The sequence below is a fragment of the Sulfitobacter sediminis genome, from assembly GCF_040811725.1.
Taxonomy (GTDB): Bacteria; Pseudomonadota; Alphaproteobacteria; order Rhodobacterales; family Rhodobacteraceae; genus Sulfitobacter; species Sulfitobacter sediminis.
Window position 1 is genome coordinate 1 of record NZ_JBFNXX010000023.1, and the last position, 40,563, is coordinate 40,563.

A 40,563-nucleotide genomic window follows, 5' to 3' on the forward strand; every position below is an offset into this window, starting at 1 on the left:
CGGTGTGAAGAGCCGGGCAGAAACCGTTCGACAATCAATTCAAACGAAATCCCCGGTCGACTTTTTCAACAGCATCTCCGCAACTCGGTCACTCGCCCAATTTTGACGAACGTCGGCTCGGTACTAGAAGCTGCCATAAAGGATCGGCGCCCGCACATCGGTCCTGACAACAGAAAACTGAACTTTTTCCAATATCTGCCGTCGTTTAGAAGAAACCATGGTATCCTAGAAATGCTAGACATAGCACAATGCTTGAGTTCCAGATGAAGAGCCGTCGTCCGTCAAATCTTCCAAATGATTTCGAGAAAATGATGGGGTGATAAATGGGCGGAAGCGGCAGCGGGCGATACAAACGGTACAAAGCAAACACGACAGAAGATTTTCTTTCGATCGATGTGAGATGGCTAAAGCGCGAAGGGTTCCTGCAGCCTGGTGCGCATGACCATCTGCGGCACGCAAAGTCATCGCGACGGCCTGAAAAGATAGCCGCTTCGTAAATCCGGTGTTATGTTGGCAACATTGGATGCGTCCCGGCTTTATTTTCATCTTTCCTTTTTCTCTTAGAATTGCCGCGCATCCATCTGAATATCAAAGGAGATTTATTCAATGGCTGCGGTCAAATTCATCAACAAATCCAGGAAATCTGTGAAATTCATCGACAGCCGTGGGGCGCGAAAGAATTACAATCTGATCATCGAAAGCAAACCGGACTGTAATCCAAGGCAGTATGAACCTGCCAAGACCCTCAAGAACCGCAAGGCAACAAAAACGAACAGTTTCAAGGTGATCGGCGGCAATGCCAAGCTTGAGTACGACCTGATCTTCGAATACACTATCGACAAATACGAGTTCGGTCTCGATGGCACCGATGTGGGTGCCGCGTCCGGGCACCTTCGGTGCCGTGAAGTACAAAGGGCCAATGACCCACTTCATGGAATGCGAGATTACCTTCACCAAGATGTCCGTGATCGGCAAGGGCGGCAGTTCAAACCCGAGGCTGCATTTTCAGCTGAACCAGTGATATGGACCGATTGTTCCGATGCCGAAGACGGACGGGCGCGCGATCACCAACGGATATCTGGATATGGTCGCAGCGAACCTCGTGATCCAGAAGACCAAATGGTAGGCAGTTCAACCACTTGAGTGGCGGGGCCTGCCAGCCCCGCCTCTGACCAGGCTGCCCTAGCCGATCAGCACCTCGCCGAATTCCTCCCGCAAGTTCCGTTTCAGAACCTTGCCCGTCGCATTGCGCGGCAGCACGTCGATAAAGACCACACGGTCCGGGACCTGCCACTTGGCGATCTTGCCCTCGAAGATCGCCAGCACGTCTTCCTCCGTGGGGTCCTGACCTTCGGCCTTGACCGCCACCAGCACCGGGCGTTCGTCCCACTTCTCGTGCCGCGCACCGATCACGGCGGCATCGGCCAGTTGCGGATGCGCGATGGCGATGTTCTCAAGCTCGACCGAACTGATCCATTCGCCACCTGACTTGATGATGTCCTTCGACCTGTCGCGGATGGTGATGTAACCGTCCGGGTCCATGGTGGCCACGTCGCCCGTGTCGAACCAGCCATCGGTCAGGGTCTCGTCGCGGGTTTTTCGGAAATAACTGTCAAGTATCCAGTGCCCCCGCGTGACCAGCGCGCCTTGGGTCTTGCCGTCATGGGGCAACGGCTTGCCGTCATCGTCCATGATCTCCAGTTCCACGCCAAAGACAGGGCGGCCCTGGTTTTCGCGCAGGCGGTGCTGTTCCTCGATCGGCAGATCGCGGTGCTTGGCCAGCGGCTGGTTGACCGATCCGACGGGCGACATTTCCGTCATCCCCCAGGCGTGGATCGTGTCGACGCCGTATTCCTCGCGGAAGGTCTTGATCATCGAAGGCGGACAGGCGGAGCCGCCCACCACCGTGCGCTTGAGGCTTTCGAGTGTCGTGCCCGACTTGCGCGCCTCGCCCAGAAGGCCAAGCCAGATCGTCGGCACACCCAGCGCCAGCGTCACCTTGTAGGTGTCTATGAGTTTCACCAGAGACGGCCCGTCAAGTCCCGGCCCCGGCATCACCAGGCGCGCGCCGGTCATGGCACAGGCATAGGGCGTCCCCCAGGCATTGACGTGGAACATCGGCACCACGGGCAGCACGATGTCCGAGGCCGAGATACCGATGGAATCGGCGAGGTTGATCGCAAAGGAATGCAGCACGGTGGAGCGGTGGGAATAAAGAACGCCTTTCGGATTTCCGGTGGTTCCCGAGGTATAACAAAGGCTTGAAGCGGTAAATTCATCCAGCTCCGGCCATGTGTATTCCGGATCGCCCTTGGCGATCAGATCGTCGTAGGCCACGATCCCCGGCAGCTTCTCCGCCGCATCGCCCACGGACCCTTCCATCAGCACGATATGGTCAAGATGCTCCAGCTTGTCCCGGATTGCGGCCACCAGGGGAACGAAAGTTGCATCGATGAACAGAACCTTATCCTCGGCGTGGTTCAGGATGTAAACCAACTGCTCGGGGAAAAGGCGCGGGTTGATCGTGTGGCAGACAAAACCGCCCCCCGATGCCCCGAAGTAGATCTCGAGGTGTCGCCGGTTGTTCCATGCAATCGTCCCGCATCGTGCCTGTGGATCGAGCCCGAGGCCCGCCAGCGCCGAGGCCAGCCGACGGGCGTTTTGCCCCACCTGCCCCCAGGTCGTCTCCTCTACCCCCCCGCCGGTATTGACGGAGTATATCTCGGCCTGCGAATGATACCGTTCGGCGTGGGTGATCAGGCTTGAGATCAGCAGCGGTTGCGACATCATCTGGCCAAGCATCGGGGTCCTCCTCCCAAGGAATTTCGGGCCAATTTGGACAATGCCGACCGGTCTTGCAAGCGCCCTGTGAAGAACCTACCGTCACCGTCGACGTAAGGGGATGCGACGATGGCGCTGGTCTATAACACACCGCTCAGCCCGGCACAGCAGGCGGTCGAAGGGATCGATCCGGTGCAGCCGCTCGCCATGGCGGACAGGGTGCGCTATTCCGAGCTCGACATCCTCAAACACGTCAATAACACCGCCTACATGGAATGGTTCGAACGCCTGCGCATCCGCTATTGCAGCGACTGGGGAATGACCGATTACCAAGACACGGCGGACAACCCGCGCATCGTGATCCGGTCGGGCACGATCCACTTCCGGCAGGAGACGTTCATGAACGAGGACTACATCGTCACCTGCGCCTGCCGGGCGTTCCGGACAAGTTCCTACACGCTGGGCCAACAGATCTGGTCAGGCGGCACGCTGCGCGCCACCTTCGATTGCGTCATGGTTCATCTGGAGCACGACGGATCGGCGAGGCGCCCCCTGCCCGATGACCTGCGCGCCCGTTTCATCGCCGTCGATGGCGCTACCGAGGAAGGATAGAGAATGGCAATCACGATACGCCCCGTCAGGGCCGAGGATCGCAGCGCCTGGGACGGGCTCTACAAAGGTTACGCCGCCTTCTACAAGGTCGAACAGACCGAAGAGATGCGCGACCGCGTGTTCGGATGGCTGATGGACCCGGACCATGGGTGCAGCGGACTGGTCGCGGAGGACGAAAACGGCAAGTTGGTGGGCCTGACGCATTTCCGACCCTTTGCCAGCCCGCTGAGGGCGGTCACCAACTGTTTTCTTGACGACATCTTTGTCGATCCGGCCGCCCGCGGATCGGGTGCGGCGGATGCGCTGATTGCCGGTGTCGCGGACGTGGCGCGCAAGAAGGGCTGGCCCGTGGTGCGCTGGATTACGGCGGATGACAATTACCGGGGACGCGGGGTTTACGACAAGGTCGCGACTCGGACCATGTGGGTGACATATGACATGAAGGTCTAAAGGGCGCGCCCAGCGTTCTCGTTTGCGTGCTGTATCAGGAACCAAGCACGTAAGGTGGAGCCAGCCCCACCTTACCTCTCAACCATCCCGATGCCGGAGTAGATAATCGACGAGTGCCGCGGTGGAACTGTCCTTGCCCTCCGTCGATTGTGCGCCCGCGATCACCGGCTGCAGGGACGTTGCCAACTCCTTGCCCAGCTCCACGCCCCATTGATCGTAGGAGTTGATGCCAAGGATCACCCCTTCGACGAACACCCGGTGCTCGTATAGCGCGATGATCTGGCCCAGTGTGAAGGGATCGAGCCGCTCGTAGACCAGCGTTGTCGACGGCCGGTTGCCCGGAAATACCCGGTGGCGTGCCTGGCGTTCCAGTTCGTCACCAGACAGCCCCTTCCCCTCCATCATCCGGCGCGCCTGAGCCAGCGGCCTGCCGCGCATCAGTGCCTCGGACTGAGCAAGGCAATTGGCCATGAGCAGGTGATGGTGGTGCGCCAGTTCAGGCTCATGCCCGTTGGCCGCGACCATGAATTCGCAGGGGATCACCCGCGTGCCCTGATGAATGAGCTGGTAGAAAGCATGCTGCCCGTTCGTGCCAGCAGCCCCCCAGACCACCGGCCCGGTGTGATACGGCACTTCGGCCCCGTCCATGGACACGCGCTTGCCGTTCGATTCCATCTCGAGCTGCTGGAAATACGCGGGCAGTAGCGACAGGCGCTGGTCGTAGGGCAGCACCGCGCGGGTCGCGTAGTCACAGAACTGGTTATGCCAGATGCCCACGAGCGCCAGCATGATCGGCATGTTCTCGAGCGGCGCGGCAGCGCGAAAATGGGTGTCCATCGCCTGCGCGCCCCGCAGGAATACGTCGAAGGCATCGGGTCCGATGGCGATCATCAGCGACAGGCCGATCGGGCCCCACATGGAATAGCGCCCGCCGACCCAATCCTCGAACCCGAACACCTGATCGGCATCGATCCCGAAGGCCGCCGTCTTGTCCAGCGCGGTGCTGAGCGCTGCGAACTGCTTCTTGGTGTCGCCGCCGTGGTCCTGCATCCAGGCCCGCGCAGTGCGCGCGTTGGTCATCGTCTCGATGGTGGTGAAAGTCTTGGAGGCGACGATCACCAGCGTTGTTCTGGCGTCCAGCCCCCGCAGCGTATCGGCGATATGCGCGCCATCCACGTTCGATACGAAATGGCAGCGTGGCCCATCGTGGTAAGGCGCAAGCGCCGCCACCGCCATCGCCGGACCAAGGTCCGAGCCGCCGATACCGATGTTGACGACGTCGGTGATCACGCCTGCGCGGACCTTCTCGGCGAACTTGCGCATTCGCCGCAGGGTGACGCGGACGCCGGGCATGACGTCCTGACCGTCGACCACAACCGGCCCGCCATCAAGGTTGCGCAGCGCTGTGTGCAACACCGCCCGGCCCTCAGTCTCGTTGATCTTCTTGCCCCGGAACATCGCTTCGCGCTTTGCGGCAACGCCTGCCGCCTCGGCCAGGGCGATGAGATCCGCGCGGGTGTCGCGGTCAATGTTCGTCTTGGCATAGTCGAAACGCATGTGCTGCGTCTCGACACTGAAATCCTTCGCGCGGTTCGTGTCCTCAAAAAGCGCGAGGATGGGACGCTCACCAATGGCGGACTGGCGCGATCCGAAGGTTTCCCACAGGTCCATCACGCGGCCCAATGCACCGTGCCCGCCCCCATCACCGCGGCAATGGGCGCCTCCTCCGGCGGCAGGGACCGTGCTCGTTCGAAGGCCGCGCGCTTTTCATCCCCGTAGATCACCAGATGTGTCGACATCGCGCCCTTGAGCGCATGGGCTGGCAGCGTTACCCGTTCCATGTCCTGGTTTCTTGGCTTGATCGGGCAGAGAAGCGGCGCGTGCGATTTCATCGCCGCCTCCAGCCCTTCGGCACCCGGAAAGAGCGACGCGGTATGCATGTCCGACCCCATCCCCAGCATCAGCAGGGAAATGGGCATCTCTTCCTTCAGCGTCTCGGCCACTTCGGGACAGGCTTCGGCCGCGCTCTTGCCGGCACGGTAATAGGGAATGAACTTCGCCTCGGCGGCGTGGCCGGTCAGCAGGTGGCGTTTCACCAAGCGGGCGTTGGAGTGGGAATTTTCCTCATCGACCCAGCGTTCATCGGTCAGCATCACGTGCACCCGGTCCCAGTGCAGCTCCGTGTCGCTCATCATCTCGAAAATAGGCCCCGGCGTGGTGCCGCCCGGCACCGCGAAGGAGGCATGGTCGTGGTTCAGCAGGCATTTGCGCAACTCGCTTGCGAGCGTGTCCGCAACCCGCATCGCCAGCATTTCCCGGTCGGGGTATTCGACGATATTCATGGAGAAACCTCCCGCCATTTGCGGCCATCGCGCCGCATCAGTTCATGTGAATCCGTGGTGCCGTCAGTGCCGCTTGGATAGGGTTTCGGGACCTCGCCGCGGCTCTCCCAGCCCTCGATGATCGGATCGGTCCAGGCCCAGGCGGCCTCCACCTCGTCGCCGCGCATGAAGAGGGTCTGGTTGCCCCGGATCACGTCCATGATCAGCCGTTCGTATGCGTCCACATGTTCACTATCATCCCCCAGCGCCTCGGCAAAGGTCATGTCGAGCGGCACGTCGATGAGGCGCATCCCCCCCGGCCCCGGCTCCTTGATCGTCACGCCCAGCGTGATGCCTTCGTTCGGCTGCAAGCGGATCGACAGCACGTTGCGATGACGGCCTGCGTCTGCCCCGAAGATCGAATGGGGTGTTTCCTTGAAGACCACCGAAATCTCGGAACTGCGTGCCGACATCCGTTTGCCGGTCCGCATGTAAAAGGGCGTCCCCGCCCATCGCCAGTTGCTGATGTGGCACTTGAGCGCGATGAAGCTTTCGGTCTTCGAACGGGGATCGCCAACAGCTTCGCGGTAGCTGGGATGCTGTTTTTCCGCCCCCTGCTCGGCTTCATATTGCCCGCGCGTGATGTGGTGCGGCAACACGGGGTCGAGCGCGCGGATCACCTTCAGCTTTTCGTCCCGCACCGCGTCGGGCGCAAAGCGCGCGGGCGGCTCCATGGCGATGAGGCACAAAAGCTGCATCAGGTGGTTCTGTACCATGTCGCGCATCGCGCCGGCCTTGTCGTAATATTCCCCGCGCCCGCCAACGCCTACGGTTTCTGCCACGGTGATCTGGATGTGATCGACATACTGGCTGTTCCAGAGCGGCTCGAACAGCATGTTGCCGAAACGCACGGCCATGAGGTTCTGCACCGTTTCCTTGCCGAGGTAATGGTCGATCCGGTAGATCTGGTCTTCCGAGAAATGCGCCGCCAGCGTCGCGTTCAGATGTTTGGCCGTAGCGAGGTCCCGACCAAAGGGTTTTTCAACCACGATGCGCGTCTCGGGTCCCGCCATCCCCCAATGGTGAAGCCGCTCAGCCAGATCGCCGAAAAGGCTTGGTGAAACGGAGAAATAGAAGGCTTCGATGCGGTCCTTCTGCTTGCAGAACTCCTGCAATTCCGGCCAGCCGTCCTCACCCTGGGCGTCGATGGTCACATAGAAAACCGTGTCGAGGAAATCCTTGAGCTTCTGTGCCTTTCCGCCCAGGTTTCCCCCGAATTCCTCGATCGCCTCAGCGACGATCCCACGATAGCCATCGTGATCGAGATCGGTGCGCGCGGCCCCGATGATGCGCGCGGAAGGCGGCATCTGGCCCGCGCAGAACCGGTGAAACAGGCCCGGCAGGATCTTGCGGCGCGCGAGATCGCCGGTGCCGCCGAAGATCACGAGATCGAACGGATCGACCGGAATGACCCGTGATGTCACGCGCGGCATCGCTTCCTGAATTGTGGTCATGACTCCCTCATTTCAGTCTTTGGCCCTCGAAAATGTTAGCGCTACCATACCCATTTCCAAACACTTCACAAGACCGTGCATGTCGATGCACTGGGGCTTTTCACCGCTTTGCCGATAGCTTAGCACAAAGACAACATGCAACGCGGTGGTTGAACCATCAAGCACGAGGATCGCAGATGAAAGACCTTGAGGCGCGCCGGAACTCGGCCAATATCGGCAAGTTTCGCGACCCGCATGTCACCGCGACAGGTGAGGCGCGCGCGACGGTGGCCATGAGCCATCCGCAGACGCTCTGGTTCAACACGGGCACCCTGTGCAACATCGAATGCGTGAATTGCTACATCGCCTCCAGCCCGACGAACGACGCGTTGGTCTATATCACCGCGGAGGAGGTGCGCGACTACCTCGACCAGCTGGAGGACCGGAACTGGGGCGTACGTGAAATCGCCTTCACCGGGGGTGAGCCGTTCCTGAACCCCGAGATGATCCAGATGACCGAAGCGGCGCTCGCGCGGGGCTACGAGGTGCTTATCCTGACGAATGCCATGCGCCCGATGATGCGCAAGCGGGTGCAAACCGGGTTGAAGCGGCTGAACGAAGCCTATCCAGGTAAGCTAACGCTGCGGGTCTCCGTCGATCATTACCGCCCCGATCTGCACGACGCCGAACGGGGCGAAGGGTCGTTTCTCAAGACGCTCGAGGGGATGCGCTGGCTGCGCGACAACGGTTTCCGCATGGCCGTTGCAGGTCGTTCGGTGTTTGGCGACAGCGAGGCGGACAGCCGCGCGGGATATGCGGCATTCTTTTCCAAGAATAACTTCAAGATCGACGCGGAAAACCCTGCAATGACGGTTCTTTTCCCGGAAATGGATGAAAGCGTCGAAGTGCCCGAGATCACCACCGCCTGCTGGGGTATCCTGAACAAGTCACCCTCGGACGTCATGTGCGCTTCCTCGCGCATGGTGGTCAAACGCAAGGGCGCGGAGCGGCCGGCCGTGCTGGCCTGCACGCTCCTGCCCTACTCGGACGAGTTCGAGCTTGGCGCAACGCTTGAAGAAGCGGAGACGGACGTGGCGCTCAACCACCCCCACTGCGCCAAGTTCTGCGTTCTGGGTGGTGCCAGCTGTTCCGCCTAGTTCACGCGATGCGGATGACATGCCCTTCCTGGGGATTGGCCTGCCCCGATGCCAGCGCCGCGTAGACCTCAAGGGCGCTCTCCAGCCCCTGATGCACCTTCACGTCGAGCCAGCCAGAGGCTTCTGACGCCACGCGCATGAAGGCCTCGCCGATACGCCTGTCGATCTCGCCCGGCCCCCAGTCTTCCCGCCGTTTGGCGATCTGGGCGGGGGCGAAGAAAAACTGCGGTTTCACACCTTCCAGCTCGACCGCCGGGTTGAACCTGTCCCAATGGCTGATGCCCACGGCCGCGGAATGTTTCATCTGGTCCTTCAGATGCGCATGCAGTGCCGCCTTTACCTCTGCGTTGCCCGCCATGTCGACGTATACGGAGGGCACTTTGGCGATCCGGTCGATCTCGTCGTAGGTCAGCACGCTGTCGCAGGCGCCCAGCCTTTCCACAAAGGCCTTGTTTCTCGATGACGTCAGCCCAACGATCCTGAATCCGCGTCCGGCATTCTCGGCCAGGTACTTGCAAAGCCCCAGACCCGTTTTCGAAGAAGCGCTGCCGACGATGACCTGTTCGGCACCGAAGATACCGTTGTCTTCCAGCCAGTCGGCCAGCAGATAGGAGGTCGCCAGAAGCGGCTGTAGAAGCGCACGCAGGTGATCCTGTTCCGGCGTGGTGTCCCCCACGGGGATGTAGCTGTTGTAGACCGCTGGCAAGTCCTTGCGGTGCGCGGCCACGTCCGTCACGTTCCCGCGCGAGGACACTTCGGGCGTGATGATCAGGCTTTCGGCCATCGGATAAAACCCGTAAAGCCGCGTGCCCTCGGTCAGATCGTCGGCGCGGCTTTCGACCAATTTCGCGACGCCCCAGACGGGCACAAGGCCCTGCCCCTCCACCCCCGTCGGGAAGAATTTCCAGTATCCGATAGCAAACCCCGAGGCGGCGTAGGTGACGTTGTTTGCCGTGAGCGCGAAACTTTCCAGCGCCAGGCGCGCCTCACCGGGCTCAAGCGCCCTGTCGGCAACCTCATCGGGCGTGGTTTTCGTGATCTTCTGCTGGTCGACCAGTATCCTGTGCATCCGCAACCCTCCAATTTGCGCAAACCTAGCGCGCATCGGCCGTGGAAGCGTAGCGAAATTCTCGCGACGTCGCGTCGCCTAGTGCAGAATGAACTCGCCCACCTGGTTGCGCCATTCCCCCGGGCCAATCATCTTGCGATGGGTGAAGCGCACCGAATGCAGCGGCCCCTCGATCTTTTCCTGCCAGAACTCCACGAACTTGAAGAGCTTGGGATGATCCGGCGCAAGGTCGTAATCCTGCCAGATGTAGCTGTTCAGGACATGCGTGTAATCGGGCATGCGGTAAAATATTTCAGCCGTCGTCAGCCCGTATCCCTTGAGCATCAGCTCGGTCTCGGATGGGGTCATTTAGACCTCCTTTCTTGTTGTCGCCCTTTCAGCGTGCCACAAAAGGTCTACAAATCAATTAGTTTCCATTTAAATCAGGATGTTGTGATGGGGCCATGCCGGAAATTGATGCAGGCCGGCCACAGCCATTGCACCTGATCTGTCCCCGATGCTATAACCCACCCCAACATATAGAGCGCGCAACAAGCCCGGGCAGAATACGTGAACGACACGCCAGAAACACCTGAAGACGAAGAAGAAAGCCGTCCCGAGCGTCCCGCATACGATGGCCCAACGGTGTCGATCGAAGAAGAGATGCGCACGTCTTACCTGGACTACGCCATGTCGGTCATTGTCTCGCGTGCCATTCCGGACCTGCGCGACGGCCTGAAACCGGTGCACCGGCGCATCCTTTACGCCATGCACGAGACCGGGAACACGCACGAAAAGCCCTATCGCAAGTCCGCGCGCCCCGTCGGCGACGTCATGGGCCAGTACCACCCGCACGGCGACAGCGCGATCTATGACGCGCTCGTGCGCATGGCGCAGGATTTCTCGATGTCGCTGCCGCTTCTGGACGGTCAGGGCAACTTCGGCTCGATGGACGGCGATAACCCGGCTGCCATGCGCTACACCGAAGTGCGGATGGACAAGCCCGCGGCCTACCTTCTGGCGGACATCGACAAGGAAACCGTCGACTTCCAGGACAACTATGATGGCAAGCAGAAAGAACCGACGGTCCTGCCCGCGCGCTTTCCGAACATGCTGGTCAACGGTGCCGGTGGCATCGCGGTCGGCATGGCCACGAACATCCCGCCGCATAATCTGGGCGAAGTGATCGACGCCTGTCTTGCCCTGATCGAAGACCCAGACCTCACGTCCGAGCAACTGATCGAATACGTCCCCGGACCCGACTTCCCCACCGGCGGCATCATGCTGGGCCGGTCCGGCGCACGCAAAGCCTACCTTGAGGGGCGCGGCAGCGTCATCATCCGCGCCAAGACCCGTGTCGAGGAAATCCGCAAGGACCGCTGGGCCATTATCATCGACGAAGTGCCCTATCAGGTGAACAAGGCCACGATGATCGAACGCATTGCCGAACAGGTGCGCGAGAAGAAGATCGAGGGCATCGCGCATGTCCAGGACGAATCCGACCGTAACGGCGTACGCGTCGTCATCGAGCTGAAGCGCGACGCCACCGCCGAGGTGGTGATGAACCAACTTTACCGCTTCACCCCCATGCAGACCTCCTTCGGGTGCAACATGCTGGCGCTGAACGGTGGCCGCCCCGAAACCCTGACCCTGCGCCGCTTCCTGACCGCCTTCCTCGATTTCCGCGAAGATGTCGTCGCCCGCCGCACGGCGCACCTGCTGCGCAAGGCGCGCGACCGCAGCCACATCCTTTGCGGCCTCGCAGTCGCCGTCACCAACATCGACGAGGTCGTGCAGACCATCCGCTCCTCCGCCGACGCGGGCGAGGCGCGCGAGCGGCTGATGACCCGCCGCTGGCCCGCGCGGGACATCCTGCCCTACATCGCCCTGATCGACGATCCGACCCACACCGCGAACGAGGACGGCACCTATAACCTCTCCGAGGCACAGGCCCGCGCCATCCTCGACCTGCGCCTCCAGCGCCTGACGCAGATTGGCGTCAAGGAAGTCACTGACGAGCTGGAAGAACTGGCAGGCAAGATCAAGGAATACCTTGAAATTCTCGGCTCGCGCGAGCGGATCATGGGCATCATCTCGGAAGAGTTGGCAGAGGTGAAGGACCTCTTCGCCGTGCCGCGCCGGACCGAGATCGTCGACTGGTCGGGCGACATGGAAGACGAGGACCTGATCGCGCGCGAGGACATGGTGGTTACCGTCACCTCCGGCGGTTACATCAAGCGCACGCCGCTCGCCGATTTCCGCAGCCAGCGGCGCGGCGGCAAGGGTCTTTCCGGTGGGCAGCTCAAGGAAGACGATGTAGTCACAACGCTCTTCGTGGCAAACACGCACACGCAGCTTCTGTTCTTCACCACGGACGGCATGGTCTACAAGCTCAAGACATGGCGCCTGCCTGCGGGTGGCCGAACGTCCAAGGGCAAGGCCATCGTCAATATTCTCCCGATCCCCACGGGCGTCTCCGTTGCCGCGATCATGCCGGTCGACCGCGACGAGGAAGAATGGGACGACCTGCAGGTCGTTTTCGCCACCTCTGCAGGCACCGTCCGGCGCAACAAACTGTCGGACTTCACCAACGTCATGCGCAACGGCAAAATCGCGATGAAGTTCGAGGACGATCACGCCGAGACAACCCTGATCAACGCGCGCATTGCATCCAATGAGGATGACGTGATGCTCACGACGAACTCGGGCCGCGCGATCCGCTTCCCCGCGACGGACGTCCGCATCTTCAACAGCCGCTCATCGGTCGGTGTCCGGGGCATCAAGCTGGGCAAGAACGACCGCGTCGTGTCGATGTCGATCATCCGCCACTTCGAAGCCTCACCCGACGAACGCGCCGCCTACCTCAAGATGCGCCGCGCCATGGCCGGTATCGCCGACGATGTAGAGGATACGGGCGACGAGGACGAGGGCAACGCCAACATGCCGCTCAGCCAGGAACGCTATGCCGAGATGTCGGCGGCCGAGAACCTGATCCTGACCATCACCGCCAAGGGTTCGGGCAAGCTCAGCTCGAGCCACGACTACCCCGTGCGCGGCCGCGGCGGCATGGGCGTCATGGCCATGGACAAGGCCATGCGCGGCGGCGAGATCGTGGCCACTTTCCCGGTAGAAATGGACGACCAGATCATGCTCGCCACCTCCAAGGGCCAGTCGATCCGGGTGCCGGTCGAAGGTATTTCCTTCCGCTCCCGCAGTGCAGGCGGCGTGAAGGTCTTCGATACCGGTAAGGGCGAAGAAGTGGTCAGTGTCGCCTGGATTGCCGATCAGGGCGAGGAAGAGGAAGACGGGGCCGAGGAGACCTGACACCCCGGGAATTCCGGCAAGGGCGCGCGGGCCAGCGCGCCCTTCTTTCATGTCAGATCCTGCTACTGCGTCCCGGTCGTGCTCTCGGCATCGTGGAGCGCGGTGCCAGCAAGAATAACTGTCAGAAGGCCAAGCCCTGTCAGCGCAGATCCGCTCAAACCTCCGAAACCTGCTGCACCATCGTCTTCGGCACGGATAAGTGCCGGGACAGCATCCCGCTGATCATCTCGCTCTTTTTCTGGCAGAGATAATCGATGTTGTCCTAAGTCACTGGCGGATCATACCCAGCTTGGGAATGCCGTGGCAGCAGCCATTGAAAGTGCCGCGACAGAATCGTCGTGGTCCTTTTCTTCACTCTCTCATGTCTGGATACACTCGACGAAAACGCGCCTTTACCGGCGAGGGCACGTGCAGGAGGGAGCGAAGGGAATCACAGGGCCGCAACGTACGGCTGAAGAAGCAACGCCCAAACTTCGGTCAATCCGCGCGCGACATCCCGTATTCTGCGCGCATTCCCACGGGTTCGAAGCCCTTCGACACCATAGAAAGTGGTTCTTCGCCTGCATGAGAAGAAACTCTCTAGGACACAAAGAGGCCTCCGGTAAATCCGGAGGCCTCCAAAGACGAGAACGAATGCGGCTTAGTTGGTGCCGTTCGTGGAGCTGTTGTTATTGTTGGCGATGGCGGCAGCGGCTGCGACACCCCCGATGAGGGCGAGGGTTGTCGTCGTGCCCAGTCCACCGAAACCGAGAATCGCGGCGCCATCGTCGTCATCCTGGGGCGCATCGCCTGCCGCACCCTGTCCGACTCCGCCTGCAACGATGCAGTTGCGGGTCTTCTTGCCGTTCACGATGGTTGCAGTTGCTTCACAGTTGTAAAGAACGCCGTCCTTCTCCAGCGGATAGGGGTAGTTCGTGTCGGCGAAAGTCGCCGTTGCGGCCAGGGTCAGCGCCGCCGCTGTGGCCAGGATCTTCTTCATCGGTAATCTCCTCGGCCGAAAACAATTTCTGCGTTTATGACACGTGAGACCACGCCCGCAAAGGGATATCGATAAAAACGAACATAAAGCCTTGGAAAAACCGCATTTGACACCAGTTTTCGATGATATTTCGTGTCGAAGCGGCAACATGACGGTTGGGCTCAAGACACGACGGCCTTCCCAGACCGACCGCGGGCAGACTCCCACACTTCGCAAACCGGTCAGGGATTCGGGTTTCAGCATCGAAGCCGAACCGCGTTCTAAGCCTACGCGGTGCTACGAAATGCATAGAGACGAAAAGGCTTCCATCCACTGCCGCGCAGCTCTGGACATTCTCGCAAAACAGCCAGGACCATCTGTCTGCGCCCGTTTGGTCTCCCACGTCACAAGCCTCTGCCCGGATAGCGCGATGGGCGCGCCAGAGCATCTGCCCAGCTAGCCTGACTTTCCCTTCTCAGGCATCACTTTGTTCGGACAAAAATCCCCGTCATAGCCCGTAGAGCTCGGTGAATTTGCCCTTCAAGTACATCAACAACGGCCTTTCGCTCGCAGGCTGGCCGCTCGCCTTGTGGATTACGTCCTTCGGCTCGAACAGCCCGCCGTGCTGCTGGACCTCGCGTTTCAGCCAGCCTGTCGCCGCTTCGGTGTTGCCCGATGACAGATGCGTATCGAGGTCCGGAACGTCCCGGCGCAATGCCTCGTGCAGGCAGCCCGCATAGACGTTGCCAAGGCTGTAGGTCGGAAAATAGCCGATCAGCCCCACGGCCCAATGGACGTCCTGCAACACCCCGTTCGAAGCCTTGTCCACGGCAAAGCCGAAATCTGCCTCGAACCGGTCGTTCCATGCGGCCTCCAGGTCCGACACCTGCAAGTCATGGGAAACCAGCGCGCGCTCCAGATCAAAGCGCATCAGGACGTGGAGGTTGTATTGCAACTCGTCCGCCTCGGTACGGATGTAGCCGTCCGAGACGCGGTTTACGATTCGGTAGAAGGTCTCGGCATCTGGTACACCGAAATCGCCAAAGGCCTCCCTCATCTGGCCAAAAAGCCAGCCGGTAAAGGCCCGGCTGCGCCCGATCTGGTTCTCGTAGATACGGCTCTGGCTTTCGTGCACGCCCATGGACACGCCCCGGCCCACTGGCGTGAGCAGATGCGCGCGGTCGATCCCCTGTTCATAGGCGGCGTGGCCGACCTCGTGGATCGTCGAGTAGAAGCAGTTGAACGGGTCCTGCGGATTGGTCCGGGTAGTGATCCGCACGTCCAGCCCCGACCCCGAGGAGAAGGGATGCACCGCCTTGTCGACCCTCCCGTGGGTCATGTCATAGCCGAAGGTCCGGGCCAGCTGGCGCGTCAGCTTCATCTGCGCGTTCTCGTCGAAGGAACCGGTCAGCCTGGGCGGGGCTTCGGCCTCGCGAACGGCGGCCCGCAGATCGCTCAGTGCCGGACGGAGGGCTCCGAACATCGCTTCCAGCTCGGCCCCGGTCATGCCGGGCTCGTAATCGTCGAGCATCGCATCGTAGACATCGCCGCCCGCGGCCAGCGCCTGCCCTTCCTCACGCTTGAGCGCGATCACCTCTCCCAGCGTCGGCGCGAAGGCGTCAAAATCGTCCTTGGCGCGCGCCTCGGCCCAGATGCCCTGCGCCTCGGAGGTAACCCGCGCGATCCGGGCGGCAAGTGCTGCAGGCACTTTGCTGGTCCGCTCAAAGCTGCGCCGGATGTGGCGCAGGTTGGCGCGGCCCACGTCGTCCAGCGTCGTTTGGTCAATCGTCTCCAGCCACTCCGCGATGCGGGGATCGGTCCGGCGGGCGTGCAGCACCCCCTCCAGCGCCGCCATTTCCTCGCCCCGCTGCGGGGCGGCCCCGCGCGGCATGACGGTCTCCTGATCCCATCCAAGCCGCCCCATCACCTGGGACAGCGCCTGGGTCTCGCGCTGGTGCGCCATCAATGCATCATAGGGGGTCATCTCAGGCACCTCTCAGGGATGTCACAATCGGGTAGCCGCTCAGGAACCGCGCCCGCAGGATCAACACCCAAAGCACCACCGCCAGCGCCTGGTGGACCAGGGCGATATGGACGGGGGCCGCATAGAGCACGGTAAAGATGCCCCAGGCGATCTGCAGGGTCAGCACGGCCATCACGAGGTTGAACGCATAACGCGTGCGCGCATGCGCCGACTTGCGCCCCCGCAGCCAGACCACAACGCCGAACACGAACAGCAGATAGCCGCTCATCCGGTGCATGAACTGCACCAGTCCGGGGTTTTCGAAGAAGTTGCGCCAAGCGGGCTCGAGGTTGAAGGCTTCGGGCGGAAAGAACTGCCCCTGCATCAGCGGCCAGTCGACAAAGTAACGGCCTGCGTCGATGCCCGCGACCAGCGCGCCCAGCAGGATTTGTAGAAAGGTGAAATGCAAAAGCCCCGTCGCCAGGCCGAACTGCCTGCCCTCCCGCGCCCGGCGCGCCTGCATCAGGTCCCGCTCCGGACGTCCCAGCGCCAGCACGTACCATGTGATGAACCCCAGGATCACGAAGGCGAGCCCGAGATGCGTCGCAAGCCGGTAACTCGCCACGTCAAGCATCCCCTCGCCGGTTGTCACGCCCGATGCGACCATCCACCAACCGATGGCCCCCTGTAGGCCGCCCAGTCCGCCCAGCAGCAGAAGCCGCCCGGTCCAGCCTGCGGGAATCTGGCGGCGCAGCAGGAACCACAGGAAACCGACAGCCCAGACAAGGCCGATCACCCGGCCCAGTTGCCGATGCCCCCATTCCCACCAGTAGATCACCTTGAAATCCGCCAGCGTCATCCAGCTATTCTGCAACTGGAATTCGTCGATGGATTTGTACTTGTCGAACTCCGAGGCCCAGTCCGCGTCGCTGAGCGGCGGGATCGCCCCGGTAATGGGGCGCCATTCAGTGATCGACAGACCACTGTCGGTCAACCGCGTCATCCCACCCACGGCGATCATCACGAAGACCAGCGCAAACAGGATCATCAGCCAGACACGTATCGCCCCCCGGACGGTACTCCGCCCCCGGTCGATTACACCGGTCTGGGCCACGGGCCGTGCCGCCTCCGCAGTGCCCACTTCCTCGAAAAGCTTGCGTTTCTCAGCCATCTTCCGCCTCTCGTTCGCTTGCGCCAGACAGGTAAGCCACCAACTCCCAAAGGTCTAGGGCTCCCGCCATCCTCCGAAAATATGTCGCAAGCCACCCGTCTTTCTGGCCCCATAAAGTCCCGGAGCGCGAGGCAGCGCCTCGCACAGATTTTTCCTGAGGAAAAATCAATAAACCGAACGCGGGCTTGCCCGCTCAATCTGCCAGGGCCTGCCAGCCAGCGCTCAGAACCGATCCTTCCAGCGCACCATCTGCCGCATCATCCCGTGCAGCATCTGCACGTCCGCCCGTGTGAGCGGCATCCGCGACCACATGTTGCGCAGGTTCACCTTCATTGACGCGACCTTGTGCTCGGGAAAGAAGAAACCCGCTTCCTCCATCCGCTCCTCGTAATGGGCGGCGAGATGCTCGACCTCCTCGCCCGAGGCCCAGTCGGTGCCCGCCATCTCCTCGTCGCGCGCAATGACTTCGGTGGTCTGCCGCCGCCATTCGTAACCTATCAGCAAGACGCACTGCGCAAGGTTCAGCGATGGAAATGCCGGATTGACCGGCACGGTCACGATGGCATTTGCCCGCGCTATATCCTCGTTCTCCAGCCCCGCGCGCTCTGGCCCGAAGAGCACCGCAACCCGCTGCCCCGAGGCAATCCGCGTCGCGGCCTCGGCCATGGCGGCCTCGGGGCTGTAGACCGGTTTGGTCAGGTCGCGGTCCCGCGCCGTGGTGGCAAAGACGAAATCGGCATCCTTCAGCGCCTCGGGCAGGTCGGCACAAAGCCGCGCCTCGTCCAGAAGCCGCCCTGCCCCCGCCGCAAGAGCCACCGCCGCCGGGTTCGGCCAGCCGTCGCGGGGTGCGACGATCCGCATGTGATCGAGCCCGAAATTCCACATGGCGCGGGCGGCCGCGCCGATGTTTTCACCCATCTGGGGACGTACGAGCACCATCGCGGGGATGGCGGGATTTTCGACCGGGTCCGACATGGCCCGCCTCTTACGCGCGCGCCCCGCCCCCCGCAAGCGTGTGGCGTGCTGCGGGGAGTTTTCTTTTGCCGAACCTTGGGCTAGTCAGGCGCGAAGTGCATCAAGGACGCCGCCATGGATACCCCCGATCAGCCGCAGATCTACCTCATCACACCGCCCGAGATAGAGCTGAGCAGTTTCTCGCGGGACCTCGCCACGGTGCTCGACGCACACGAAATCGCCTGCGTCCGCCTGGCCCTGGCCACCCGTGAAGAGGACCGGCTGTCGCGCGCAGGCGACGCGCTGCGCGAGATCACTCACTCCCGAGACGTGGCCCTCGTGATCGCCGATCACCTCATTCTAGCGGAGCGGCTTGGTCTTGATGGCGTCCATCTCAGCGATGCGGCACGTTCAGTGCGCAACGCCCGCAAGGCCCTCGGCGACGACGCCATCGTCGGCAGCTTCTGCGGCCATTCCAGACACGACGGCATGACCGCCGGAGAGGCCGGTGCGGATTACGTCAGCTTCGGCCCGGTAAGGCCAAGTACGCTGGGTGACGGCTCCTATGCCGAATCTGATCTCTTCCAGTGGTGGTCCGAGATGATCGAAGTGCCGGTGGTCGCCGAAGGCGACCTCGACGCGGCCACGGTCCGCACCCTCGCCCCTTTCACCGACTTTTTCGGCATCGGCGAGGAGATATGGGCGGCGGACGACCCCAAGGCCGCCCTGGCCGCGCTCATCCGGGAAATGGGTTAGAGAAAAACCCGCTCCACCACCCACCATGCGCCGATCACGGCGATCAGCAGCGACCCGGTGACCGACACCGCGCGGAACATCACCGGATAGTCCCGCACCGCCCCCTCGCTGCCTTCCAGCCGTGCCACCTGCGCCGCCTTCGTTGCAAACCAGATCAGCACCGCCGCCATGGCGATCACGGCCAACTGACCCACCTCGACACCGACGTTGAACCCGATCAGCGCCGGGATGAACTGTCCCTCCGGCAGCCCGAATTCGCCGAGGACCGAGGCAAAGCCAAGACCGTGCAACAGCCCGAAGCCGAAGACCACGAGCGGTCGCCAGCGGCTCAGGCCCGAGACGAAGATGTTCTCCACGCCCACGTAGACGATGGAGGCGGCGATCAACGGCTCCACGATGCTGCCGGGGATGTTCACCAACCCCAGCGCCCCCAGTGCCAGTGTCACCGTATGCGCCAGCGTAAAGGCCGACACCTGCCACAGAAGCGGGCCAAGGTGGGTAGAGAGAAAGAACAGCCCCAATACGAAGAGGATGTGGTCAAGCCCCTGCGGCAGGATGTGGTCGAAACCCACGGGTATGTAGCTGGCGAATGCCTCCCAGCCGCTCTGTGCACCGCCGCCGCCAAGGGCGACCTCCGGGCTGGTATCGCCTCCATTCAGGTAGCCAGTGAACGGGGCCTCCACCCCCTGCTGGCGCAGCACCATGGCGCCTGCGCCCGAAGGCCAGATGACCGTCGCCGATTGCGCGCCCTCCGGCACCGCGCCGCGCAGTCTCCATTCCGAAACGCGCGCGAGCTCTTCGTCTATGCCTTCCGGCACCGTCACCTCAACGCTCTCCAGGACAACCGGGCTGCCATCGACCGACAGAAGAGGCAGCGCATTCCAGCCCTCCAGCAGGCGCGGGGCGCGTCCGGCGATTTCGTCGCCCGGCAAGGCGCGCAGGCTGTCGTAATCCCCGGCGTTCTCGGCGTCGTTGGTGTCCTGCACCGCGTCGAGGTCGATACCCGCAAGGAACGCCTCGAGATTGATACGCAAGATCAACTCCGCCTGACCATCAGCGACGCTGAGATCGCCGATGGTCGGCTGCACCTCATGGGCGCGCGCGCCGCTTGCCAAGCTTAGGATCACCGTTGACAATAGTGCCAGAAGCGCCAGCTTGAGCCGTGAGTGAGTGAGAGAAATGCGCATGATCCTGCCCCGTCTGTTCCTGTTTGCCCTTCTGGTCCTGCCAGTTTCGGCCGCTGCCCATGAATTCTGGATCGAACCAGAGCGTTATCAAGTGGATGCGGGCGAAAGGCTACAGGCAAAGTTCAAGAACGGGCAACTTTTCAGGGGGTCGACGTTGTCGTTCTTCGACCGGAGTTCGGCACGTTTCGACATGATCACGCAGGACGGCGTGAGCCCCATCACCCCGCGTGCCGGCGATTCCCCGGCGCTCGATATTCCCGCGCCAGAAAAGGACGGGCTGACGGTTGTCGTGCATGAAACAACGCCCGCGTTTGTCACCTACCGCGAATGGGAGAAGTTCCTTGCCTTCGCCGAGCACAAGGATTTCGCCAGCGCCGAGGCCGATCACATCGCGGCCGGCTGGCCGCAGGAGATGTTCCGCGAACGTTATACCCGTCACGCCAAGGCGCTGTTTGCCGTGGGCGATGGCATGGGAACCGACCGGGCGGCAGGGCTTAAGACGGAATTCGTCGCTCTGACAAATCCTTATGACAGAGACTTCGACAATGTCATGCGGGTCTCGGTGCTGCTGGATGGCACACCCCGTCCCGACGCGCAGGTCGAGGTTTTCGACCGCGCCCCGGATGACACCGTGACCGTGACCCTGTACCGCACCGATGCCAGCGGCGAGGCACAAATCCCGGTCACGCCCGGTCACGAATATCTCTTCGATGCGGTCGTCCTGCAGAAATCGCCCGACACGGGCGACAAACCCGACCTGCCGATCCTGTGGGAGACCTTTTGGGCCGCGCTGACCTTCGAGGTGCCGCAATAGGCCGCTTGCCATCGCGCCCCGCAGCGGTCTAGATCGCGCCCATGACCACGCCCCCCGACATCCTCTGCATCGGCTCCGTCCTTTGGGACATGATCGGCCGGTCCGAGGCCAAGATGCACCAGGGCGCCGACATGCCTGGCCGGATCACGCAGTTGCCCGGGGGCGTGGCCCTAAACATCGCCATGGCGCTCGCCCGCTTCGGCCTGACCCCCGGATTGCTCAGCGCCGTAGGGCGGGACGTCGAAGGCGACGCGCTCATCCATGCCTGCGAGATGCGCGGGCTGATCACCGATTACATCTATCGCTCCGACGATCTGCCCACCGACAAGTACATGGCCGTCGAAGGGGCGAACGGGCTGATCGCGGCGATTGCGGATGCCCATTCTCTTGAAGCGGCAGGCGACAAGATTCTGCGTCCCTTCAGCGACGGTAGCCTGCCCGTACCTTACAAGGGCGCCGTTGCGCTTGACGGGAACCTCACCCTCGATCTCTTGGGCGAGATGGCGCAAAGCCCGCTGCTGGAAGCCGCCGACCTGCGCGTCGCCCCCGCCTCTCCCGGCAAGGCGCTGCGGCTTACTCCCTTCATCCTCGCGCGGCGTGGCACCCTCTACGTGAACCTCGAAGAGGCGGGGCTGCTCTGCCAGACCGCCTTTGCCACCTCGGCCGAGGCGGCTCAGGGCCTGCTGGACCGGGGCGCGGTCCGCGCCGTGGTCACCCACGGCGGCGCGCCCGCGACCGTTGGCAGCGCCGAGGGGTTGATCACCCAGACCCCGCCCGAAGTACACGTGGCCCGGATCACCGGCGCGGGCGATACCTTCATGGCCGCGCATATCTCGGCCGAGCTGAAAGGCCGCGATGCCGATACGGCGCTGCACGACGCGCTCGAGGCCGCCGCCCTCTATGTCTCCGGAGAGACCCGCATATGACCAAGTTCCCGCTCAAATTCAGTGCCGAAGTGGCCGAGGCGCGCGCTTCCGGCACACCTGTCGTCGCCCTTGAAAGCACGATCATCACCCACGGCATGCCCTACCCCCAGAATATCGAGGTGGCCCGCCAGGTCGAGGCAGACGTGCGCGAGGCAGGCGCTTGCCCTGCCACGATCGCAGTGATCGACGGGAAATTGATGATCGGGCTCAAGGACGCGCAGCTTGAGGCACTGGGCGAGGCGAAAGGCGTGGCAAAGCTCAGCCGCGCGGATATGGCAGTCTGCATCGCCACGGGCCGCACCGGAGCCACAACGGTTGCCGCGACGATGATCGCCGCCCATCTTGCAGGGATCGCCGTCTTTGCCACCGGCGGCATCGGCGGCGTGCACCGGGGGGCCGAGAACACGTTCGACATCTCCGCCGACCTAATGGAACTGGCGCAGACCCCCGTGACCGTGGTTGCGGCCGGCGCAAAGGCGATCCTGGATGTAGCCAAAACGCTGGAAGTGCTTGAAACACAGGGCGTGCCGGTGATTGCCGTTGGCCAGGACAAGTTCCCCGCCTTCTGGTCCGCGAGTTCGCCACACAAGGCGCCGCTGCGGCTTGACGATCCTGCCGATATTGCGCTTGCCCACCTGACCCGGGCCCGAATGGGGCTGCCCGGCGGCCAGCTTGTCGCCAACCCGATCCCCACGGCGGATGAAATTCCTGCCGCCGAGCTCGCCCCGATCATTGCACAGGCACAGCGCGACGCCGATGCGCACGCAATCAAGGGCAAGGCCGTCACGCCCTACCTGCTGCAACGCATATTCGAGCTGACCGAAGGCCGGTCGTTGACCGCAAACATCGCGCTGGTGCGCAACAATGCCCGCCTCGCCGCCCGTATTGCGGCGGCACTCGGAACAACCACTGCCTAAAACATCGTCATCCCGGCGAATTTTTGGGGCGCAGAGCGCAGAACCATTGTTGTTCCGACGCAAACCACTTAATTATTCACGGTCTATGCACGGATACGACTTTCCATGAACACGCCCTTCGACGTCGAGCCTCCCCATCACAAGCATACGCTTCTGGGATCGCTGCGCGCGTCATTCCTGACGGGACTCGTCGTGATCGCCCCGGTCGGGCTCACGATATGGCTGATCTGGTCGGTTGTGGGCTGGATCGACGGCTTCGTGCTGCCTCTGGTACCCAAGGCCTATCATCCCGACCGGATGATCCAGGATTTCTTTGGCCTGGACCCCTCGTTGCAGATCAACGTGCGCGGCCTCGGCGTGGTGATCTTCCTGATTTTCACGATCCTCGTGGGATGGGTCGCCAAGGGCTTCATCGGGCGCTCGCTCATCCGCATGGCAGAAAGCCTTGTCGAACGCACGCCGGTGGTGCGCACCATCTATTCCGGCATCAAGCAGATATCCGAGACGATCTTTGCGCAGTCCGAACGCAGCTTCGAGAAGGCCTGCCTGATCGAATACCCCCGCCGGGGCATCTGGGCGCTTGGCTTCATCTCGACAGACGCCAAGGGCGAGATCACCGCGAAATCGGGCGAACCGGGTGAGGAGATGGTATCGGTCTTTCTGCCCACGACACCGAACCCCACATCGGGCTTTCTACTGTTCTTCCCGAAGTCCGATGTCATCGAACTTGATATGTCGGTCGAGGATGCGGCCAAGCTGGTGATCTCAGCGGGCCTCGTCTATCCGCCCGAACGTCCCAAGGCGGCGAAAAGTGATGTATTGCCCCTGCCGGACACGATGAGCAAAAGCGAAAAAGAACGTCGCAAGGGCTAACGCCCGCGCAATCAGCCGAACATCTCCCGAAGATCAACGCTGCTTTCCGTGCCGATCTTGTCCTTGTGCTGCTCCAGAAACGCTTCCGCCGCCCGCTCGCCGGCCTCGCGAAGCGCCGCAATGATCGCCGGGTTAGGCACCAGCTTGGTGGCCACCGAAAGTTGCTCCATCAGCACGTCATCGGCGATCATGTGCACGCGCACGCGGCTCATGGTGCCCTCCTCGATCGTGCCGCGATCCAGCAGACGCTGCACGAATTCGATAGCGCGAAGTTCCCGCAACAGGCTCGAGTTGAAGCTGATCTCGTTTATGCGGTTCTGGATTTGCTTGGGCGTCACCGGCAGGTCGTCACGCTCCAGCGGGTTGATGTTGATGATCACCACGTCGTCGGGCAGATTTTGGTTGAAGAGCGGGAACAGGGCCGGGTTGCCCGTATAGCCCCCGTCCCAGAAGGCCTCCTTCTGCCCCGTCTCGCTGTCATAGAGCTCAACCGCCTGGAAAAGCGTCGGAAGACAGGCCGAGGCCATGATCGACTCCGCTGAAATCTCGTCGCCCGAGAAGACCCTGATCTTGCCGTTCCTGACACGGGTGGCGCAGATGTAGAGAAGAGGCGCCACCCTGTTGCAGACGCGCTCGTAGTCGAACTTGCTGACGATATCCGTCAGCGGATTGCGGTAGAATGGCCCAAAAGCGTAGGGAGACGTGACGTTCGAGACGACGTCGGAAACGACTACCGGCCAGGAGTATTCAATCGCACGGCTGAGAGCGCCCACGCCGAGCGGCGCCAACCAGTCGGCCATGCGCAGGTCCGTGACACCCGCCACCTGTTCCCAGAGCCAGGCAAGGTTCTCACGCGCACCTTCGGCGCCACCCGTGACCCATCCGGCCTTCAACGCCGCACCATTCAGCGCGCCCGCAGAGGTGCCAGAGATCCCGCAAACCTCGATGTCGGGATCGCGCAGCAGGCGGTCAAGCGCGCCCCAGGTAAAAGCCCCGTGGGCGCCGCCCCCCTGAAGGGCAAGGTTGATCCGCTTCTTCGCCATCGCCCCGGCCTAGAGCGCCGTCCAGCCGCCGTCGACGCTGATCGTCGTTCCGGTGATCTGCGCCGCCGCCGGGGAGCAGAGGAAGGTCGTCGTGCCGCCGATCTGTTCTACCGTCGCAAATTCCTTGCTTGGCTGCCGGTCGAGGATCACCTTCTGCGTCACCTCTTCCTCCGACATATCGTATTTCTTCGCCGTATCGGGGATCTGCGCTTCCACCAGCGGCGTCAGCACGTAACCCGGACAGATCGCATTACAGGTGATATCCTCCTGCGCGGTCTCCAGCGCGGTGGTCTTGGTCAGCCCCACGATGCCGTGCTTGGCGGCGATATAGGCCGCCTTAAAGGGCGATGCCGTCAGCCCATGGGCCGAGGCGATGTTGACCACGCGGCCCCAGCCCGCCTCGCGCATTATCGGCAGCGCGGCCGCTGTGGTGTGGAAAGCCGAGGTAAGGTTGATTGCAATGATTGCATCCCATTTATCGACCGGGAATTCCGGGATCGGGGCCACATGCTGAATGCCCGCATTGTTGACGAGGATATCGCAGCGCCCAGCCTCCTCGATAAGACGGCGGCATTGATCGCCCTTTGACATATCCGCCTGGATGTAGCGTGCATTCACCCCCGTCTCGTCCGCGATTTCCTTGGCCAGCGCGTGGTCTTCCTCGTTATCGGTGAAGGAGTTCAGAACCACATCCGCGCCCGCCCGCGCCAGCTCCCACGCGATCCCGAGGCCGATGCCGGAATTCGAGCCGGTGATGACCGCCGTCTTGCCTGAAAGGTCGATCGTGAACGCCATGTCTGTCTCCTTGCGATAATTCTGCAGCCGCATCATGCCGCGCTGCTGTGCAGAAGGAAACGCACATCTTCGGGATTGGTTGCAAGCGCTGCCGCCCAGACAAAAAAAACGCCAGCGCGAGGCTGGCGTTAAGTTATTGAGGCAGGTTTCATACAGGCAAGAAACCTATCGAGCAGTGACCCCTTTATAAGAGATCATGCCCCAATCGCCAAGTATAAAGTTTGAATTAGCCGCGCGGCCCTTCTAACCATAGGGCCAAGAAAACAAGGGCAGAGCGGGACTGTTGCGAAAATGGCGATAGATTTTTTCTTGAGGCTGCGGGGCGTTGCGGCGATTTCTTCACTGATTCTCTCAACCGGCCTGGCGGCTGCCGCCCCGCAACACGGGCTATCTATGTACGGAGACCCTGCCCTCCCACCGGATTTTGTGTCTCTACCCTACGCGAACCCTGATGCGCCCAAGGGCGGCGAGATAACGCTTGGCAACGCGGGCGGCTTCGACAGTCTCAATCCATTCGTCCGCAAGGGCACCGCGCCATGGCAGTTGGTACACTTTACCCATGAGAGCCTGATGGGCCGATCCTGGGACGAACCCTTCGCCCTTTACGGTCTTTTGGCCGAATCGGTCGACGTCCCCGATTCTCGCGCGTGGGTTGAATTCACGCTCCGCCCGGAGGCGCGCTTCTCGGATGGCAGCCCCGTTACCGTCGAGGACGTGATCTTTTCCTACGGACTTCTGGGCACCGAGGGGCATCCGAAATACCACGGTCTCTGGCGTCAGATCGACAGGATCGAGGCCACGGGTCCGCGCAGCCTCCGCATCACCTTCAACACCGCAAACCGGGAACTGGCAATGCTCGCGGGTATGCGCCCGATCCTCTCCAAGGCGCAATGGGAGGGGCGCGATTTCGCCAACGCCCCGCTTGGCGACATACCGCTTGGCACCGGTCCCTACACGATCACCGGTTACGACGCCGGTCGGCAGGTCACGCTCACCCGCAACCCGGACTACTGGGGCAAGGATGTCCCCTTCCGGCGCGGCACCCACAACTTCGACCGCATCCGCATCGACTTCTACGGCGACGGCAACGTGCTTTTCGAAGCCTTCAAGGCCGGTGAGATTTCCGCGGTCCGTGAATTCAACGCCGAGACCTGGGCCACACAATACGACTTCCCCGCGATCGACCGGGGCGAGGTGGTCAAATCCACCTTTCCGCATCAAAAACCCTCGGGCATGACCGGCTTTGTCATGAACACCCGCCGCGCGCCCTTCGACGACTGGCGCGTGCGGGACGCGCTGATCCATGCCTTCAACTTCGAGTACATCAACGAAACCCTGACCGGCGGCGCACTACCGCGCATCGGCTCCTATTTTTCGAACTCCGTCCTCGCAATGCAGCCCGGTCCGGCCCCGGCCGCCGTGGCAGAACTGCTCGAACCCTTCGCAGATAGCCTCCCTGAAGGTGCACTCAGCGGTTACGCCCTGCCCGTCGCCGACGGCTCGGCGCGCAACCGCGCGGGCATCCGCGCGGCCATGAAGCAATTGCAGGCCGCAGGCTATTCCGCCCAAGACGGCACCATGCGCGATCCACAGGGCAATTCCCTGTCCTTCTCGATCCTGCTGTCGAAGGGCAACGCGGAGCACACCAAGATCGCCGAGCTATACGTGCAGGCCCTCACCCGCCTCGGCATCGACGCGCGCGTCGAAACGGTGGACGAGGCGCAACTGACCGCGCGGGTCAACAGCTTCGACTTCGACATGGCCCACTTCCGCCGCGCGCTCTCGCTTTCACCGGGCAACGAACAGCGGTTCTACTGGGGGTCGGAGGCCGCCTCGCAAGAGGGGTCGCGCAACCTTATGGGCGTGCAAAGCCCCGCTGTCGATGCGATGATCGACGCCATGCTTGCAGCGCGTACGACCGAGGACTTCACCGCCGCCACACGCGCGCTCGACCGGGTGCTGACCGCCGGACGCTATGTCATCCCCTTCTGGCAATTCGACGAAGGGCTGATCGCCCACCGGGCCGAGATGAGATACCCGGACCGCATCCCGATCTACGGAGACGGCCCCAATTTCATGCCCGAGGTATGGTGGTGGGACACCTCCGGAAACTGAGGCCATGCCACACAACGCACCATTTCCTCGCCCTCAGGTCCGAAACACCGCACTCCAGATTCAAGAGCCCTCCCGGCCCCTCTTTCTGGCCACATAAAGTCCCGGGGTCTGGGGCAGAGCCCCAGTCGAGCTCACAACCGGAAACACCGTTTCAGACCAGCGACGTGACCCACAGGATCGTCGCGTCCTCCGCGCTGACGGAGATCACGTTATGTCCCATCGTCGCGTCGTAATAGGCGCTGTCCCCCCGGCGCAGCTCCACCGGCTCGTAGAACTCGGTAAAAAGCATGATCACACCGGTCAGCACATAGAGAAACTCTTCCCCGTCGTGCCGCACCCAACCGTCGAATTCCTCCATCGACCGGGCCCGGATCCGCGCGCGGTAGGGCAACATCTGCTTTTTGCGCAGACTGTCGCCCAGAAGTTCATGCTCGTAGGTGGTCGTTGCCTTGGCCGATCCCTCGCCCGATTTCGTCACCGCCATGCGGCCGGTGATCTTCTCGGCCGCTGGTGGCGTGAACAGCTGGGGGACCGAGATCTCCAGCCCCACGGCAAGCTTCTTCAGCGCATCGTAGGTGGGCGACATCTGCCCGTTCTCGATCTTTGACAGGGTCGACCGGGCCAGCCCCGCCTGTTTGGCGGCCTGCTCCAGCGTCCAGCTACGCGCCTTACGCAACTCGCGCACCCGCGCGCCCAGGTCAACCGGGGGCGCGCTCTGGCTCTCGCCGCCCTCGCGGGCGATGCGGATCATGTTCTGGCCTGCGTCCTTGTTCATGGCGCCGATATATCCACCGCCGTCCCGCCTTGCAACGCGGACCGCCCTGCGCTAGCGGAACGCACATGGATGTGACTGCCCCCTGCCCCGATCCTTTCAACATGGCCGCCTACGTGCTGGGGGCCGGTGCGACCCAGCCGGACAAGGTCGCGCTCTCGCTTCTCTATCCTGACCACGCCGAAGACTGGACCTATCGCGATGTCGTTCAGGCGGTGCGCGGCACGGCGACAGGACTGCTGGCCCGTGGACTTGCCCCCGGCGATATCGTTCTGATGCGGCTTGGCAACACGCCCGATTTCCCGCTGGCCTATCTCGGCGCGCTTGCGGCCGGACTTGTCCCGGTGCCGACCGCCGCCGCCCTGACCGCGCCGGAGGTCGACAAGATCATCGCGACCGTCGCGCCCAAGCTCATCCTGCGCGACCCCGAAGTGCCCTGCCCCGACATCTCCCTTACGGTGGGCCTTGAGGAGCTACGCGCGATGCGCGCCCTGCCGCCGGCGGACTTCCACATGGGCGACCCCGACAGGCTGGGGTACATCATCTACACCTCGGGCACCTCGGGCAAACCCTCGGCGGTAATGCACGCGCACCGCGCAATCTGGGCACGCCGGATGATGTGGAACGGATGGTACGGATTGCGCGCAGACGACCGTGTTCTGCACGCGGGTGCCTTCAACTGGACCTACACGCTTGGCACCGGGTTGATGGACCCCTGGACCATCGGCGCGACCGCCCTGATCCCCGCGCCGGGCATCCCCGCTTCGGACCTGCCCGGACTCATGGCCCGCCACCGCGCCACGATCTTTGCGGCAGCCCCCGGCGTCTTCCGGCAATTGCTGAAAGACCGCGACAGGCTCGACCTGCCGGACCTGCGCCACGGGCTGAGCGCCGGCGAGAAGATGGCCCCCTCGGTGCGGGCTGCCTGGAACGCGGCCACCGGCAAGATGGTCTACGAAGCCTTCGGCATGTCCGAATGTTCGACCTTCATTTCCGGCTCGCCCGACACGCCCGCCAAGGAGGGTGCGCTCGGTACCGCGCAGCCCGGCCGCCGGGTCTGCCTGATGGGCGCGGACGGTCCTGTCCCTGCGGGCACCCCCGGTACCATCGCCATCCACCGCAGCGATCCGGGCCTCATGCTTGGCTACTTCGGCGAGCCCGAAGCGACTGCGGCAAAATACGCGGGCGAATGGTTCCTGACCGGCGATCAGGCGGTGATGGACGACGACGGCCAGATCACCTACCTGGGCCGCAACGACGACATGATGAACGCCGGCGGTTTTCGTGTCTCGCCCATCGAGGTTGAAGCCACACTTCTGCACGCACCCGGTATCACCGGGGTTGGCGTAACCTCGGTTGAGATCAAGAAGGACGTCGAGGTCATCGCCGCCTTCTATACCGCCGCAGCTCCCCTCGATGAGGGCATCCTGGACGCATTTGCGCAGGAACACCTGGCACGCTATAAGCAGCCCCGCCTTTATGTCCACGTCGACAGCCTGCCCACCAGTGGGAACGGCAAACTCCTGCGGCGCGCCCTGCGTGCCCAATTCGAGGCCAGGCACCAATGAGCCAGACCGTTAAACTCGACATCATGTCTGACCCGATTTGCCCATGGTGCTATATCGGCAAGACCTACCTCGACCGCGCGCTCGCCAATCATCCGGATCATCCATTCGCCATCGAATGGCACCCGTTCCAGCTCAACCCCGACATGCCGCGCGAAGGCATGGACCGGCGCGCCTACCTCGAGGGCAAGTTCGGCGGCAAGGAAGGTGCCGTGCGTGCCTATGCGCCCGTGGTGCAACATGCCGAGAAAGCCGGGCTCAAGATCAACTTCGAGGACATGAAGCGCACGCCAAACACCCTCGATGCGCACCGCCTGGTCCACTGGGCGGGCATCGAGGGGCGTCAGACGGCGGCGGTCTCGGCCCTTTTCACATCCTATTTCGTCGAGGCCCGCGACATCGGCGACACCGAGGTTCTTGCCGATATTGCCGACAGCATCGGGATGGACGCCGCTATCGTGCGCCGCCTGCTGCAATCGGACGTCGACGCTCAGGATATCCGCGACCGCGACGCGCACAGCCGCCGCATGGGGATCACTTCGGTGCCGACCTTCATCGTCGCCAACCAGCACGCCGTGCCGGGTGCGCAGCCGCCCGAGCTTTGGGAAAAAGTCATCGCGGAAATCACCGCCACCGCTTGACTATGGCAGATGCGCCACAGGGCGTCCCGCGGCGGCAACATTGCTTTGCCAAGCCGACGGCACGACCCTAGGATTCAAACCCAAGGGGCATAGACCCCGTTCAAGGCAGATCAGGCGGACAGATGACCTCTCGAACAGACGGATTGACGGCGAGATCGCCGCAACACCACCCCTCCAGGCTCGAACACTCCCTCGTGGACAGCGCCCTGCGCCTGCTCGCGCGGCTCCCACGCGCAGGACATCACACGGAAACCAAGACGGTACGGGGGCTTGCCCCGGGTCCGTCCGGGGTAGTCCTGCCTGCCATTTCCTCATGACGATGCCCGGCCTTAAGCGTGCCTCCCGCACCGTTCTGACCTATGGTCGCTTCGACGGGTTTCACCAGGGTCACGTTCGTTTCCTCCGGCAGGCTGCAGCACAGAGCAGCGAGCTGATCGTCGGCCTCGCCACGGACGAGTTTGCCCGCGAGACGGGCATTCCCTGCCGTTTCTCTTTCGATGATCGGCGCGCGCTCCTGCAAAGCTGCCGCTTCGTTTCCCGGGTGATCCCCGAGATATCGGCCGCTCAGAAACGCACCGATATCATCAACTATGACGTGTGCAACCTGGTTATGGACTCGGCACATGAGGGGCACTTCGATGACCTGAAAGATATCGCGCAGGTCACCTACCTTCCACGGCGCGCGATTCTGCATTCTACCCACTACGAAGACGGAACCCCTCAACACATCGCAATATGATTATTTTTTTATTTGTAGGCATTGTACCGCACTCAACCTTCGGTTAGCCATTAACGCCGTAGTGTGTCGCTCCGGTGGCACGGCCAACCGGAGTTAATCGTGACGCCTTCGCATAAATCCTTTCCAATGAGCCGGATTGAATTTGTAGCGCTGATTGCGATGATGTTTGCGACGATTGCCTTCTCAATCGACGCAATGCTCCCCGCTCTCCCTGAGATTGTAGGCGACCTGGCCCCCGAAAACACCCATCGCGCGCCGCTGATCCTGACATCCTTTGTTCTGGGGATGGGGGTGGGAACCTTCATCGCCGGGCCGCTGTCGGACGCCTATGGTCGGAAACGCATAATCGTCTTGGGATCAGGGCTTTACGTGCTTTCGGCCGCTGTAGCCTGGGCCAGCAATTCGCTTGAGGTCATGCTCGCCGCGCGGGTGGTTCAGGGGCTGGGCGCGGCGGGTCCCCGGATTGTCTCGGTGGCGATCGTGCGCGATCTCTATGCCGGGCGCGACATGGCCAAGATCACGTCCATCGTGATGATGATCTTCACCCTGATCCCGGCGGTTGCGCCCCTGCTCGGCGCGATGATTATCGCAGGCTTCGGCTGGCGTGGCATTTTCCTCGCGTTCATTCTGTTCTCGATGCTGACGCTGATCTGGATGGGCATCCGGCTGCCCGAGACGCTGCCGGTCGAGAACCGCCGCCCGCTTCGGCCGCATCTCATTCTTGCCGCCGTGCGGGAGATTTTTCAGCACCCTTCGGTCCGCGTGTCGATCCTCGTCCAGTCGCTCGCGATGGCGATGCTCTTCAGCATGCTGACGATGGTGCAGCCCATCTACTACGAGGTTTACAACCGGGCTGAGACCTTCCCGCTCTGGTTCGCCGCCGTTGCGATCCTTGCGGGCAGCGCCAGTCTCCTGAACGCCGCCATCGTGGGCCGCTACGGCATGCGACTGCTGGTGACGATCACCCTGGGCGCGCAGATCATTCTTTCTTCCACCATGCTGGTCCTCGATCTCGGCGCCTTGGCCGAACCCTACGGGTTCGCCGCCTTCGTCGTGTTTCAGACCTGCCTGTTCTTCCAGGCCGGCCTGACGCTGGGCAATCTCAACGCCATCGCGATGGAACCCATGGGCCATATCGCGGGCATCTCGGCTTCGGTGGTAAGCGCCGTCTCCACGGTGCTGGCCGCTGCGGTGGCTTCGCCCGTGGGATTGCTCTTCAACGGGACAATCACGCCGCTTGTCACCGCGGTCCTGATCATGGCAAGCCTCGGTTTCCTTCTGATGCGGTATCTCGGCCGGGTCGAGGCGCGGTTGGCGGTAGCCGATTAGGCCGCCGGCTCCTTGGCCTTCGACACGCTCTTTTCCTTCGCAATCACATGTTCGGCCAGATCGCGGGCAATGGCGAAGGCCCCCTTGATCTTGTCGGCATCCTTCTTCCAGTCGCGCCGGACAACGATCTTGTTGCCCTTGACCTTGGCGAGGCCGCGCTGGTCCTGAATGAATTTCACCAGCCCCTCGGGCGAGGCGAACTTGTCATTGTGGAACTGGATCGTCGCACCCTTAGGCCCGCCGTCAAGCTTGGCGATGCCCGCGCGCTTGCACATCGCCTTGATGCGCACCACGAGCATCAGCGTGTTCACCTCCTTGGGCAGCTTGCCGAAGCGGTCGATCAGCTCGGCGGCAAAGCCTTCCAGCTCGACCTTGGTCGAGAGGGCCGAGAGCCGTCGGTAGAGGCCCAACCGTACGTCGAGGTCCGGAACATAATCTTCCGGGATAAGCACCGGCACGCCGAGATTGATCTGCGGGGCCCACTGGTCGTCGGCCTCGGAGAGGCCTTCCATTTCGCCCGCCTTGATCTTGGCAATCGCCTCTTCCAGCATCGATTGGTAGAGCTCGAACCCCACGTCGCGCATCTGGCCTGACTGCTCCTCGCCCAGAAGGTTGCCCGCGCCGCGAATGTCGAGGTCTTGGGATGCGAGCGTGAAACCCGCGCCGAGTGTGTCGAGCGAGCCGAGAACCCGCAGGCGTTTCTCGGCCGTCGCGGTCAGCTTGGCGCGCGGTTTGGTGGTCAGATAGGCATAGGCCCGCGTCTTGGAGCGGCCCACGCGGCCCCTGATCTGGTAGAGTTGCGCAAGGCCGAACATGTCGGCGCGGTGGACGATCATTGTGTTGGCGGTGGGGATGTCGAGGCCGGATTCCACGATGGTTGTCGCCAAGAGGATGTCGTACTTGCCGTCGTAGAAGGCGTTCATCCGGTCGTCGAGTTCGCCCGCCGCCATTTGCCCGTGGGCGACGATGTAGGTGAGTTCCGGCAATTGTTCCTTCAGGAATGCTTCGATCTCGGGCAGGTCACTGATGCGCGGCACGACGTAGAAGGACTGGCCGCCGCGATAGTGTTCGCGCAGGAGTGCCTCGCGCAGGGTGACGGTGTCGAATTCGCTGACGTAGGTGCGGATCGCGAGGCGGTCGACGGGCGGTGTGCCGATGATGCTGAGGTCGCGGACGCCGGTGAGGGACAGTTGCAGCGTTCGCGGGATCGGGGTGGCCGTGAGCGTAAGCACGTGGATGTCGGTGCGTAGTTGTTTCAGGCGTTCCTTGTGCTGGACGCCGAAGTGCTGTTCTTCGTCGATCACGAGAAGGCCGAGGTTCTGGAATTTCATCCCTTTGGCGAGGAGCGCATGGGTGCCGATGACGATATCGACGGTGCCTTTCGCCATGCTTTCCTTGGTTTTGGCAGCCTCCTTGGCGGAGACGAAGCGGCTGAGTTGGCGGACGTTGATCGGGAAGCCCCGGAATCTTTCGGCGAAGCTTTTGTAGTGCTGGCGGGCGAGCAGCGTGGTCGGCGCGATCACGGCGACCTGCACGCCGGACATGGCGGCGACGAAAGCCGCGCGCATGGCGACCTCGGTCTTGCCGAAACCCACGTCACCGCAGATCAGGCGGTCCATGGGATTGCCGCTGGTCATGTCGTCGATGACGTCCGAGATCGCGCGCAGTTGGTCGTCGGTTTCCTCGTAAGGAAAGCGGGCCGAGAAGGCGTCCCACATGCCGGGCGGTGGCTCCAGCACCGGGGCCTTGCGCAGCGCGCGTTCGGCGGCGATGCGGATGAGCCGGTCGGCCATCTCGCGGATGCGCTCTTTGAGCTTGGCTTTCTTGGACTGCCACGCCCCGCCACCCAGCTTGTCGAGCAGGCCTTCCTCGTGGCCGTATTTCGACAGCAATTCGATGTTCTCGACCGGCAGGTAGAGTTTCGAGCCCTCGGCGTATTCGAGCAGCAGGCATTCATGCGCCGCTCCGGCTGCGGTGACGACCTCGAGGCCTAGGTAACGGCCGATGCCGTGATCGACGTGGACGACCAGATCGCCGGGCGTGAGGCTTTGCGCTTCGGTCAGGAAGTTCTCGGCCCGCCGCTTACGCTTGGGCGCGCGGATCAGGCGGTCGCCCAGCACGTCCTGCTCGGAGATGACCGTGAGCCGCTTGTCACCGAAGGGTGCCTCAAAGCCGTGCTCCAGCCCCCAGACCGCGAGATGCAGACCGCGCTTGCCGATGCGGGTGCCGTTGGGGATCGGGATCGTCTCGGCCAGCCCCTCGTCCTCGATCAGGCCGGTCAAACGTTCCCGCGCGCCTTCGGAGTAGCTGGCGATGACCACGGGGCCTTCGTCCAGCTTGCGGCGCACGTGGTCGGCCAGCGCCCCGAAAAGACTGACAGATTCCTGCTGCCGCTCGGGCGAGAAGTTGCGCCCGATCCGCGCGCCCGCGTCAAGAACGCCAGGGCCGGTTGGCTGCGGCAAGGGCTTGAACTGGATCAGACGCTTGTCAGCCGTCGCCAGCAGCCAAGCCTCGTCATCGAGGTATTTTCCCTCTGGCGGCGCGGGCTTGTAGACGCTGTCCATCTTGGAGCGGTTCGCCATGGCGATCTTGCGCGTCTCGTACTGGTCCACGATGCTTTCCCACCGCGCCAGCCGCGCAGGCGTCACCTGATCGTCCAGCGTGACCGTGGCACCGGGCAGGTAGTCGAAGAGTGTCTCCATTTCTTCGTGGAAGAAGGCGATCCAGTGTTCGGCCCCCTGATGCTTGCGTCCCGCGCTGATCGCCTCGTAGAGGGGATCGTCGGTGCCAGCCGCGCCGAATTCGATACGGTAGTTCTGGCGGAACCGGGTGATCGCCGCCTCGTCGAGGATGATCTCGCTGACGGGCGCCAGCTCCACTACGTCGAGCTTTTCGGTCGTCCGCTGTGTCGCCGGATCGAAGCGCCGCGCGCCGTCCAGCACGTCGCCGAAGAGATCGAGGCGCACAGGCCCCAGATCGCCCGGCGGATAGATATCGATGATGCCGCCACGAATGGCGTAGTCGCCGGGCTCCATCACCGTGGGGCTTTGTACGAACCCCATGCGCACGAGGAAATTGCGCAAGGCTTCCTCGTCAATGCGGCTACCGACACGGGCGGTGAAAGCGGCATCTCGCAGGACGGAACGCGCGGGCACGCGCTGTGTCGCGGCATTGAGGGTCGTCAGCAGCACAAATTTCTCGGGCATCCCGTGCACGAGCCCCGCCAGCGTCGCCATGCGCTGTGCCGAAATATCGGCATTGGGCGACACGCGATCGTAGGGCAGGCAATCCCAGCCGGGAAAGGTGATCACCGGCATATCCGGCGCGAAGAAGGCCAGTGCGGATTGCATCGCCGCCATCCGCTTGTCATCGCGGGCGACATGCAGCACGGGTGCGCCGCGCGCCACCTCGTCAAGGACGGCGCGTGCGTCGTATCCTTCGGGTACGCCGGAAAGGGTGATCTTGCTCTGCTCTGCCATGGCGTCTCAATTGGGGCTTACGCCCGCCCTGTCAACCGGCAAGCGGCCCGACGGAGACGTTCTGGTACATACCCCAGAGCGCGGTGACAAAGATCGACACCATCCCGATCAGCTGGGTAAAGAGCCGGTGCCGGTTCAGCCGTTTGAACAAAAGCTCTCCCGTCGCCTCCTCGGCCTGGATCAGCCGCGCGGTCGACAGGCTCAGCATCCCGACGATCGACAGGGGGAACGCGAGAAGAAAGAGCGCCTGGGCGAATTCGACCCCGTAGACGAAGCCCAGAAGCGCGAGCATCGTCAGCAGGAAACAGGCAAAGCCCGCCAGCCACAGGCCCGATACCTGGCCGATGTAGAGAAGGCGGTTGATGTTGATGCGCACCATATCCTCGAGGTCCGCTTCGGCCTGCCCGCCCTGCCGTCTGGCGCGCAGGACCATGTCGTAGGGCACGCCCAACACCCAGTGGCTCGCCGTCGACCAGACCACCGCCAGCACGATCCAGAACCACAGGTTCGAGAACGAGCGCATGTCGATCAGTTCAAAGAGGGTCTGGTACCAGTCCAATGTCGTGCCCCGGCGGGTAGGAGTCCGATGCACATACCCAAGCTTTCGTGCGATTCCTACCCTTGAGCGCCCAGATTTTTCGTGTGAAGACAAGGGGCGCACGTCAGTGAGGTATTTTTGCATGAACCCGGTCCAAGCCCCCTATCCCGCCACCCGTCTGCGCCGCACCCGCGCCACGCCCGCCGTGCGCGCATTGGTGCGCGAGAATGCGCTCGATCCGGGTGATCTGATCTGGCCCGTCTTCGTGCGGGCAGGCGAAGGGATCGAGGAGCCTGTGCCCTCCATGCCCGGCGTCATGCGCCGCTCGGTCGACAAGGTGGTCGAGGCGGCGGCAGAGGCCCATGCGCTGGGGCTGCGGGCCATATGTATCTTTCCCTATACGGGCATCGAGGAGCGGACCGAGGATTGCGCCGGGGCCTGGGACCCCAAGAACCACGCCAACCGCGCCATTGCCGCGGTCAAGGCCAAGTTCCCGGATATGGCGGTGATGAGCGACGTGGCCCTTGATACCTACAACATCAACGGCCACGACGGGTTCGTCGAGGACGGGATCATCGTGAACGACCGCACGGTCGAGGCGCTGGTCAAGATGGCGCTGGCGCAGGCCGAGAACGGTTGTGATATCATCGGGCCGTCGGACATGATGGACGGACGGATCGGCGCGATCCGCACAGCACTCGAGGGCGCGGGGCATCAGGACGTGATGATCCTGAGCTATGCCGCCAAGTATGCCTCGGCCTTCTACGGGCCCTTCCGCGACGCGGTGGGGGCGTCGGGGGCGCTGACGGGGGACAAGAACACCTACCAGATGGACCCCGCCAACTCGGACGAGGCGCTGCGGCTGGTGGCGCGCGACCTGTCGGAAGGGGCCGACATGGTTATGGTCAAACCGGGCCTCCCCTACCTCGACATCTGCCGCCGGGTAAAGGACACCTTCGGCGCGCCGACCTTTGCCTACCAGGTCTCGGGCGAATTCGCGATGATCAAGGCGGCTGCGCAGAACGGCTGGATCGACGAGGAAAAAGTCATGCTCGAAAGCCTGATGGCCTTCAAGCGCGCGGGATGTGACGGTGTATTGACCTATTTTGCCCCGGCCGTCGCCCGCCTGATGAACGGCTGATCCGCCGCGCCCCGCCCCCCGGCATTGTGCGCTTGACGCGACTCGCGCAGGTCCATTTACTCTGGGCCAAGGGGATCTGCCGTGGCCAACAAGAAATCGAAGTCAGAGCTTGCGGCGGAAGCCAAGGAGATCAAGGAAATCCTTGCCGCCTCAAAGCAGAAGCCGCACAGCTTCGCGCTCTTTCACGGTCCCGATGACCTGATCTTCCACGCGCACAAGACCAAGTCGAAATCCCAGATGCGCCAGCTCTGCAAGGCCGATGGCGCCTCGCAGAAGGGGGCCGTCGGCATGCTCGACGGCGCGGCGGGCACGGTGATCGACCTCATCGTCGAGGACCCGGATTCGACCCCTGCCAATTTCGCCAAAGCATTCCGCAAGTTCTTGCAGGTGCGCGGCATCAGCAAGAAGGTCCGCCTGCTGGCCGAGGACGGCGGCGTGCTCGATGCGGGCGAGGACGAGGAGGAAGGCGCCGCCGCGGCAGCACCCGACGCCGCACCCGACATCGGTGAGGACATCGAGGTTGTTCTTGCCAAGGTCCTCAAGGCTTTCGAGGCGATGAGGACGCCGCTTCTGCGCAGCCTCAATTCCGCGCCGAAGGACTACAAGGTTAAGCTCGACACGGCCCTCGATCTCTTCAAGAAGGCGATGAAGGCCAAGAACCCCGATGCGGCGAAAAAGACGCTGGTCGCGCTCAACAAGCTGATCTCCGCCACGCCCTCCCCGGTCGTGATCGTGGACTCGATCAAGGCGGCGGGGAGCGATCCGGAAAAACTCGGCAAGCTCGACAGCCTGGTCAAGACCTGCGCTGCGCAGGTCAAATCCGACCCCGCCTTCATGGACCGCGCGATGCCCGAGATGCGCGACATGCGCAAGGCGCTCAAGGAGGCGATGAACAAGACACCGCCGCCCAAGAACATCGATGCCCTGAAGGCGATGAAACAGGCGATGGACGACATGTTCTACGACCACGTCGACAAGCCGCCCCGCAGCCACGGACCCGAATACCACGGCCCGGGCCTCACCCGCGACAATCTCGAAGACCGGGTGATGAACCAGAAAAACCCGCGCACCGGCCAGCCCTCGCATGGCGCGCCCGCCTTCAGCGCGTCGAGCTTTCTTGACAAGGGCGCCTATGTCGACAGCCAGATGGAGCTGCGCACCAAGGCGCTGAAGCACATCGACGACACCGGGCTCAAGCCACCCGCCAAGGGCAGCAGGCCGGTCCGCCTGCCGGCCATGGACGCAAAGCTCAAGGATGTGTTGGGCAACAACTGGCAAACCTTCGTACACGGGGTCAAGAAGAAGACCCGCAACAACCGGCCCGACGAATGCGTCGATGCCAACTGGGGCCCAGACAGCCTCTGCCGGGCCATCTACGACCTGCTCGATGACGGCACCCTGCGGCTTGTCACACTCTATCCCAAGCCGGTCGCCCCGCCCGCGCCGCCGCCGGCACCACGCCCGGCCAACCCAAGGCCCCGCCGCAACCGCCGCCGACGCGGTGGCGGAGGAGGCGGCCAGCCATGACCCAGATGACCGGAGGTGCCGCCCATGGCTGATGCAAGCCCGATGGATGTACTGCGCGAATACACCGCCAAATATCTCAACGTGCAGGCCTATGATCTTGCCGAGATGAAAGCGTTCTTTGAGGAACCCGCAAACGATGCGGTGGCCGAAGCCTATGCCAACGCGCTGTCGGACACGCTGGCGGGCGAAGGCACGGACATCGACACCTGGGAAGAGCTGACCGAGATGGAATTCGAGGACGGAGAGGCCTGGCTCGACCACCTCGAAGAGGTGTTTGCCTATCTCTTCGAGAACGGCCCCTACCCCTTCGGCGAGGAACCTGCCCTCGGCTGAAGGGCACCGGCAGCACCTTTTCGCCCATGGGCGCAAAGCCCATGACAGGGCGCGAAAAACCGCCTATCATGGTGCCCAAGTCGGACAAACCGGCATCAGGCAACATTGACGGGCAGACATATGACACATCCAACCTTCACGCGGCGGGCCTTCGGGCTTGGCGCCCTCGCGGCCACTTCGGCCCTCGCGGCCTGCGGCAACGGCGTCGGCGGACGCGGATCGCAGCTGATCGACGCACGCGTCAACGCGACGCTGGACGAAATGTACCGCAGCTACCCCAACACCGTGCAGCTTGCGCAAAAGGCGAACGGCATGCTGGTCATGCCGCTGGTGACCGAAGCAGGCCTCGGCCTCGGCGGCGCCTACGGGCGCGGCGCGCTGCTGGTGGACAACATCACGGTGGACTACTACTCGGTGGTCAAGGGCTCCGGCGGGTTGCAGATCGGCGCGCAGCAATATGCCCACGTGCTCTTCTTCATGACCGAGGCCGCCCTGATGGACTTCCGCCGCTCTCCCGGCTGGGCCGCAGGGGCTGATCTGGAATACGTGATCTCGGACCGCGGTGACAGCGTGGCCGCCGATACCACCACGGTGCTCGCCCCTGTACTCGCCGCCGTCTTCGGCCGCGCGGGCCTGCGCGTGGGCGCGACGCTGGAAGGGACGAAATACACGCGCATCATCCCCTGATCCGTCACAATCTAACCATTCTGACAGTCAAAAGCGCGCCGCAAACTACTGATGCAGCGCGCTTTTCTCATTTCATGCTAGAGCGGTTCCATCTTTCGTTGAATCAAAGGGGATTCCCATGAGGTGTGTTTTCTGATTCATCCTGTTCAGGAGG

At 62.8% G+C, this 40,563-nt stretch carries 35 protein-coding genes; 19 read left to right on the forward strand and 16 right to left on the reverse strand.

Translation table 11 applies throughout. The features are described from left to right. The first annotated feature begins 606 nt into the window (after positions 1 to 606). On the forward strand, positions 607 to 1,143 hold the full coding sequence (locus AB2B41_RS19710; protein WP_367879542.1) for a hypothetical protein: 537 nt from the start codon (positions 607 to 609) through the stop codon (positions 1,141 to 1,143). 39 nt (positions 1,144 to 1,182) lie between these two features. Here the strand turns inward: AB2B41_RS19710 and AB2B41_RS19715 are convergent, their stop codons facing one another. Then, positions 1,183 to 2,802, reverse strand: a complete 1,620-nt coding sequence (locus AB2B41_RS19715; protein ID WP_367879543.1) for a long-chain fatty acid--CoA ligase — start codon at positions 2,800 to 2,802, stop codon at positions 1,183 to 1,185. Between the two features lie 108 nt (positions 2,803 to 2,910). Between AB2B41_RS19715 and AB2B41_RS19720 the strand changes: the two genes are divergently transcribed. Further along, entirely contained in the window at positions 2,911 to 3,393 is a 483-nt protein-coding gene (locus AB2B41_RS19720) for an acyl-CoA thioesterase (RefSeq protein ID WP_367879544.1), read from the forward strand. A gap of 3 nt (positions 3,394 to 3,396) precedes the next feature. Then, positions 3,397 to 3,843 (forward strand): GNAT family N-acetyltransferase, encoded by a 447-nt coding sequence (locus tag AB2B41_RS19725; RefSeq protein ID WP_367879545.1) that lies wholly within the window; start codon positions 3,397 to 3,399, stop codon positions 3,841 to 3,843. A gap of 78 nt (positions 3,844 to 3,921) precedes the next feature. On the opposite strand, the gene pgi is transcribed toward AB2B41_RS19725, so the two are convergent. Genes pgi through zwf form a run of 3 tightly spaced genes read right to left on the reverse strand, consistent with a single transcriptional unit; the run spans position 3,922 to position 7,648 of the window. Then, on the reverse strand, positions 3,922 to 5,514 hold the full coding sequence (pgi, locus tag AB2B41_RS19730; protein WP_367879546.1) for a glucose-6-phosphate isomerase: 1,593 nt from the start codon (positions 5,512 to 5,514) through the stop codon (positions 3,922 to 3,924). Then, on the reverse strand, positions 5,514 to 6,185 hold the full coding sequence (gene pgl, locus AB2B41_RS19735; protein WP_367879547.1) for a 6-phosphogluconolactonase: 672 nt from the start codon (positions 6,183 to 6,185) through the stop codon (positions 5,514 to 5,516). Before pgl ends, pgi begins: the two co-directional genes overlap by 1 nt. After that, positions 6,182 to 7,648 carry a glucose-6-phosphate dehydrogenase gene (gene zwf / locus AB2B41_RS19740; protein WP_367879574.1) on the reverse strand — a complete coding sequence of 489 codons (1,467 nt, stop codon included), beginning with the start codon at positions 7,646 to 7,648 and terminating at the stop codon, positions 6,182 to 6,184. Before zwf ends, pgl begins: the two co-directional genes overlap by 4 nt. Positions 7,649 to 7,854: 206 nt before the next feature. Between zwf and AB2B41_RS19745 the strand changes: the two genes are divergently transcribed. Then, positions 7,855 to 8,814, forward strand: a complete 960-nt coding sequence (locus tag AB2B41_RS19745; protein WP_367879548.1) for a radical SAM protein — start codon at positions 7,855 to 7,857, stop codon at positions 8,812 to 8,814. A gap of 1 nt (position 8,815) precedes the next feature. Here AB2B41_RS19745 and AB2B41_RS19750 read toward each other — a convergent pair whose 3' ends face one another. Further along, positions 8,816 to 9,883 (reverse strand): DUF2855 family protein, encoded by a 1,068-nt coding sequence (locus AB2B41_RS19750; protein WP_367879549.1) that lies wholly within the window; start codon positions 9,881 to 9,883, stop codon positions 8,816 to 8,818. 78 nt (positions 9,884 to 9,961) lie between these two features. Beyond that, on the reverse strand, positions 9,962 to 10,231 hold the full coding sequence (locus AB2B41_RS19755) for an usg protein (protein WP_367879550.1): 270 nt from the start codon (positions 10,229 to 10,231) through the stop codon (positions 9,962 to 9,964). Between the two features lie 201 nt (positions 10,232 to 10,432). On the opposite strand from AB2B41_RS19755, the gene gyrA reads away from it, so the two are divergent. After that, a complete protein-coding gene (gyrA, locus tag AB2B41_RS19760) occupies positions 10,433 to 13,186 on the forward strand; it encodes a DNA gyrase subunit A (RefSeq protein ID WP_367879551.1) in 2,754 nt (917 codons plus the stop codon). A gap of 640 nt (positions 13,187 to 13,826) precedes the next feature. Here gyrA and AB2B41_RS19765 read toward each other — a convergent pair. The 4 genes from AB2B41_RS19765 to AB2B41_RS19780 form a co-directional block, all read right to left on the reverse strand. Further along, on the reverse strand, positions 13,827 to 14,165 hold the full coding sequence (locus AB2B41_RS19765; protein ID WP_367879552.1) for a hypothetical protein: 339 nt from the start codon (positions 14,163 to 14,165) through the stop codon (positions 13,827 to 13,829). A 487-nt stretch (positions 14,166 to 14,652) separates the two neighbouring features. After that, the gene (locus AB2B41_RS19770) at positions 14,653 to 16,128 is read right to left on the reverse strand and encodes a carboxypeptidase M32 (protein WP_367879553.1); all 1,476 of its coding nucleotides are present in this window, start codon (positions 16,126 to 16,128) and stop codon (positions 14,653 to 14,655) included. 1 nt (position 16,129) lies between these two features. Further along, on the reverse strand, positions 16,130 to 17,278 hold the full coding sequence (ctaA, locus tag AB2B41_RS19775) for a heme A synthase (protein ID WP_367879554.1): 1,149 nt from the start codon (positions 17,276 to 17,278) through the stop codon (positions 16,130 to 16,132). Positions 17,279 to 17,500: 222 nt separating this feature from the next. Beyond that, positions 17,501 to 18,253 carry an RNA methyltransferase gene (locus tag AB2B41_RS19780; protein ID WP_367879555.1) on the reverse strand — a complete coding sequence of 251 codons (753 nt, stop codon included), beginning with the start codon at positions 18,251 to 18,253 and terminating at the stop codon, positions 17,501 to 17,503. A gap of 114 nt (positions 18,254 to 18,367) precedes the next feature. On the opposite strand from AB2B41_RS19780, the gene AB2B41_RS19785 reads away from it, so the two are divergent. Next, complete coding sequence (locus AB2B41_RS19785; protein ID WP_367879556.1) at positions 18,368 to 18,988, forward strand: thiamine phosphate synthase; 621 nt, start codon at positions 18,368 to 18,370, stop codon at positions 18,986 to 18,988. On the opposite strand, the gene AB2B41_RS19790 is transcribed toward AB2B41_RS19785, so the two are convergent. Further along, positions 18,985 to 20,175, reverse strand: a complete 1,191-nt coding sequence (locus AB2B41_RS19790) for a HupE/UreJ family protein (protein ID WP_367879557.1) — start codon at positions 20,173 to 20,175, stop codon at positions 18,985 to 18,987. The genes AB2B41_RS19785 and AB2B41_RS19790 overlap by 4 nt on opposite strands. Here AB2B41_RS19790 and AB2B41_RS19795 point away from each other — a divergent pair. The 4 genes from AB2B41_RS19795 (at position 20,174) to AB2B41_RS19810 (ending at position 23,705) form a co-directional block, all read left to right on the forward strand. Next, entirely contained in the window at positions 20,174 to 20,989 is an 816-nt protein-coding gene (locus tag AB2B41_RS19795; protein ID WP_367879558.1) for a DUF4198 domain-containing protein, read from the forward strand. The two genes, AB2B41_RS19790 and AB2B41_RS19795, sit on opposite strands and share 2 nt — an antisense overlap. Before the next feature lie 41 nt (positions 20,990 to 21,030). Further along, entirely contained in the window at positions 21,031 to 21,915 is an 885-nt protein-coding gene (locus AB2B41_RS19800; RefSeq protein WP_367879559.1) for a PfkB family carbohydrate kinase, read from the forward strand. Then, positions 21,912 to 22,832: a pseudouridine-5'-phosphate glycosidase gene (locus AB2B41_RS19805; RefSeq protein ID WP_367879560.1), complete on the forward strand. Its 921-nt coding sequence runs from the start codon at positions 21,912 to 21,914 to the stop codon at positions 22,830 to 22,832. The genes AB2B41_RS19800 and AB2B41_RS19805 overlap by 4 nt, the downstream gene beginning before the upstream one ends. A 105-nt stretch (positions 22,833 to 22,937) precedes the next feature. Further along, positions 22,938 to 23,705, forward strand: coding sequence for a DUF502 domain-containing protein (locus AB2B41_RS19810; protein ID WP_367879561.1), 768 nt, complete (start codon positions 22,938 to 22,940; stop codon positions 23,703 to 23,705). Between the two features lie 11 nt (positions 23,706 to 23,716). On the opposite strand, the gene AB2B41_RS19815 is transcribed toward AB2B41_RS19810, so the two are convergent. Both AB2B41_RS19815 and AB2B41_RS19820 read right to left on the reverse strand, forming a co-directional pair. After that, positions 23,717 to 24,748: a patatin-like phospholipase family protein gene (locus AB2B41_RS19815; protein WP_367879562.1), complete on the reverse strand. Its 1,032-nt coding sequence runs from the start codon at positions 24,746 to 24,748 to the stop codon at positions 23,717 to 23,719. Positions 24,749 to 24,757: 9 nt separating this feature from the next. Then, on the reverse strand, positions 24,758 to 25,531 hold the full coding sequence (locus AB2B41_RS19820) for a 3-hydroxybutyrate dehydrogenase (protein ID WP_367879575.1): 774 nt from the start codon (positions 25,529 to 25,531) through the stop codon (positions 24,758 to 24,760). 405 nt (positions 25,532 to 25,936) lie between these two features. On the opposite strand from AB2B41_RS19820, the gene AB2B41_RS19825 reads away from it, so the two are divergent. Further along, complete coding sequence (locus AB2B41_RS19825; protein ID WP_367879563.1) at positions 25,937 to 27,658, forward strand: extracellular solute-binding protein; 1,722 nt, start codon at positions 25,937 to 25,939, stop codon at positions 27,656 to 27,658. A 151-nt stretch (positions 27,659 to 27,809) separates the two neighbouring features. Here AB2B41_RS19825 and AB2B41_RS19830 read toward each other — a convergent pair whose 3' ends face one another. Next, complete coding sequence (locus tag AB2B41_RS19830) at positions 27,810 to 28,433, reverse strand: helix-turn-helix domain-containing protein (protein ID WP_367879564.1); 624 nt, start codon at positions 28,431 to 28,433, stop codon at positions 27,810 to 27,812. A 65-nt stretch (positions 28,434 to 28,498) separates the two neighbouring features. Here AB2B41_RS19830 and AB2B41_RS19835 point away from each other — a divergent pair, with 65 nt between their 5' ends. The 4 genes from AB2B41_RS19835 (at position 28,499) to AB2B41_RS19850 (ending at position 32,704) form a co-directional block, all read left to right on the forward strand. Next, entirely contained in the window at positions 28,499 to 29,998 is a 1,500-nt protein-coding gene (locus tag AB2B41_RS19835; protein ID WP_367879565.1) for a class I adenylate-forming enzyme family protein, read from the forward strand. Beyond that, positions 29,995 to 30,636, forward strand: coding sequence for a DsbA family oxidoreductase (locus tag AB2B41_RS19840; protein ID WP_367879566.1), 642 nt, complete (start codon positions 29,995 to 29,997; stop codon positions 30,634 to 30,636). Before AB2B41_RS19835 ends, AB2B41_RS19840 begins: the two co-directional genes overlap by 4 nt. A gap of 313 nt (positions 30,637 to 30,949) precedes the next feature. Beyond that, complete coding sequence (locus AB2B41_RS19845; protein ID WP_367879567.1) at positions 30,950 to 31,375, forward strand: adenylyltransferase/cytidyltransferase family protein; 426 nt, start codon at positions 30,950 to 30,952, stop codon at positions 31,373 to 31,375. 126 nt (positions 31,376 to 31,501) lie between these two features. After that, positions 31,502 to 32,704 carry a multidrug effflux MFS transporter gene (locus AB2B41_RS19850; protein WP_367879568.1) on the forward strand — a complete coding sequence of 401 codons (1,203 nt, stop codon included), beginning with the start codon at positions 31,502 to 31,504 and terminating at the stop codon, positions 32,702 to 32,704. Here AB2B41_RS19850 and mfd read toward each other — a convergent pair. Together mfd and AB2B41_RS19860 are read right to left on the reverse strand one after the other, a co-directional pair. Continuing rightward, positions 32,701 to 36,183, reverse strand: coding sequence for a transcription-repair coupling factor (mfd, locus tag AB2B41_RS19855; RefSeq protein ID WP_367879569.1), 3,483 nt, complete (start codon positions 36,181 to 36,183; stop codon positions 32,701 to 32,703). The genes AB2B41_RS19850 and mfd overlap by 4 nt on opposite strands. Positions 36,184 to 36,214: 31 nt before the next feature. Next, positions 36,215 to 36,742: a component of SufBCD complex gene (locus tag AB2B41_RS19860; protein WP_367879576.1), complete on the reverse strand. Its 528-nt coding sequence runs from the start codon at positions 36,740 to 36,742 to the stop codon at positions 36,215 to 36,217. Between the two features lie 121 nt (positions 36,743 to 36,863). Here AB2B41_RS19860 and hemB point away from each other — a divergent pair, with 121 nt between their 5' ends. From hemB to AB2B41_RS19880, 4 genes are all read left to right on the forward strand, one after another. After that, positions 36,864 to 37,862, forward strand: a complete 999-nt coding sequence (hemB, locus tag AB2B41_RS19865; RefSeq protein WP_367879570.1) for a porphobilinogen synthase — start codon at positions 36,864 to 36,866, stop codon at positions 37,860 to 37,862. Positions 37,863 to 37,943: 81 nt separating this feature from the next. Then, on the forward strand, positions 37,944 to 39,389 hold the full coding sequence (locus AB2B41_RS19870; protein ID WP_367879571.1) for a hypothetical protein: 1,446 nt from the start codon (positions 37,944 to 37,946) through the stop codon (positions 39,387 to 39,389). 24 nt (positions 39,390 to 39,413) lie between these two features. Further along, positions 39,414 to 39,722 carry a hypothetical protein gene (locus AB2B41_RS19875; protein ID WP_367879572.1) on the forward strand — a complete coding sequence of 103 codons (309 nt, stop codon included), beginning with the start codon at positions 39,414 to 39,416 and terminating at the stop codon, positions 39,720 to 39,722. A gap of 120 nt (positions 39,723 to 39,842) precedes the next feature. After that, entirely contained in the window at positions 39,843 to 40,409 is a 567-nt protein-coding gene (locus AB2B41_RS19880; protein WP_367879573.1) for a lipid-binding SYLF domain-containing protein, read from the forward strand. The last annotated feature ends 154 nt before the right edge of the window (positions 40,410 to 40,563 follow it).

Coding starts and splice junctions, on each gene's coding strand:
- AB2B41_RS19710 (WP_367879542.1), top strand. CDS start 607: ATGGCTGCGGTCAAATTCATCAACAAATCCAGGAAATCTGTGAAATTC.
- AB2B41_RS19715 (WP_367879543.1), bottom strand. CDS start 2,802: ATGCTTGGCCAGATGATGTCGCAACCGCTGCTGATCTCAAGCCTGATC.
- AB2B41_RS19720 (WP_367879544.1), top strand. CDS start 2,911: ATGGCGCTGGTCTATAACACACCGCTCAGCCCGGCACAGCAGGCGGTC.
- AB2B41_RS19725 (WP_367879545.1), top strand. CDS start 3,397: ATGGCAATCACGATACGCCCCGTCAGGGCCGAGGATCGCAGCGCCTGG.
- pgi (WP_367879546.1), bottom strand. CDS start 5,514: ATGGACCTGTGGGAAACCTTCGGATCGCGCCAGTCCGCCATTGGTGAG.
- pgl (WP_367879547.1), bottom strand. CDS start 6,185: ATGAATATCGTCGAATACCCCGACCGGGAAATGCTGGCGATGCGGGTT.
- AB2B41_RS19745 (WP_367879548.1), top strand. CDS start 7,855: ATGAAAGACCTTGAGGCGCGCCGGAACTCGGCCAATATCGGCAAGTTT.
- AB2B41_RS19750 (WP_367879549.1), bottom strand. CDS start 9,883: ATGCACAGGATACTGGTCGACCAGCAGAAGATCACGAAAACCACGCCC.
- AB2B41_RS19755 (WP_367879550.1), bottom strand. CDS start 10,231: ATGACCCCATCCGAGACCGAGCTGATGCTCAAGGGATACGGGCTGACG.
- AB2B41_RS19765 (WP_367879552.1), bottom strand. CDS start 14,165: ATGAAGAAGATCCTGGCCACAGCGGCGGCGCTGACCCTGGCCGCAACG.
- AB2B41_RS19770 (WP_367879553.1), bottom strand. CDS start 16,128: ATGACCCCCTATGATGCATTGATGGCGCACCAGCGCGAGACCCAGGCG.
- ctaA (WP_367879554.1), bottom strand. CDS start 17,278: ATGGCTGAGAAACGCAAGCTTTTCGAGGAAGTGGGCACTGCGGAGGCG.
- AB2B41_RS19780 (WP_367879555.1), bottom strand. CDS start 18,253: ATGTCGGACCCGGTCGAAAATCCCGCCATCCCCGCGATGGTGCTCGTA.
- AB2B41_RS19785 (WP_367879556.1), top strand. CDS start 18,368: ATGGATACCCCCGATCAGCCGCAGATCTACCTCATCACACCGCCCGAG.
- AB2B41_RS19795 (WP_367879558.1), top strand. CDS start 20,174: ATGATCCTGCCCCGTCTGTTCCTGTTTGCCCTTCTGGTCCTGCCAGTT.
- AB2B41_RS19790 (WP_367879557.1), bottom strand. CDS start 20,175: ATGCGCATTTCTCTCACTCACTCACGGCTCAAGCTGGCGCTTCTGGCA.
- AB2B41_RS19800 (WP_367879559.1), top strand. CDS start 21,031: ATGACCACGCCCCCCGACATCCTCTGCATCGGCTCCGTCCTTTGGGAC.
- AB2B41_RS19805 (WP_367879560.1), top strand. CDS start 21,912: ATGACCAAGTTCCCGCTCAAATTCAGTGCCGAAGTGGCCGAGGCGCGC.
- AB2B41_RS19810 (WP_367879561.1), top strand. CDS start 22,938: ATGAACACGCCCTTCGACGTCGAGCCTCCCCATCACAAGCATACGCTT.
- AB2B41_RS19815 (WP_367879562.1), bottom strand. CDS start 24,748: ATGGCGAAGAAGCGGATCAACCTTGCCCTTCAGGGGGGCGGCGCCCAC.
- AB2B41_RS19825 (WP_367879563.1), top strand. CDS start 25,937: ATGTACGGAGACCCTGCCCTCCCACCGGATTTTGTGTCTCTACCCTAC.
- AB2B41_RS19830 (WP_367879564.1), bottom strand. CDS start 28,433: ATGAACAAGGACGCAGGCCAGAACATGATCCGCATCGCCCGCGAGGGC.
- AB2B41_RS19835 (WP_367879565.1), top strand. CDS start 28,499: ATGGATGTGACTGCCCCCTGCCCCGATCCTTTCAACATGGCCGCCTAC.
- AB2B41_RS19840 (WP_367879566.1), top strand. CDS start 29,995: ATGAGCCAGACCGTTAAACTCGACATCATGTCTGACCCGATTTGCCCA.
- AB2B41_RS19845 (WP_367879567.1), top strand. CDS start 30,950: ATGACGATGCCCGGCCTTAAGCGTGCCTCCCGCACCGTTCTGACCTAT.
- AB2B41_RS19850 (WP_367879568.1), top strand. CDS start 31,502: ATGAGCCGGATTGAATTTGTAGCGCTGATTGCGATGATGTTTGCGACG.
- mfd (WP_367879569.1), bottom strand. CDS start 36,183: ATGGCAGAGCAGAGCAAGATCACCCTTTCCGGCGTACCCGAAGGATAC.
- hemB (WP_367879570.1), top strand. CDS start 36,864: ATGAACCCGGTCCAAGCCCCCTATCCCGCCACCCGTCTGCGCCGCACC.
- AB2B41_RS19875 (WP_367879572.1), top strand. CDS start 39,414: ATGGCTGATGCAAGCCCGATGGATGTACTGCGCGAATACACCGCCAAA.
- AB2B41_RS19880 (WP_367879573.1), top strand. CDS start 39,843: ATGACACATCCAACCTTCACGCGGCGGGCCTTCGGGCTTGGCGCCCTC.